At 58.6% G+C, this 57,545-nt stretch carries 50 protein-coding genes and 2 pseudogenes (2 of these 52 running past the window's edge); 26 read left to right on the top strand and 26 right to left on the bottom strand.

What is annotated here, in order from left to right; all coding sequences use genetic code 11:
- Both AB4O41_RS20770 and AB4O41_RS20765 read left to right on the top strand, forming a co-directional pair.
- Positions 1-2, top strand: a 2-nt sliver of a protein-coding gene (locus tag AB4O41_RS20770) for a histone deacetylase family protein (RefSeq protein ID WP_305447001.1). The gene continues 919 nt to the left of window position 1, outside the view; just 2 of its 921 coding nucleotides fall inside the window; its start codon lies off the left edge, out of view; its stop codon straddles the left edge of the window (only 2 of its three bases are visible, at positions 1-2).
- Positions 3-285: 283 nt separating this feature from the next.
- Positions 286-1,533, top strand: coding sequence for a TIGR03862 family flavoprotein (locus tag AB4O41_RS20765; protein WP_460144470.1), 1,248 nt, complete (start codon positions 286-288; stop codon positions 1,531-1,533).
- 137 nt (positions 1,534-1,670) lie between these two features.
- On the opposite strand, the gene AB4O41_RS20760 is transcribed toward AB4O41_RS20765, so the two are convergent.
- Both AB4O41_RS20760 and yedA read right to left on the bottom strand, forming a co-directional pair.
- A complete protein-coding gene (locus tag AB4O41_RS20760) occupies positions 1,671-3,005 on the bottom strand; it encodes a DEAD/DEAH box helicase (protein WP_038981420.1) in 1,335 nt (444 codons plus the stop codon).
- Positions 3,006-3,068: 63 nt separating this feature from the next.
- Positions 3,069-3,995 carry a drug/metabolite exporter YedA gene (gene yedA, locus AB4O41_RS20755; protein WP_460144469.1) on the bottom strand — a complete coding sequence of 309 codons (927 nt, stop codon included), beginning with the start codon at positions 3,993-3,995 and terminating at the stop codon, positions 3,069-3,071.
- A gap of 163 nt (positions 3,996-4,158) precedes the next feature.
- Between yedA and AB4O41_RS20750 the strand changes: the two genes are divergently transcribed.
- Positions 4,159-4,614 carry an Lrp/AsnC family transcriptional regulator gene (locus AB4O41_RS20750; protein ID WP_460148390.1) on the top strand — a complete coding sequence of 152 codons (456 nt, stop codon included), beginning with the start codon at positions 4,159-4,161 and terminating at the stop codon, positions 4,612-4,614.
- A gap of 120 nt (positions 4,615-4,734) precedes the next feature.
- On the opposite strand, the gene AB4O41_RS20745 is transcribed toward AB4O41_RS20750, so the two are convergent.
- The 3 genes from AB4O41_RS20745 to AB4O41_RS20735 all read right to left on the bottom strand — a co-directional run bounded on the left by AB4O41_RS20745 (position 4,735) and on the right by AB4O41_RS20735 (position 6,802).
- A complete protein-coding gene (locus tag AB4O41_RS20745) occupies positions 4,735-5,346 on the bottom strand; it encodes a 3'-5' exonuclease (RefSeq protein ID WP_305425016.1) in 612 nt (203 codons plus the stop codon).
- 22 nt (positions 5,347-5,368) lie between these two features.
- Positions 5,369-5,848, bottom strand: a complete 480-nt coding sequence (locus tag AB4O41_RS20740; protein WP_030129509.1) for a LabA-like NYN domain-containing protein — start codon at positions 5,846-5,848, stop codon at positions 5,369-5,371.
- Positions 5,849-6,061: 213 nt separating this feature from the next.
- Entirely contained in the window at positions 6,062-6,802 is a 741-nt protein-coding gene (locus AB4O41_RS20735) for a DUF2076 domain-containing protein (protein WP_460144467.1), read from the bottom strand.
- A 177-nt stretch (positions 6,803-6,979) separates the two neighbouring features.
- Here AB4O41_RS20735 and AB4O41_RS20730 point away from each other — a divergent pair, with 177 nt between their 5' ends.
- Together AB4O41_RS20730 and AB4O41_RS20725 are read left to right on the top strand one after the other, a co-directional pair.
- Positions 6,980-7,654 carry a YciC family protein gene (locus tag AB4O41_RS20730; RefSeq protein ID WP_460144466.1) on the top strand — a complete coding sequence of 225 codons (675 nt, stop codon included), beginning with the start codon at positions 6,980-6,982 and terminating at the stop codon, positions 7,652-7,654.
- A 75-nt stretch (positions 7,655-7,729) separates the two neighbouring features.
- Entirely contained in the window at positions 7,730-8,812 is a 1,083-nt protein-coding gene (locus tag AB4O41_RS20725) for an endonuclease/exonuclease/phosphatase family protein (RefSeq protein WP_460144464.1), read from the top strand.
- Between the two features lie 124 nt (positions 8,813-8,936).
- On the opposite strand, the gene hrpB is transcribed toward AB4O41_RS20725, so the two are convergent.
- A complete protein-coding gene (gene hrpB, locus AB4O41_RS20720; RefSeq protein ID WP_460144463.1) occupies positions 8,937-11,453 on the bottom strand; it encodes an ATP-dependent helicase HrpB in 2,517 nt (838 codons plus the stop codon).
- A gap of 407 nt (positions 11,454-11,860) precedes the next feature.
- Between hrpB and AB4O41_RS20715 the strand changes: the two genes are divergently transcribed.
- Positions 11,861-12,997, top strand: a complete 1,137-nt coding sequence (locus tag AB4O41_RS20715) for a hypothetical protein (RefSeq protein ID WP_460144462.1) — start codon at positions 11,861-11,863, stop codon at positions 12,995-12,997.
- Positions 12,998-13,082: 85 nt separating this feature from the next.
- On the opposite strand, the gene AB4O41_RS20710 is transcribed toward AB4O41_RS20715, so the two are convergent.
- On the bottom strand, positions 13,083-16,376 hold the full coding sequence (locus AB4O41_RS20710) for a UvrD-helicase domain-containing protein (protein WP_460144461.1): 3,294 nt from the start codon (positions 16,374-16,376) through the stop codon (positions 13,083-13,085).
- A gap of 1 nt (position 16,377) precedes the next feature.
- Positions 16,378-17,175: a hypothetical protein gene (locus tag AB4O41_RS20705; protein WP_460144460.1), complete on the bottom strand. Its 798-nt coding sequence runs from the start codon at positions 17,173-17,175 to the stop codon at positions 16,378-16,380.
- A 347-nt stretch (positions 17,176-17,522) separates the two neighbouring features.
- Here AB4O41_RS20705 and AB4O41_RS20700 point away from each other — a divergent pair, with 347 nt between their 5' ends.
- Together AB4O41_RS20700 and AB4O41_RS20695 are read left to right on the top strand one after the other, a co-directional pair.
- Positions 17,523-18,611: a TauD/TfdA family dioxygenase gene (locus tag AB4O41_RS20700; protein ID WP_460144459.1), complete on the top strand. Its 1,089-nt coding sequence runs from the start codon at positions 17,523-17,525 to the stop codon at positions 18,609-18,611.
- 103 nt (positions 18,612-18,714) lie between these two features.
- A complete protein-coding gene (locus AB4O41_RS20695) occupies positions 18,715-19,329 on the top strand; it encodes a hypothetical protein (RefSeq protein ID WP_460144458.1) in 615 nt (204 codons plus the stop codon).
- Positions 19,330-19,656: 327 nt separating this feature from the next.
- On the opposite strand, the gene AB4O41_RS20690 is transcribed toward AB4O41_RS20695, so the two are convergent.
- Entirely contained in the window at positions 19,657-20,850 is a 1,194-nt protein-coding gene (locus AB4O41_RS20690; protein ID WP_460144457.1) for a hypothetical protein, read from the bottom strand.
- Positions 20,851-21,407: 557 nt separating this feature from the next.
- Positions 21,408-21,800 (bottom strand): annotated as a pseudogene (locus tag AB4O41_RS20685) (DEAD/DEAH box helicase); the annotation flags it as partial.
- 349 nt (positions 21,801-22,149) lie between these two features.
- Here AB4O41_RS20685 and AB4O41_RS20680 point away from each other — a divergent pair.
- On the top strand, positions 22,150-22,569 hold the full coding sequence (locus AB4O41_RS20680) for a hypothetical protein (protein ID WP_008012643.1): 420 nt from the start codon (positions 22,150-22,152) through the stop codon (positions 22,567-22,569).
- A 41-nt stretch (positions 22,570-22,610) separates the two neighbouring features.
- Complete coding sequence (locus AB4O41_RS20675; RefSeq protein ID WP_460144456.1) at positions 22,611-23,507, top strand: cation diffusion facilitator family transporter; 897 nt, start codon at positions 22,611-22,613, stop codon at positions 23,505-23,507.
- On the opposite strand, the gene AB4O41_RS20670 is transcribed toward AB4O41_RS20675, so the two are convergent.
- Positions 23,501-24,544, bottom strand: coding sequence for a DUF6515 family protein (locus AB4O41_RS20670; RefSeq protein ID WP_460144455.1), 1,044 nt, complete (start codon positions 24,542-24,544; stop codon positions 23,501-23,503). The genes AB4O41_RS20675 and AB4O41_RS20670 overlap by 7 nt on opposite strands.
- 436 nt (positions 24,545-24,980) lie before the next feature.
- On the opposite strand from AB4O41_RS20670, the gene AB4O41_RS20665 reads away from it, so the two are divergent.
- Entirely contained in the window at positions 24,981-25,460 is a 480-nt protein-coding gene (locus tag AB4O41_RS20665; protein WP_007894448.1) for an Lrp/AsnC family transcriptional regulator, read from the top strand.
- A gap of 210 nt (positions 25,461-25,670) precedes the next feature.
- On the top strand, positions 25,671-25,880 hold the full coding sequence (locus AB4O41_RS20660; RefSeq protein ID WP_007894445.1) for a DUF2788 domain-containing protein: 210 nt from the start codon (positions 25,671-25,673) through the stop codon (positions 25,878-25,880).
- Here AB4O41_RS20660 and AB4O41_RS20655 read toward each other — a convergent pair.
- From AB4O41_RS20655 to AB4O41_RS20640, 4 genes are all read right to left on the bottom strand, one after another.
- A complete protein-coding gene (locus AB4O41_RS20655; protein ID WP_367373064.1) occupies positions 25,875-26,516 on the bottom strand; it encodes a pseudouridine synthase in 642 nt (213 codons plus the stop codon). The two genes, AB4O41_RS20660 and AB4O41_RS20655, sit on opposite strands and share 6 nt — an antisense overlap.
- 71 nt (positions 26,517-26,587) lie before the next feature.
- Positions 26,588-28,087, bottom strand: a complete 1,500-nt coding sequence (amn, locus tag AB4O41_RS20650; protein WP_367373065.1) for an AMP nucleosidase — start codon at positions 28,085-28,087, stop codon at positions 26,588-26,590.
- 173 nt (positions 28,088-28,260) lie between these two features.
- Complete coding sequence (locus AB4O41_RS20645; protein ID WP_460144454.1) at positions 28,261-29,907, bottom strand: acyl-CoA dehydrogenase family protein; 1,647 nt, start codon at positions 29,905-29,907, stop codon at positions 28,261-28,263.
- Between the two features lie 75 nt (positions 29,908-29,982).
- Positions 29,983-32,361, bottom strand: a complete 2,379-nt coding sequence (locus tag AB4O41_RS20640; protein ID WP_460144453.1) for a 7TM diverse intracellular signaling domain-containing protein — start codon at positions 32,359-32,361, stop codon at positions 29,983-29,985.
- 430 nt (positions 32,362-32,791) lie between these two features.
- On the opposite strand from AB4O41_RS20640, the gene AB4O41_RS20635 reads away from it, so the two are divergent.
- The 4 genes from AB4O41_RS20635 (at position 32,792) to AB4O41_RS20620 (ending at position 36,326) form a co-directional block, all read left to right on the top strand.
- Positions 32,792-33,589: a hydroxymethylpyrimidine/phosphomethylpyrimidine kinase gene (locus tag AB4O41_RS20635; RefSeq protein WP_030129523.1), complete on the top strand. Its 798-nt coding sequence runs from the start codon at positions 32,792-32,794 to the stop codon at positions 33,587-33,589.
- 32 nt (positions 33,590-33,621) lie between these two features.
- Positions 33,622-34,245, top strand: a complete 624-nt coding sequence (thiE, locus tag AB4O41_RS20630; RefSeq protein ID WP_460144452.1) for a thiamine phosphate synthase — start codon at positions 33,622-33,624, stop codon at positions 34,243-34,245.
- Between the two features lie 18 nt (positions 34,246-34,263).
- The gene (hemL, locus tag AB4O41_RS20625) at positions 34,264-35,547 is read left to right on the top strand and encodes a glutamate-1-semialdehyde 2,1-aminomutase (RefSeq protein WP_367373070.1); all 1,284 of its coding nucleotides are present in this window, start codon (positions 34,264-34,266) and stop codon (positions 35,545-35,547) included.
- Between the two features lie 224 nt (positions 35,548-35,771).
- Positions 35,772-36,326, top strand: a complete 555-nt coding sequence (locus AB4O41_RS20620; protein ID WP_008070087.1) for a tetratricopeptide repeat protein — start codon at positions 35,772-35,774, stop codon at positions 36,324-36,326.
- A gap of 186 nt (positions 36,327-36,512) precedes the next feature.
- Here AB4O41_RS20620 and AB4O41_RS20615 read toward each other — a convergent pair whose 3' ends face one another.
- On the bottom strand, positions 36,513-36,842 hold the full coding sequence (locus AB4O41_RS20615) for a DUF1820 family protein (protein WP_007894425.1): 330 nt from the start codon (positions 36,840-36,842) through the stop codon (positions 36,513-36,515).
- Positions 36,843-36,976: 134 nt separating this feature from the next.
- On the opposite strand from AB4O41_RS20615, the gene miaB reads away from it, so the two are divergent.
- The 5 genes from miaB (at position 36,977) to lnt (ending at position 42,395) form a co-directional block, all read left to right on the top strand.
- Complete coding sequence (miaB, locus tag AB4O41_RS20610) at positions 36,977-38,305, top strand: tRNA (N6-isopentenyl adenosine(37)-C2)-methylthiotransferase MiaB (RefSeq protein WP_460144451.1); 1,329 nt, start codon at positions 36,977-36,979, stop codon at positions 38,303-38,305.
- A 203-nt stretch (positions 38,306-38,508) separates the two neighbouring features.
- A complete protein-coding gene (locus AB4O41_RS20605) occupies positions 38,509-39,525 on the top strand; it encodes a PhoH family protein (protein ID WP_460144450.1) in 1,017 nt (338 codons plus the stop codon).
- On the top strand, positions 39,518-40,012 hold the full coding sequence (ybeY, locus tag AB4O41_RS20600) for an rRNA maturation RNase YbeY (protein ID WP_460144449.1): 495 nt from the start codon (positions 39,518-39,520) through the stop codon (positions 40,010-40,012). The genes AB4O41_RS20605 and ybeY overlap by 8 nt, the downstream gene beginning before the upstream one ends.
- Positions 40,013-40,017: 5 nt before the next feature.
- Entirely contained in the window at positions 40,018-40,857 is an 840-nt protein-coding gene (locus tag AB4O41_RS20595; protein ID WP_237883120.1) for an HlyC/CorC family transporter, read from the top strand.
- 14 nt (positions 40,858-40,871) lie between these two features.
- A complete protein-coding gene (gene lnt / locus AB4O41_RS20590) occupies positions 40,872-42,395 on the top strand; it encodes an apolipoprotein N-acyltransferase (RefSeq protein ID WP_460144448.1) in 1,524 nt (507 codons plus the stop codon).
- Between the two features lie 132 nt (positions 42,396-42,527).
- Here lnt and AB4O41_RS20585 read toward each other — a convergent pair whose 3' ends face one another.
- Entirely contained in the window at positions 42,528-43,310 is a 783-nt protein-coding gene (locus tag AB4O41_RS20585; RefSeq protein WP_460144447.1) for a YdcF family protein, read from the bottom strand.
- A 103-nt stretch (positions 43,311-43,413) separates the two neighbouring features.
- Positions 43,414-43,734: a hypothetical protein gene (locus tag AB4O41_RS20580; protein WP_367373076.1), complete on the bottom strand. Its 321-nt coding sequence runs from the start codon at positions 43,732-43,734 to the stop codon at positions 43,414-43,416.
- Between the two features lie 280 nt (positions 43,735-44,014).
- Between AB4O41_RS20580 and leuS the strand changes: the two genes are divergently transcribed.
- From leuS to AB4O41_RS20555, 5 genes are all read left to right on the top strand, one after another.
- Positions 44,015-46,621, top strand: coding sequence for a leucine--tRNA ligase (gene leuS / locus AB4O41_RS20575; RefSeq protein WP_460144446.1), 2,607 nt, complete (start codon positions 44,015-44,017; stop codon positions 46,619-46,621).
- An 89-nt stretch (positions 46,622-46,710) separates the two neighbouring features.
- Positions 46,711-47,316, top strand: coding sequence for an LPS-assembly lipoprotein LptE (locus AB4O41_RS20570; protein ID WP_460144445.1), 606 nt, complete (start codon positions 46,711-46,713; stop codon positions 47,314-47,316).
- Between the two features lie 39 nt (positions 47,317-47,355).
- Entirely contained in the window at positions 47,356-48,393 is a 1,038-nt protein-coding gene (gene holA, locus AB4O41_RS20565) for a DNA polymerase III subunit delta (protein ID WP_460144444.1), read from the top strand.
- A 233-nt stretch (positions 48,394-48,626) separates the two neighbouring features.
- Positions 48,627-48,791, top strand: coding sequence for an alternative ribosome rescue factor ArfA (arfA, locus tag AB4O41_RS20560; protein WP_052967114.1), 165 nt, complete (start codon positions 48,627-48,629; stop codon positions 48,789-48,791).
- Between the two features lie 62 nt (positions 48,792-48,853).
- Positions 48,854-50,176, top strand: coding sequence for a lytic murein transglycosylase (locus AB4O41_RS20555; RefSeq protein WP_460144443.1), 1,323 nt, complete (start codon positions 48,854-48,856; stop codon positions 50,174-50,176).
- Positions 50,177-50,291: 115 nt separating this feature from the next.
- On the opposite strand, the gene AB4O41_RS20550 is transcribed toward AB4O41_RS20555, so the two are convergent.
- The 8 genes and pseudogenes from AB4O41_RS20550 to rodA all read right to left on the bottom strand — a co-directional run.
- Positions 50,292-51,242: a S66 peptidase family protein gene (locus AB4O41_RS20550; protein ID WP_460144442.1), complete on the bottom strand. Its 951-nt coding sequence runs from the start codon at positions 51,240-51,242 to the stop codon at positions 50,292-50,294.
- Between the two features lie 170 nt (positions 51,243-51,412).
- Entirely contained in the window at positions 51,413-52,435 is a 1,023-nt protein-coding gene (gene lipA, locus AB4O41_RS20545; RefSeq protein ID WP_007946663.1) for a lipoyl synthase, read from the bottom strand.
- A 1-nt stretch (position 52,436) separates the two neighbouring features.
- Positions 52,437-53,084: a lipoyl(octanoyl) transferase LipB gene (gene lipB / locus AB4O41_RS20540; RefSeq protein ID WP_460144441.1), complete on the bottom strand. Its 648-nt coding sequence runs from the start codon at positions 53,082-53,084 to the stop codon at positions 52,437-52,439.
- Entirely contained in the window at positions 53,084-53,359 is a 276-nt protein-coding gene (locus AB4O41_RS20535; RefSeq protein ID WP_052967109.1) for a DUF493 domain-containing protein, read from the bottom strand. Before AB4O41_RS20535 ends, lipB begins: the two co-directional genes overlap by 1 nt.
- Before the next feature lie 80 nt (positions 53,360-53,439).
- Entirely contained in the window at positions 53,440-54,597 is a 1,158-nt protein-coding gene (locus AB4O41_RS20530) for a D-alanyl-D-alanine carboxypeptidase family protein (RefSeq protein ID WP_460144440.1), read from the bottom strand.
- A gap of 182 nt (positions 54,598-54,779) precedes the next feature.
- Positions 54,780-55,788: pseudogene (locus AB4O41_RS20525) on the bottom strand (septal ring lytic transglycosylase RlpA family protein).
- Positions 55,788-56,798: a lytic murein transglycosylase B gene (gene mltB / locus AB4O41_RS20520; protein WP_460144439.1), complete on the bottom strand. Its 1,011-nt coding sequence runs from the start codon at positions 56,796-56,798 to the stop codon at positions 55,788-55,790. The pseudogene AB4O41_RS20525 and the gene mltB overlap by 1 nt, the downstream one beginning before the upstream one ends.
- A 17-nt stretch (positions 56,799-56,815) precedes the next feature.
- Positions 56,816-57,545: the 3' portion of a rod shape-determining protein RodA gene (gene rodA, locus AB4O41_RS20515; protein ID WP_460148389.1), read on the bottom strand. It continues 374 nt past the right edge of the window; 730 of the gene's 1,104 nt are visible here — the last part of the coding sequence; its start codon lies beyond the right edge, outside the window; the stop codon is at positions 56,816-56,818.

Below are 57,545 nucleotides of genomic sequence, written 5' to 3'. Positions count from 1 at the left end.
GATCTATGGGTCTTTACCCACAATGCCTGTGGAGCCGCCTGTGGATAACCTGAGTGAAAGGGTCTGCAGGCCATGCGGGGTATAGGCTACAGAACGGTGGTTGTTTTTTAACCACCCTTTTGAAAACACCGAAGATCAAAGGTGGGAGCGGGCTTGCTCGCGAAGGCGATTTAACAATCAACATTGATATCGACTGACCCACCGCTTTCGCGAGCAAGCCCGCTCCCACATTGATCGGGGCTGATAGAATGCCCAGCTTCATTCCGCCAGACCGCAGCGCATTCCATGACCCAGCCCTCCACTTCCCTCCCCCCTCACGTCGCCATCATCGGCGGCGGCCCCGCCGGTTTGATGGCGGCTGAAGTGTTGAGCCAGGCGGGGATCAAGGTCGATCTGTACGACGGCATGCCTTCAGTGGGGCGAAAATTCCTCCTCGCCGGGGTCGGCGGCATGAACATCACCCACTCCGAGGCCTACCCGGCGTTTCTCTCACGCTATGCCGAACAGGCACCGCAGATTGCGCCGCTGTTACGCTCCTTCGGCGCCGACGCCTTATGCCAATGGATTCATGACCTGGGTATCGAAACCTTTGTCGGCAGCTCCGGCCGGGTGTTTCCTACCGACATGAAAGCCGCGCCCCTGTTGCGTGCCTGGCTCAAACGCCTGCGCGATGCCGGCGTAGTTATCCACACCCGCCATCGCTGGCTCGGTTGGGATGACAACGGTGGTTTGCGCATCGACAGTCCCGAGCGTGAAAAAACCATTCAACCCGACGCCACCCTGTTGGCCCTCGGCGGCGGCAGTTGGTCGCGCCTCGGTTCGGACGGTGCCTGGATGCTGCCGCTGGAACAGCGCGGTGTAGGACTGGCACCGTTGCAACCGAGCAATTGTGGCTTCGAGGTGCAGGCCTGGAGCGAATTGATGGTCAGCAAATTCGCAGGCGCCCCGCTGAAAAACATCGCCATTGGCCTCAATGACGATGTGCCGCGACTCGGAGAATGCGTGATCACTGCCACGGGAATTGAGGGCAGTTTGATCTACGCCCTGTCGGCACCGATCCGCGAATCGATCAATCAACACGGCTCGGCAACCATTCACCTCGATCTGTTGCCGGGCAAGCCTGTGGATAAAATCCAGTCTGCGCTGAGTAAACCTCGCGGCTCCCGCTCCATGTCCAAACACCTGCACAGTCAGCTTGGCCTTGATGGCGTGAAAGCGGCGTTGCTGCGCGAACTGACACCGGCCGACTGTTTTACCGATCCGGCATTGCTGGCCAAAGCGATCAAGGCATTGCCGCTGACGCTGGTGAAAACCCGGCCATTGGACGAGGCCATCAGCAGCGCGGGGGGCGTGATGTTCGAGTCGATGGATGAACGTTTGATGCTAAAGCAACTGCCCGGCGTGTTCTGCGCGGGAGAAATGCTCGATTGGGAAGCGCCGACCGGCGGCTATCTGCTGACCGCGTGTTTCGCCAGTGGGCGAGCGGCTGGGTTGGGGTTGGTGGAGTGGCTCAGGAGCAGCGGCAAACTATAAGCTGCAAGACGAGCGCATTGATCGTTCCCACGCTCTGCGTGGGAATGCAGCCCGGACGCTCCGCGTCCCTTCAAAGCCGAACGCGGAGCGTCCGAAGAGGCATTCCCACGCGGAGCGTGGGAACGATCTTCAAAGGATCAAGGCTTACGCTTACGCGGCCCAGTGTTAAACACCGGCACTTTACGCACAGGCTTGATCGAAGGCTCCGGCGCCGAAGCATCACCGCTCTCGACCCACTTGCCCAGGTTGCGCTTGCCGCCACTCGAAGTTTTTGGCTTCTTCGGTTTTTTCGGCTTCTTGACAACCTGACCGCTGGCATCGGTATCCGGCACGCGGTGTTCAGGCTCGAAGTCCTGCTCCATCTGACGAGTCAACGTCTGACGGGTCAACATCTCAATGGCTGACAGCTGATTCACCTCATCGGCGCATACCAGCGAAATAGCCTGCCCGGTTGCGCCCGCTCGGCCGGTACGACCGATACGGTGGATGTAGTCCTCCGCCACGATCGGCAGGTCGAAGTTGACCACCAATGGCAAATCTTCGATATCCAGACCACGCGCTGCTACGTCGGTGGCTACAAGGATTTGCACTTCGCTGGCCTTGAAACGATCCAGTGCCCGCTGACGGGTCGCCTGAGGTTTGTCGCCGTGGATGCCGTCGGCATTGATGCCCAGGCCCTGGAGTTTTTCCACCAGCGCGTCTACACCGTTACGGGTCTTGGCAAACACCAGCACCTGCTTCCACTTGCCTTTGCGCATCAAATGAACGAACAGCTCCGACTTGCGCTTCTTGTCCACCGTCACCACCCATTGCTTGACGGTGTTGGCAGCGACGTTGCGCGGGCTGACTTCAATGCTCAGCGGGTCGTTGAGCATTTGCCCGGCCAGGGTGCGGATGGCGTCGGAGAAGGTCGCGGAGAACAACAGCGTCTGACGTTTCTTCGGCAGGGCTTTATAGATATTCCCCAGCTCTTCGGAAAAGCCCAGATCGAGCATACGATCGGCCTCGTCCAGCACCAGGGTTTGCAACTGGTTGAACTTGAGCGCGTTCTGACGGAACAGGTCGAGCAAGCGGCCCGGGGTCGCCACCAACAGGTCGACGCCTTTGCGCAGCTTCATCATTTGCGGGTTGATGCTGACACCGCCATACACCGCATAAGTGCTCAACGGCAGGTTCTCGGCGTACTGACGCACGCTTTCGTGCACCTGTTCAGCCAGTTCGCGAGTCGGCACCAGGATCAGTGCGCGCACGGAGTTGGCGCTGACTTTCGGCCCTTCCATGGCCAGCAATTGCAGCAGCGGCAAGGCGAAACCGGCGGTCTTGCCGGTGCCGGTCTGGGCTGCGGCCATCAGGTCACGACCAGCCAGCACCGCCGGAATCGCTTGTGTCTGCACTGGCGTAGGGGTCTGGTAGCCGAGCGTCTCGAGAGCGCGCAGCAAAGGTTCGATCAGGCCAAGGGTGGCGAAAGTCATGGGAGTACCGTAGGAAAATTCAGCGCGATTGTGCAAAGAGTGTGCAATGGCGCGCAGTTTACCCTAATTCGCTCGGGATTCTGTCGGCACAACCACCGCAGGCCGATTGGCACCTCGGCGCCACTGCGGCAACCCGATCAACACCACGGCACTGATGATCACTGTCATGGCCAGCGCTTCTTCAATACCAATGGTCTCACCAACAAATACGATACCCAGCAACACCGCCACCGCCGGGTTGACGTAGGCATAACTGGTGGCCGCCACCGGACGCACATGTTTCAACAGGTACATGTAGGCGTTGAAGGCGATGATCGAACCGAAGAACGTCAGATAGGCCAATGCAGCCCAACCTTCGATCGGCGGCATGGCCTCCAGATGTTCGCCGCTCACCGCGCTGCCGATCAACAACACCACGCCGCCCACCAGCATTTCCACCGCACTGGCCATCGCGCCCTGTGGCAACGGCAAGTGTTTGCTCCACACCGAACCGAAAGCCCAGGACGCTGCCGCGAATATCAGCAATGCCGCACCCAACGGGCTCGATTGCAGATTGGAACCGAGGTTGAGCATGGCGATACCGATCAGCCCGAGCACAATCCCGGCCCATTCGAGACGAGTATTACGCGCGCCCCAGAAATATCCGCAGAGCAAAGTAAACAGTGGCACCGTCGCCACCGCCAACGCGGCAACGCCGGAGGCCACGCCCGTATGCTCGGCGACACTCACCGCACCGTTACCGAACGTCAGCAGCAAAATCCCGATGATCCCCGCCGCTTTCCATTGAGCCCACGTCGGTGCCGGTGCCCCGCGCCAGCGCAGGAACGCGTACATCAACGTCCCGGCGATCACGAAACGAATACCAGCGAGTAACAACGGCGGCCAGTACTGCACGCCGATTCGAATCACCAGGTAGGTTGATCCCCAAATCACGTACAGCGCGAAAAAAGCAGCGATCAGCGGTAAGGAAAAACGGCGTATGCCAGGCATGGGCAGCTCGAGAACAAGACAAAGAGAGCAGCTATTCTAGAAAGGCCAGCGGCGGAAAATAAGTTACAAAACCTGTTTATAGCGCCGGTACACTTTTCAAAACACGGAGTTCAGCGCTATAAACCGTGCTTTCGAAAGTCAGTCTTTTTTCAGGAATGCCATGATGGACAAATACGACCGCATGCTCCTCAGCGCCCTGTTGGAAAACGGTCGAGCGTCCTATGCCGAACTGGCGCGCAAGGTAAACCTGTCCGCTCCCGCAGTGGCCGAGCGCGTGGCCAAACTTGAGGCCTGCGGGGTGATCACCGGCTACCAGGCGAAAGTCGACATGGCGAAACTCGGTCTGCCGATCCAGTGCGTGATCGAACTGCGCCTGAATCAGCACGGCAACCAGAAAACCTACGACGAACTGATCAAAATCCCACAACTCACCGAATGCCATCGCGTCACCGGAGACCCGTGCGTGATCATGCAAGCGGCGGTAGGTTCGATGCCGGAGCTGGAAGAGTTGATCAACCGGATCGCCACGTTCGGATTCAGCAAGACCTCGATCGTGCTGTCGAGCGCCATCGAGAAGCGTGTGCCGTTGGGGCAATTGGAAGGGAATGGCAAACCGTGATGTTGCACGGCCCCTGTGAGAGCGGGCTTGCCCGCGATAGCGGACTGTCAGTCAACAAAGATGTTGAATGTGATGGCCTCATCGCGGGCAAGCCCGCTCCCACAGGATTTGGGGTGGGTCTTAAAACCCGCGATGCCGCTTCAAATGTTCATTGATCTTCGCCGCCGGCACTTTCTGCAAACTGACGAGCAGATCATGGGACAACTCCCGCAACCCATGCTTGCGCCGCAACTCTTCAGCCAAGTGCGCCGTCAGGTTGGCGGCCATTTCGGCATCGGCCATGGCCCGGTGAGCCTTGCCGGTATTGGGCAGGCTGGCGAACGTGGTGAGGGTGCCGAGTTTGTGGTCCGGTGCGGCGGGCATCAGGCGGCGGGCGAGTAACAGAGAGCAGGCAAAGTTCTGCAAGCGTGTGCGTTTGATGCGACCGAGCTCAAAGTCCCAGAACTTCTGGTCGAACGCGGCGTTGTGGGCCAGCAGCGGTGTGATGCCGACGAATTCGTTGACTTCGTTCATCACCTGCTCGGCCGATGGCGCGGTGCGCAGCATGGCGTTGCTGATGCCGGTGAGTTGTTCGATGAAGGCCGGGACGCGCACGCCGGCATTCATCAGGCTTTGGTAACGCTCGACGATGCGCCCCTGTTCAAGAATCACCACGGCAATTTCCGTGGCCCGGCAACTGCTGCTCGGGGAGAGCCCGGTGGTTTCAAAGTCGATGACTGCTATGCGTTCCAAACCTGTTTCAACTCCGTAAAAATCAATTCTTGAGCAGCAACGCGCCTTCGATCGGCACGTAACGGCTGGCGGCGCGGATCAGCGAATTGGCGGTGAGACCGGGTACGCCATAGGCCACCGCTTGCACACCGTGCTTGCTGATGATGCGCTCCAGCAGCATGTCGAAATCACCATCACCGGAGGCCAGCACCACTTCGTCGACATGATCGGCGGCGTCCATGATGTCGAGGGTGATGCCCACGTCCCAGTCGCCCTTGGCCGAACCGTCGCTGCGCTGGATGTAGGGTTTGAGTTTCACGATGAAACCGAGATTGCGCAGGATCTGTTGAAACTGCTGCTGCTTGCTGTCGCCACGATCGATCGCATAGGCATAGGCCTCGACGATCTGCCCTTCTTTACTGACGTCAGCCCACAGCGCGGCGTAGTTGAAGTGGCAACCATAAGCCTGACGCACGGTGTAATAGAGGTTCTGGACATCGGCGAACACTGCGATTTTTTTCACCGTACATCCTCATTAGCGTGCCGAAGCGCGGGCAGGATCAGGCACCAGGCCCGAAAAGTTGCCCAGTATGCCAGCCCGAAGGATTGTTCCGCGAATAATCGGCCATATGGCGAGGGAGCTTGCTCCCGCTGGGGTGCGAAGCGGCTCCTTGCTTTAAAACCCAAGGGGCCTGCTACGCAGTCCAGCGGGAGCAAGCTCCTCGCCACAGATGTATCAGACGAAGGAATCGTCGTCGCCACCGAAGAACGATGAGCTGTCATCGCTGTAGTCGGCGTCGGTAAAACCGCCCTGATCATAGGCGTTGTCAGCCACGCGCTGATCATTGCCGCTGCCGCCCTGATCGTTGACCTGAGCCGGTTCTTCCTTGATGACTTCAACCACTTCCGGCTGCTGATTGTGCTGGAACAGGCTGCTGATGCCTTGCGCCAGCATCACGCCACCGGCCACACCCGCTGCAGTTTTCAACGCGCCGCCGAGGAAACCACTGCCTACCGGTTGTTGCGGGGCGTAGTTCTGCTGAGGCGGCGCACCGAAGTTTTGCTGTGGCGGCTGCGAGTTGAACGACGGCCGCCCCGGTTCACGCCAGCCGCCATTCGACGGGGCTGCGCTTTGAGTCGGCGCAGGCTGCGGATCACGGGAGCTACCACCGAAGATGCTCGACAAAAAGCCACCGCCGCTCGGCGTCGGAGCCGCCGTCTGAGCCTTGGCCGATTGCAGTTCAGCCTGCAATTGCTGGACTTGTTGGGTGAGTTGCTTGTTCTGTTCGTCGAGGCTCTTGATGGCTGCCTCTTGCACCAGAATCGCCTGGGTCATGAAATAGCCCGCCGCTGGCTGGCGAGTCAGGTGTTCCTTGATCCGCGCTTCGGCTTGGGCGTCGCGGGGGGCTGAATCCGTTTCGGCCTGTTGCAGCCGGGAAAACAGTCCATCGATCAGGGTTTGTTCTTCGCTGTTCATGGCGACCTCATAGATTGCCGGGAATATCGTCGCCCCTATCCACGGTGGATAAGGTGCTCACCAGTAATGGGGCTGATACAGGATGTTTCAATGACCTTTACCGAACGTTTACGTTTGCGCCCCAAAGGGTTTCATCGGTTAAAGTGAGGCACTGCTTTCAACCTGCGATACCGACTGATGAATTCGTTCGATGTGCTGCGTGACTCTCTGTATTTCTTCAAGCGCAATCTGAGCCAGATCGTGCAGCTGTGCCTGCCGCTGGTGATTTTCGAGGCATTGCTGCAACAAGTGGTCGATCACTCCACGGAGCCGGACAGCTTCCCCGGCATCAGTGTGATTGTCGGCCTGTTGGTGTACCCGCTGTACACCGCCGCGCTGATCCTGTTTCTCGATGCCCGCAGCCGTGGCGAATCACCGCGCATCCGCGATTTGCTGGCAACCTCTGCAACCTTGTGGCCGCGTTTCGCCGTGTTGACCGCCCTCAATACACTGCTGATCCTGATCGGCTTGTCGCTGTATTTCCTGCCGGGCATCTGGTTGATGGTGACGCTGGCATTCGCTGAATATCTGCTGGTGTTGCGCGGCTTGGCACCGCTGGCGGCGATGAAGGAAAGCCTGCGCCTGACTCGCGGGCATTTCCTGCGCATTCTGGTGTGCATTCTGTGCGTGATGGGCCCGCTGTGGGTACTCAAGGGGGCGACGCTGGCGGTTTACCCCGAACCGCAGAACCCGGTCATCTCTCTGCTGATCGACAGCGCTCACAGCTTTCTGCAACTGTTCACCAGCGTGGTGCTGTTCCGCTTATTCATGCTGATCGCCGATGCGCCCGAGAAAGCTGACGGAGCGCTCTGAGCGCTCTACCCTTGGGCTTGGGCGTTGCTCTCGGTTATGCTCGGGGCCATCTTTTGTAACGCTATAAGCCGAGCCATGACCCGTCTACTGCGCTACACCCTGCTGGGCCTGCTGATTGCCATTGGCCTGATTGCATTGCTGATCTACAGCCTGACCTGGCGCCCCCAGGCCAAGGAAGTGCTGCCAGTCAGTTGCAACGCCCAGGCGCCGACGCTGGTGCCCGGCCAGGCGCTGAAGGTGATGACCTGGGACGTCCAGTACCTGGCAGGCAAGCGCTATGTGTTCTGGAACGACCTGGCCGCAGGGAATGACGAGAGCCCTACACCTGAAGACATGGCCTTCAGCCTCGACGAAGTGGCGCGAGTGATTCGCGACGAGCAACCGGACATTGTGCTGTTGCAGAAACTCGATGACGGTGCCAAGGCCAGTGACTACCAGAACCAGTTCAAACTGCTTCAGGATCGAGTCACCGACCTGTATCCGTGCAGCGCGCAGGCCTTCGACTGGAAAGCCGACTTCGTGCCTGAACCACACATCTATGGCAGCGTTGGCCGGCAATTGGCAACCCTGAGCCGCTACCAGATCGAACACGCCGAACGCCTGCAATTACCGGTCGCACCGGCCAATTTCATCAGCCGTCAGTTCAAGCCGAAAAACGCCTTGCTGGTCACTCACCTGCCATTGAGCAACGGCGGCCAAATAGCCGTGTTCAACACCCATCTGGACCGTGCCACCACCCCGTTCGATGAAACCTTGCAACGCCAGGTGACAGCCGTGGTCAAGGTCCTCGACAAGTATGAAAGCCGCAGCACGCCGTGGCTGATCGGTGGCGACTTCAACCTGTTGCCGCTGGGCCAGTATCGACGTCTTACCGCCGAGCAACGCACGCCCTACTCCGCCGACAGCGCGCTGCATGTGCTGTGGGACAAGTACCCGATGATCCCCACCAACAACGAAGCCAGCGGTATCGATCGGGTGCAATGGCTGACCCATTACCCGAATGACCCGGGCTTGAACGGCCCGGACCGGACCGTCGATTATCTGTTTTACAGCCCGCACCTAAAACGGGTCGAAGCGCGGGTGCGGCAGGACGATACGTTACGGATTTCCGATCATTTGCCGGTGATTGCACGGTTTCTGTTGCCGGCCGCGCTTTAAATCAAAGCTGCGCGAGCAAGCCCGCTCCCACATTAGATCTTCAGTGAGCACAGCATTTGTGTACCACAGAGATCCCATGTGGGAGCGGGCTTGCTCGCGAATGCCGCACCACCGATGCAACTGACTATTTACGCGGCTTGATCCGCGCTGTCGCCTCGGCCACCAGCGGATCGTCCGGCCAGTAGTGCTTCGGATAACGCCCCTTCAAATCCTTCTTCACCTCGGCATACGTACTGCGCCAGAAGTTCGCAAGATCCTGCGTCACCTGCACCGGTCGCCGCGCCGGGGACAGCAGATGCAATTTCACCACTTGCCGGCCACCGGCAATGCGCGGCGTCTCGGCCAGGCCGAACAACTCCTGCAAACGCACCGCGAGAATCGGCGGCTGTTCGCTGTAATCCAGACGAATCGATGAACCCGACGGCACGCTCAAATGATGCGGCGCCAGCTCTTCGAGTCTTTGCGGCAGTGGCCACGGCAACAAGTTATGAATGATGCTCGACAAGTCCAGATTGGCAAAATGACTGAGTCGCGAGACTTTGCCCAGATACGGCATCAGCCAGTGTTCGAGACTTCTGAGCAGTGCAGCATCGCTGACATCCGGCCATTCGCTCTGGCTCTGACTGCTGAGATCCAACTGACGCAACAACGCCACCCGCGCCTGCCACTGACGCAGTTCCGGAGTCCACGGCAACAGCTCCAGACCTTTGCGCCGCACCAGGTTTACCAGCGCCTGATTGCGAGCGTTTTCATCGAGCCCGGTCAGCGGCTCACGGCTAAGAATCAATTCGCCGACCTTGCGCTGACGCTCGGCCCGCAGCACGCCTTCGCGCTCATCCCAATCCAGTTGATCGACGCAACGCACCTGCTCGGCCAGCACTGAATCGAACAACGCTGGATCGAAATCCGTCGCCAGATAAATCCGTTCTTCACGCTGGCCCTGGCGACTGCCCAGATCGGCGATCACCAGCCACGGTTGCTTCATCAAGCTGTCCGCTTCAGCAAACAGCGCCGCACGACCATTCGCCAATCGATATTCAGCGCCACCGCCTCGCCGCTGTTGGGCGACTCGATCTGGATAAGCCAACGCCAGCAACGCGCCAAGCCAGCGTGGATGATCCGGATCGCTGACCGGCTCCGACGCTTTTCCTCGCAGATAGCCGCGATACTGCCGCGCCAGCTGCCGGGCACGCTGAACGCCGCCCTGCGCACCGCGTGCAGCCCGCTCTTCGCCGGACAACAGCACCAATCGGCTATGCAGATCCGCCCCGGCGCCACGCAAAATATCCCGCTCACCGAGCAATGCCGCGACATCGCAGGCCATATCGGCCAAGCCGAGCGCCTGACCGCGTAACAGCAAATGCGCGATGCGAGGGTGAGCCGGCAGCTCAGCCATCGCCTGACCATGACGGGTCAGCGCTTCGCCCTCCAGGGCGCCCAAACGTTCAAGTAAATCCTGAGCCTGTGCATAAGCCGCTGCCGGAGGGACATCCAGCCAAACCAACTGCCCCGGCGTCACGCCCCAACGCCCCAGTTGCAAGGCCAGCCCGGCCAGATCCGCCGAGAGAATTTCCGCACTGGCGTAAGCGGCCAGTTGCTCATGCTGATCCTGCGACCACAGGCGATAACACACGCCGGGCTCCAGGCGCCCTGCCCGGCCCGCGCGCTGCGTGGCACTCGCTTTGGAAATGCGTTGAGTATCCAGACGAGTCATGCCGCTGCCGGGATCGAAACGCGGTACACGCGCCAACCCGGCATCGATTACCACGCGCACACCGTTGATGGTCAGGCTGGTCTCGGCGATGTTGGTGGCCAGCACCACTTTGCGTTTGCCAGCGGGCGCCGGCTCAATCGCCGCACGCTGGGCCGTCAGATCCAGTTCGCCGTGCAACGGGCAAAGCAACACAGGCGTGCTCTCGCCCAGCGCATCGACCAATTTTTGATGAACCCGACGAATCTCCGCCTGCCCCGGCAGGAACACCAGCAGGCTACCGGTCTCATCGTTCAGCGCGTCGAGGATGGTCTGTACCACCCTCGGCTCGATAAAATCGCCCGGTTGCTGCGGCTTGCCCCAGATGGTTGTGACGGGGTACATCCGCCCCTCACTGGTCACGATGGGCGCATCATCAAGCAGTTGAGAAAGCCGCTCCCCTTCCAAGGTAGCGGACATCAACAGTACCTTCAGCGGCAAATCATCACGAAAAAGCTCTCGGCCATTGAGCGCCAGTGCCAAGGCCAAATCGGCATCAAGATTACGAAGATGGAATTCGTCGAAAATGACGAGCCCCACACCTTCTAAGGACGGATCTTCTTGCAGCCTACGAGCAAGAATCCCTTCGGTTACGACCTCAATACGAGTTTTCGAACTTACCTTACTCTCAAGCCGAATACGGTAGCCAACCGTCTCCCCTACCCGCTCACCAAGCTCAGCAGCCATTCGCTCAGCAGCTGCTCGAGCCGCGAGTCGTCGAGGCTCGAGCATCACGATTGTCTGACCTTTCAGCCACTCCTCACCGAGAAGAGCAAGCGGCACGCGCGTGGTTTTACCTGCTCCGGGCGGCGCTTGTAGAACGACCTCATCACGATCATTCAACGCGTTTAGAAGGGCCGGTAGGGCGGCATCGATTGGCAACGTGCTCATACTGACTCCGAACTGTAGGGCGCCAGTATAAGGTGGTCAGGGAGTACGATGCATGGGGTGCCAGTGATCATCATAACTTTCGCCGGAGAGTGCATCAGGTACGTGAAGCGTGCGGCGGCGGTCTACGGGGAGGGACTCATTCTTGAATGATTTTGCCACCACGCCCAGTGAGGTGTTTACCAATTTCCTTGTCAGCCTTACGTTTTTTCATCGTAATCGGTAAAGGGCGGAGGCAAAAGGGTGAACGTAAGCCAATCTGACTTCGAGAATAGGAATTATCAGACAACTCAATTAACCGCACATCGGCCATTACTGAAAACACCAACTCACAGATAAAAAGTTATGATCCTTACTGATCACCCCCCGAACCCTCTTAAAAAAACACAATGACCATCATGAGAAATACAATGTTTGAGAATGAAAAAGAAATGCAAGAAGCCATCGGAGTCCACCTGCGGAACTTTAGCGGCCTAGGGGACATTATTACCCCATACAATTACAACAAAGACGGCAACCCTAAGCGTGACCGCATAATTGAGTCATACGAGTATTGCTGGAAGTGCGTACGTGAAACAGTACTAATCAGCGAAAACAAAAATATATCTCTATTCGAATCAGAAATATTAAATCCTGACTTTCTATTATTTGACCCCGGAATGGAAACTTTTGTAGTTGTCGAGCTGAAAAACTCATCAAATTCCACCAGAGAGTCAGGAACAGAACTAGGCGCATATACAAACGCAATAAAGGCACATTTTCCACTCATTTCAAACGGCGATGTAATTTGCGTAATAATATCAAACTACTGGCCAACACTTTTAAAAAACTATTTATTCAGCGAAATATTCTGGCACAAACGAAACATATTGTGCCTTCAACCAAAATCTACCACACCACTAGAACTTGAATACCTGCCACCTGAAATACTCCTCGATGCTAACCCACCCCTGAAATTCAACAAAAACACTTTCTCTGGACTTCAGCACTGCATATATGCAAAAAACATATACAGCGGCGGTCAAATTGAGGATCTAGACGCACATCTCGAGCAAATAAAATCCGCGTTCGAACGAATCATCAGAAAATCCAATGAAATAAACTCACACGGTTTCGCTTTCTTATGGCTTGATCTCAGAGAGCATACTGTAGCCAGGTACAGTATTACATATCTTGATATCAACCCATGTGAAAAATTTCAACGTTACGAGATCAGCATTCCGAATAAAATATCTCAATCCCTCCACGAAACCATTACAGAATGGGAGACATCCGGAGTTACCTATTCGACAATCAACACACTTTCAAAAGGAGACTACTTCCTTGATGATATAGCAAACCCTTTTCCGGAAGCACCATCGTCATGGCGAACGCTAAAAAAATTCATGCTTTGCAACAGCAAACTTATTTCATTCAGGGCTTGGGGCTTTTTGGCAGATCTCCATGAGGATGCACTTCTAGAAGAATACAAATCCAATAAAAACACGACAACGTATGACTGCCCTGAATTCGGTTTAAAATTTATAACAGATATTATTCCAAGCTAATTTCCAGCATCATTCAAAAAATACACACTGTTACCTTCGCTTTCAGCGTATGTGTTCTCGACCCCGGCCTTACGACACAGGCTGATCAAAGCATTTGCCCGCAAATGGTCGAATACGCGCATCGGTTGCAGTGATCTCCGCGACTAGCGGAACGCTCACCTGCACGCAGAGCCGAGATCGCCTTGAACACTTTCGTAGTGGTAGCTCTGGCAGAGGGAACAGAGCTTTTGGAACGTCCGGTGACGAGCGAATGAATGGCAATGGTGTCGCAGCGACTACCACCGAGGTTTTCCAGGATGGGGCGTACATTGTTGGAAATTTCGGATAGCCCGATACCTGTGCGAAGCCAAACCAAATCGCCGTTATCGTCGCGAAGCATCCAAGGCATGGTGATGACCTGCCCATTCACGCTGGCCGTACTCTCAGGGACGTAGTGTGCGATACCTGGCTGCAATGCGGTGCCACGATCAAAAGCGATCTTGGCATGCTCCAAGAGAGTCTTGTCCTCGGCCCGACTCGGTAATGGCCTCTCGCCCCATGCCTGCTCAAAGGCATCCTGAGACCTCACTCCATCACGATAGAAATACTCAAGCCCGGCCAGCACTGATCTACGAGCTCGGAACGCTACGTCCAGCTCCTGCTCAGCCGGCAGGTTGAGCTCATGCGCGTAGTGGTACTGGAGGGAGCAGGACATGAAGCCGTCGAGCACGGAGAAACTGATCGTAGCGGGCGCAGTCATTGGAACACGAGCCGATGAAACCGCGCCTACCAACCTATTCGCGGCTCCACTGATCGGAGCAAGGATTGATGAGTCGCAGAGGGGGCTGGGGATCTTAGACATATCCGTGCCGCAATATACGTTGAGCCGATCTTTGGCCCTCGAAACGCCCACGTACAGTAAGTTGTTACGCTCGATTGCTTCGCCCGCAGCCCGCAACTGGGCTGTGCTGTTGAGCGTCTCCGGAGGAAGCAAAAGGGCTTTGCGATCATCAAAGCGGGGCGGGGCATCGGCACCAAACCGGGAGTTCTCGACGTTGGCCATGTGCACGACGTCGAATTCGAGCCCCTTGCTGCCGTGAACCGTCATGAGCCTGACCGCGTCAATCACAGCGGCCTCCGGCGGTAACGAACGCATTGCCGACTGTTGTTCGAGATAGCGCCGGAAATCCTCCCTGACCAGAAACTTGGACAAAGTTGCCTCGCTACCGGCGCCATCACTATTGCGCACACCGTAGAGAAATTGCCACAGGGCCAGGCGCCGAATTTGAGCAGTCGCGGATTGGTCGCTCAAAGAGCCCAGTCCGAAACCCTTTTCGAACATCAGGTCGCACACGAAAGCCCAAGGACGGGAGTTGCGCGTCGACGTACCTAGCAACTCATTCAACGCATTCACGACCTGCTGTCCGTGAGGGGACAAGCCTGGCACTGGCTGCTTCAGCCAACGTCCGTGCTGATAATCGGGGCCTAGCTTGCACAGGTTCGTCAGCAGGGCTACGTCCGACGCTGGCATGCTCAGATCGCTGTACCGCAGCAAGCCCAGGAGCGCACCAGGCGAGCGCTGAGTCAGGAGTTGCATCAGGCACATGAACTCCTTCACTTCAGCCCGCTCGTTCAACTCGCCGATGTGAAGTACAGGGATTCCAGCGCGCTCAAGGTCATGGGCCAGCTTGTCCAGCTGAGAGTTGGTAGAGCTGATGATGCCTTGGCTACCATAGGGATGACCGCCCACCCGACACTGTTCGATCTGACCGACGATACTGCTACTTTGAGCGTCTTTCGCCGTCTGAATCAGGTTCGGCATGACCCCACTCGCAGGGCGAGAAGCTGAGACAGTATCGAGGGGCACGACAGGCTGCAGTACGTGATCTGTGCCAGCCCTTTCGACTACGCGGAGAATCTCAGGCGCACTACGGCGATTTATGTCCAGGCTGTACCGCGCGATCGAATCTGTTTGCCCGCGCGCGACGTAGGCTTCATCGAACTTGAGCAGACTTTGGATCGACGCCCCGCGCCAATGGTGGATAGCCTGGCGAATGTCACCGACGACCCACAGATGGCGCCTAGGCAGCCCAATTGTCTTAACAAATTCGATCATGACGTGGTTGACGTCCTGATATTCGTCCACCAACACATGGTCGTACTGGTCAAGAAAGGCGGCTATCGAGGGGCGGTCTTCGCGCGCTTTAATCGTCGGGCGCACCATCAGGTCTGGGTAATCGACCCAACCCTCCCGTCGCAGGACAGCCTCATACGCCCTATACAGGGTGGCGATATCTTCTCGCTCCAGCGCTACGTCCGGGTCGACGGCTGGCAATTTTTGAAGAATTGCTAAGTATTCGTATGGAAAGACCAGCTCTTCTTTCAGTCGGTGAATAGTTTTCAGGACGTCAGGCAGCCAATCATAGGGGTTGAGCAACCTGAAAAAATATTTGAGCTCCAGAGCCGGTAGCTCATCCACCATCATCCTGACCTGCTGCAGCAGATCCGCGACCTTGATCTGAGGGGTCAACCCGAAGAGCTGATAATGCTTGCGCAGCAGCTCCAATCCGAAGGAGTGGAAAGTGCCTGCCCAGATATGGGAGGCATTCGGGACATTGGCCGCTGTGAGTCGCTCTACAAGCTCCTGCGCGGCACGGTTGGTGAACGTCATGACCAGGATTTTATCGGCAGGCACACCACTTGCGATTAAGTTGGCCACGCGGTGCACCAGGGTCGTTGTCTTGCCCGTACCCGGCCCCGCGACGACATTGACGTACTTCTCAGGTGCCTGAGCCGCTTGACGCTGAGCATCGCTGGGAGGGTGCGTCGGCGCGGGAAGCGCAGGGGGAACATCCGGGAGCAACAACGCATCAGCCAGTTGCTGCCGCACGACCTCTAGGGGCAGGAGAAAATGCGTGGCAATTAGCCGGGAACGCCAGCCGCTTGACCACAGCGCCCTTGCTGCCGACTTGGGGAATAACAATTCCCGTGCAAAGACGTTGGCCTGAAGCTCTTGGCGCTCCCACGCGCCATAGCCATCAACGACCGCAGATCCAGCCGATTGCCCCGCATCTTCGGCAAGGAACGATGACGAAGCTGAGCCCTGCGGCAGTTGAGGCGAATCGAGATACCAATGGCCGAGCTCATGAGCCAACAGATAGGCTTTCTCTTCCTGGCGAACATCGTTACGAACCAGGATTGTGAGCATGGATCGCTGTATGAGGGCATCCCCGCCACACAGCGCATAATCGTCCGGAGCCACCCATTCAATTGCAAGGCCCAGAGTATCTTCAGCGACTGCGAGCAACTGCTCACTGCTTGGATAGGCCTCACCACACGCAGCGATGAGTTTCGCCCGCGCATCCATTGCCTGAATTCGTGCACGGTCGAAAGGATTCATCTCAGTCTCCCAAGGCCAACAGTTCAGCTTCCTCATCGTGAGGCAGATTGAGCGCCCTCACCGCCTCTTCCCAAGAAACAGGCTCAGTCAAAATCTTCGGTTGACCATTGGGTGCCTTGAAGGACGGTGCTTGCAACTGACGGAAATTGAGACTGACAGCCTGGGCTATTGCTTGCTGGGAGACCTTGAAGAACTCAGCAGCACGATCCAATAGAACACTGGGGGCACGTACGATCCCGCAAACCAGTTCATTCACCAGCTTGCGCTTGCCCGGCAGCCCAAGAGCTATGGCCAGCTCGCTAGCTTTCGGGCCCACGAATCCGGCCATAGCGGCCTGTGCTAGCTCAACCTCCACGGCGGTGCAGAGGGTCACTGCTTGGGTCTGCAGACAGTAGGAGAGTTCCTCGGCTAAAAAACCTCCAACGATCTGAGACGCCGAGCGACCGTACTCCTTGGCGGTCAGCTTGATCTCCAAGCTAAGGGTACGGTCAAGCCTGGCCATCCACTGAGAATTTTCTCCACTGTAGGCCGCGACTTTTTGCTCATAACCGTCGAGAACTTTTCTACCACTACGCTGTTCGAGTGCTTCCTCAAAACGGTCATAGCCTCTTTCGACCAATTCTCGGATGAGCACTGAAAATTTCTTGCCTTGATTCCTGGCAACCGACTTCAGCGCCTCATGCATGGATTCAGGTACGTAAACACCAAACGTCTGCAAGACGTCCTTGGTGCTGGTTACCGGCCCCGTCCGAGTCGTTTCTGATGCACGAGGCAACGCTGGTTCGTAATGACTACGCATAGACACCTCCTTTGGCGACACATCCTTTTGTGACACAACCTGGACAGGCGATGAACTCAATGGTTCTGCTGAGCAGGAAACGTGTGGAGGAACTACTAAGTTGGAGGTCAGCTCTGCCATGACCTTTTTAGCGAGCAAATCTGCAGAGCGCGCCTCCACCTTGAGTAGATGGCCATCTGGCAGGGGTACCGTACACTGGTGGAAGCCTGCCACCTCCCGAAACTCACTCGCGCTGGACACCCACGCGAGGTAATCTGCCCAAGCTCGGAGGGGCGAAGAAGTCAAATTGACATTACTTTTCATGGTAGACTTTGGCCATCGTGACGGTAGGAGCTACGTGATTACGGATGCTCGTATATCATCTTTATATCACTTGCCATGTAGGGACACAATTGATCGACGCTCATTTTTCACGGGCTATCCACGGCGCAGTGAGCGGCTGGATGCACGATAATTCACTCGAATCATGCCTTTCAGCTCTTGATCATCCCTCGCAGCTTAGCTCCCTTCTGCTTCCCGCCGTGGAGGCATATCTGGCGAACGTGGGTATCGAGCTGTATGACGTCCAGGAGCATGCTTGGACGAACCCACTGATTCATCTGCGCGCAGTGTTTGATGTGCACCAAGATTTGCCAGAAACCCCTTCCGCTTTCATTCCGGTTCCGGACGTTGCTACCACCATTGCAGCAAGAGCCTGTGCCGTGACCTGCTTGGCCGCGCTGAATTCGGATACCGTGTCTTACGGCTCGGAGAATGACGGCCATTTGTTCGTGAATCTGATCGTGCTGCCAGGCGAAGATGAATTCGCAGAAAAATCCAAAGGCGGCATGCGCGGGCATACCGATGGCGTCTCGTTCCCCCTCCGTGGACAACCTCATGAGTTCGACCAGCGAGTAGCGCCCTCACCGGACTTCGTTTGCTTGAGCGGCCTTCGGAATCCGGACAGCACTCCTACGACCGTCATGCCGCTGGCGCTCGTTCTGCAGCAACTGTCGGATGAGGACATTGCCGAGCTGACAAAGCCTCAGTATGTGATCCGGCCCCAGAAAACCTTCAAGCTTGGCTTGGAAAGGATGTTCGGTAAGCGGCACCCACTTGCTAGTTCAATGGAAAACATCCAGTTGCTGTTCCAGGCCGGTACTGGGTACTGGATCCGGTACAGTCACAGCGCCGGGGATGCGGGCTTCGATTCAGATCTGCCCAAACGCGCCCTGGATCGATTTGAGAAAGCATGCCTAGATTGTTCAAACTCGGTTGTCATTTCGCCTGGCGATCTTCTGGTTGTAAACAATCGCGTAGGCCTGCACGGTCGTAGCGAGGTCGGTGGCGAAGCAGGCGGCGAATCTCGATGGCTATTGCGTACCTACGGGCTGGATACTCGCGATCTGAGTTCGGATCAACGCTATGCAGGAAGCTCGTTCAAGCTCTTTCCCTGAACACGCATCCCATTCTTGATAATGGCCAATCATCGCTGAAACGGCGACGGGACACGTCCTAGCCACCGAACAAGCAGGGAGTCTTCTGCATGGATGAAGCAGTATGAAGTGGAGCAAGTCTCATATTGGCTGGACAAGCATCCTGGCGGGATTACTTTTCCTAGTTCCGTTTCTCAGAGACGTGTCGACCATCATAGGGCCATGGGCAGCCTACATCGTTCAACCCAATACATCCGACGGCCTGAACCCCAACCTCCTGGGCTTGTGGCATGAAAAATATCAATATCCCCAACGCAATGGCGTTGTTAGCTTTGAGGGCACCACGGAGTTCTTCCGCAACAAGACATACCGAATCACCGGTCTGTTGAAGAGCACTACTTTCTTGCCTATACCACTCTTGCCATTCACCACAAGCTATAACTTCGACGGAAATGGAGAATGGCAAGCCACCGACGATGAACTGGTCATCAAACTGCTAAATGTGAAAACGCGCGTAACCGCCCTATCGCTAGCCGGCATGACCTTCAAAATCCGTGACACCTCGCATCCTCGGAATGCTGAAGAAACCGAATTGGAGCAAGGCTTGCTCTTGGCCCAGTCTCAGCGGTACGACATTCGCAGCACGAAAAAAAATGAAGTCATACTGGAGACCAATGGCCTATTCGCTGACAGCTACGTCATCAAGATGACTCGCACCAAACAGATGTCCATGAGATAGCTGGAGCGCACAGGCTCAAGACCAGATTCGCGCAATGTCATCCTGTCACTCACCATCGTCTTGGAAGCCCCCCTTGGTCACGCTCGCAATCGAGAAGAATGACTTTTTGAACTTAATCTCAGCAGAGAAGATTGCTAATTACTTTAACAAGATGATGGTGATGGACATGATTGCGCGTTGAGAAGCGCTCGGGAGACATGCTCGCATCCTCTCTCGCATCTGGTTGGCCGACGTGATCAAAACTCGCGCAGGCCAACCATTCCATTGCAGCAGTAACGATTGAGGCACCTTCTATCTCTGTGCATAAACAGCCTGTTAGGACATGTATCAGGTCATAGCAACCAACTGACCTAGCGAGTTCTTCTCGTCGTTATACCCCTTGCAAAGCGCTTGCAGGACTTCAGAGGTCTCATCCTCGCCCCAATCTTGATCAAGAGCCCACTTGGAATCGTACAGTCCCATTAAGGTATCCTCAGAACCAGTGCTTGCAACAATCACCGCTCCCGTAGGAAACAACACCTCCGGATCTGCCAGCAGCCCATATATGGGCAAATAGCCTTCCAGTCCTGGCTTACCTTCAAAGTCGGGCATTCTATAAATCGGCCAGCCTTTCTGACCGAAGCAAACGTTCCAAAGTACACCAGACACAACTGCACCACCGCCCCGCTCATAATAGTGGGGTGCCACGCTGTGTTCGTTGCCCGGAATCACCAATCGGTCAGCCAGGATAAACGCAAAAGTGGGGCCTTGCTCGAACTGGGTGGACTTGAATGCAGAATTTGCCTTATTGATGAGCGTATTGGTTACCGCCAGCAGTGAGCGAGGATCGTACGAGTTATCGTTGAAGGCGCGTTTATAAGGAGCGATTTCTCTCTCCGCCATCGCAACTCGCCGCCCTTGTTTGAGCTGGTCTTCAAGTTCAATTTGCTGTTGCATGGCATCTTCGTGCATCTGATTCGGCCTGTACGGCGCATCAACGATGTCGAGAGACTTAACCTCAACAAAGAACTCCTTCCCATTTGGTAGCAGACAAGCAAAGTCCGGCATGGAGTTATTTCTCGCATCTACCCTTCTAGTCTTGAAGTGCTTACTGAGCATTCCATAAACAAGGGCCTCACCGTAATACTCAAAAGCTTGACGAAAGTTATTACTATCATTGACATGAGAAACAAGACTAAAGCCATGTTTCAGCTCATCAATTAGCCCCTTTAACTCAGGGTCTGTATACGAATCCTCTTCGAGCTTCTTTAAATGTTTCCACGAAATTGAACTGAGGCTATGGTCTGCTGACAACCCATGCAACTCATGGCACCAATGCAGATACTTCTGACCTACTGGAAACACCATATCGAGGCAACGGTTATACGCATCTCTTAGTTCTACTCCCTGTTCTGCGGTAGGGGCAGATTGTGTAGCGGCACTTAAAATAGTCCGAACTGTATCAAGGTCAGACTTGATGCCCGGCACGTGCTGTTCGACACGAGAGAGCGCTTCCAACCTATCGAATTCCAAACTGCCCATATGGGTAATTCTTCCCTCCCGAGGTAGGTCGCGTTGGTACATCAGGGCGTCGTACAAAGACGCTGATAGAGGGTTTTCCGGGCGACTAGGTTTTGAAGTGGTGATGGGGCTGTTGGCAGGTGATTCCATTCTGTATTGAGCCTCAGGTTGATATGGGGACAGCGCACCAGCGTCTCGGTAAGCGCATCGCGTATGGATTGCATTTGAAGAGTCGGCGGGCTTATTGGAGGGGTCAGCCCTACCCGCTCTTCTACCCTCTGGCAGTGGTCGTGGCCTGCTGGCTGAGCCATGTTGCTTCCACAGCCCTGATCATTCAATAGGTGGTCTCACGCGGGTCAAGAATGATCGGCTTAGCAGACATGGAGGCGGATTGGGGGGGCTGACTAAGTGAGGGGGGGACTGGAGATTTGGTTTTTTTGGGGGAGGCTAGGAATGAAGTTTGGGGGTTGGGGTTGGGAGGCGGATCTTGAACTGGAGGTGGGTCAGGAGAGGAATTGAGCAGGAGGGGGAGTGGGATTGCAGGCAATTTTTGACAAAAAACAGCATTTTTTCGGTGCAAGTGACAAAACGTGGAACTCATCGAAAATCAGCAAGCCCACGCCTTCCAGCGCCGGATCATCCTGCAAGCGCCGGGTGAGGATGCCTTCGGTAACCACTTCGATACGGGTATTGGGGCCGACTTTGCTGTCGAGACGAATGCGGTAGCCAACGGTTTCGCCGACTTTCTCACCCAGTTCACTGGCCAAGCGCTCCGCCGCCGCCCGCGCGGCTAATCGGCGCGGTTCGAGCATTAGAATGGTCTGCCCGGCCAACCACGGCTCATCGAGCAAAGCCAAGGGCACGCGGGTAGTTTTACCGGCGCCGGGCGGCGCTTCGAGCACGGCTTCGTGGCGTGTAGCGAGGGCTTCACGCAGGGCGGGTAAAACTTCATCAATCGGCAAAGAAATCATGCTGGCTCCCCAGGGCGTGCCTACAGTAAATTGCGAGTCGCGTTGAAGCCGTGGGCGTGCCAGGCAAGGCGCGGGACGCCGGTAAGGGTCGTTTCCTTACCAAGTCCCGCAACGCAGCATGGCGCGCCCACAGCTTCAGCCCGGAGGGCCGAACCCCGATAAAAACCATCAGCCGTCACGCGTTGTCGGTCTGGAAAAAACAACATCAATCCTCAACTATCCCAGTAGGGGTGAGACGCAGCCGCAATTTACTGTGGGCACGCCCTGCCGGCGCGAGTATAACGGCGTTCGTCGCGGTCCTAATTCATATCGACGATGCTTCGTTTCCAGATAACTCAGGAGATTTCACATGCGTGCTCCCTTTCGCTTGATCGGCGGTGTACTGGTCGCGACCTTGCTGACCCAGGTAACGGCCTGCGGCTCGATTTTCTACCCGGATCGTCGCGGTCAGATCGATGGCAAGATCGATCCGGCCATCGCCGCACTGGATGCCGTGGGTCTGCTGTTCTATATCATCCCCGGCCTGATCGCCTTTGCGGTGGACTTCGCCACGGGCGCCATTTACTTCGAGCCTGGCCGGACCGCCCAGGTGGCTCCGGAAAAACTCAAGGAAGCCATCGGTGCCGACGGCAAGGTCGATAACCACAAGTTGCAGACTATTCTGGAAAGTGAACTGGGCCGCAGCTTCCCGCTGGACGATCCGCGCCTGATCCAGCACAAGGGCAGTGCCCAGCAATTGGCCATGTTCGGCCTGCAACCGGCCGCATAATTCATGCGTTCGAAGAAATATTTAAAGGAAACGCCGTACCTATGACCACCAGTACCGAACACGCCCGCCTGCTGCGGTTGGCGACGCGCGCCTCGGTGGCGGTGGCGTGCACGTTGATGGTCGCCAAAGCCATCGCCTGGTGGTTGAGTGGTTCGGTGAGCATGCTCGCCGGGCTGACCGACTCGGCACTCGACGGCGTCAGCTCGCTGCTCAATCTGCTGGCCGTGCATTACGCCTTGCGCCCGGCCGACGACGATCATCGTTACGGGCATGGCAAGGCCGAATCATTGGCAGGCATGGCTCAGGCGCTGTTCATTGGCGGCAGTGCGGTGCTGATTGCCTTGCAGGCGATCGAACGGTTGAAACATCCGGAGCCGATAGGCGCGGCGTGGCTCAGTATCGGGGTGATTGTGTTTTCCCTCGCCCTGACCGTGGCCCTGCTGATGTTGCAGCATCGGGTAATCAAGGCAACCGGCTCCAACGCCGTGAGCGCCGATTCCTTGCATTACCGCTCGGACCTGCTGCTCAACGGCAGCATTCTGGTGGCGCTGGTGCTGGCCGGGTTTGGCTGGCATCAAGTCGACCCCTGGTTCGGTTTGGGGATCGCCGCCTACATCCTCTGGAGCGCCATTCATATCGCCCGGGAAAGTTTTGCGGTGCTGATGGATGAGGAGCTGCCGCCGGATGTCAGCCAGCACATGCTTGAACTGGCTTGCAGCGTACCGGGGGTTTTGGGCGCACACGACTTGCGCACGCGGATTTCCGGTAACCAGTGGTTCGTGCAGTTGCATCTGGAATTGCCGGGGAACTTGACCCTGTCGGTCGCCCACGGCATCAGCGATCAAGCCGCCGATGCGATTCACACCGCCTACCCGCGCGCCGAAGTGCTGGTGCACGCCGACCCGCAGGAAGTGGTGAACGCCGCCAGGGCTCAGTAACTCACCTGATAACCGCGACTGCTCAGGCAGTTGCCTTGGGCCTGTCGGTAGGCTTGCACCACCGACGGATCCGGTTGATAGGTGACGGCGCGGGGATCGAAACCGCTCTGCTCCACGGCCCAGCGATAGCACTCGTAACCGTCCCGACTGACCTCCTCTGGCGACTGGCCGTTGGCCGGATACGCCACCACGTCATAACCACTGCCCACCGGTTGTGGCTGCACCGGTGGTTCGACCACGATGTAATCCCGAGTGCTCTCCTGATAGGCGTAATACGCGCCGGCCGCCAGGAACAACAGCGCGCCGCCGATCCACACTTCACGCGCGTAATCGGGCAAGTAGCTGACCCGAATCCCGCGAGGCGGCTGAACTACCACGTAACGCGGGCCTTGCGGGCGATACCAGTAACCACCGGAATAGAAATAATCCTGGCCACGATACGGCACGCGATAGTTGCGCTCCGGGAAGCGATCAATCACGTACCCCGGACGATACTGCGGGCCGGGGCCCCAGCCATTGCCGTGCCCATCCGGGCGACCGGGCCAGCGACGGTCATCGTGACGTGAGCCCTGACTGCCAGTCTGCCAGTGCTGGTTGTCATTGTTGCGTCGCGGTTCGTCCTGATAGTAGCCACGCCGGGGTTCCTGGGTCTGGCGCACAGTGTCGGGCCGGCCCTGGATCGGCAGATTGTTACTGGGTTGTTGCGGTGCTCGCTCCTGAACATTGGAGTCGTGCTGTACACGGTTCTGCCACTGGCCACCCTGAGTATTGGGATCGTGCGAGGGACGGTTCTGACGCTCGCCGCCCTGATTCTGGTCGTGGAGCTCGAACTTGCGGCTGTTGTCGCCACGAATGATTTCGTTGCTCTGCTGGCGAGGCGGATTGTTACCGTCATGCCCCTGACCTTTGCCCTGATGATCCGCCCCACGCTCCCCACTATCGGGACCACGATATTGCGGCTCATCGGCCAGCGATTGCGCAGTGACACTCACACACAGCAAACCAACACCGGTCAAACGCCAGATGCGCGACTTCATGCTTTTCCTCACTGCGGGTTAGGGCCTGTACGTAAGACTGGGAAAGTGCAAGCCGGGTTCTGTGACAGGTTATCAGTCACGCAACTTATTTATTTAGGGTCGCTGCCAAATTCCGGGCAATAAAAAAGGGAGACCCGTCGGCCTCCCTTTGAGAACTTCGTCCGTGCTCGACGCTTATGACGTCGGCTCACCTCACGCCGTCTTCTGGACAGTGTGTAGCTCGGGGGCCGACACATCCCCGGTGGGGGTGGCGACCGCAGCTGGCCTGATTGGGCGAGCCGCATTGGACTGTTTGTCCGAGCAGTGATTCTGGTGATAAGAATAGGCCCGGAGCGGCGACAGAGGATTGCGAAGATTGCTCAAATAAACATCACTTGCGCAATTTTTAACTCAGGATAGATAATCCTCCGCAATAGTTATGACAAAGGCCTGATTGATGAGCAAACTCGACCGATACGACTTGAGCATTTTGGCGGAATTACAGCGCGACGCGCGCATCTCCAATCAGGAGTTGGCTGAACGCATCGGCCTGTCGCCTTCGCCTTGCTCGCGGCGGGTCAAGCAACTGGAAGACGACGGTTACATCACCCGTCAGGTCGCCCTGCTGGACCGCAAGATGCTCGGCCTGAGCCTGACCGCCTACGTGCTGATCGGCATGGACCGCCATACTCCCGAGCGTTTCGAGAACTTCGAAGCCGCCATTCGCACCTTGCCGCAGGTACTGGAATGCAGCCTGGTGACGGGGATGGATGCGGATTATCAGCTCAAAGTGGTAGTGCCGGACATGGACCATTATCAGAAACTGCTGCTGGGGCATCTGACCCGGATTGAAGGGGTGACGAGTGTGCGGTCGAGTTTTGTGTTGAATCAGGTGCTCAACAGCACGGAGTTACCTTTAACTCATCTGCGCAGCTGAGAATGCCTTCGCGGGCAAGCCTCGCTCCTACGAGTTTTGTGTCGGTCACGGTATTACGTTCGACACCCCCCGTAGGAGCGAGGCTTGCCCGCGAAGGGGCCACCACAGGCGACGAATAGCCGCGACACACTGCCGCAGGTCAATGCCCCGCCAATCCCCCATGGCGTATACTCCAGCGCCTTTTAGCCCCACCCACGCTGGAGATGTTCAATGGATCCTGCAGTACTCGAAGAGTGGATGATGACTGGACTGGTCAGCATCCTGATCATTTTCATGGGTTTCATCGTCTGGGATCTGGCGAAAAAATCCAAGGCCGGGCGCTTCGGCTCGTTCATTCTGTTCTTCGTACTGGGGCTGGGTGTGGCCGCATTCGTGATCAAAAGCGTGGTCATCGGCCTGATCGAATCCGGCACTCTATAAGCGCGCCGGCACTTCCTTCCACTGGCCCTGATCGAGCCCTTCGATTGACCAGTCGCCGATTCTGACCCGCACCAGACGCAACGTCGGCAAGCCGACCGCCGCGGTCATGCGCCGTACCTGACGGTTGCGGCCTTCGCGAATCACCAGCTCCAGCCAACTGGTCGGCACGCTTTTACGAAAGCGCACGGGCGGGTTGCGCGGCCACAGTTCAGGTTCATCCAGCTGTCGCGCTTCGGCCGGCAGCGTCATGCCGTCGTTCAGCTCGACACCATCGCGCAAGCGCTGCAACTGCTCGGCGCTTGGTTCGCCTTCCACTTGTACCCAGTAAGTCTTGGCCAGTTTGTGTTTCGGGTCGGCAATTCGCGCCTGAAGCTGACCGTCATTGGTCAGCAGCAGCAAGCCTTCACTGTCGCGGTCCAGCCTCCCTGCCGGGTAAATCCCCGGAATCTCGATGAAGTCCTTGAGCGTCGCCCGCCCTTCGCCGTCGCTGAATTGCGTCAGCACATCGAACGGTTTGTTGAACAGAATCAGCTTCGGCTCGGCCGGCGGCGCTTTGGCGACACGGCGCGGGGCTGAAGAGGATGGCGCAGGCTTCACGCCAGGGCGGCGAGAAACGGGACGTGGAGGACGAGACATGGCGAGAAGAACATCTAACGGTCAGGGCTCACCATGCTAGTGCCCTGACCGCTAAATGACCATGAGAACAATCAGCGGAACGGCGGCTCGTCGAAGCTGCGCAGTTTGCGCGAGTGCAGCGAGTTGAGTTCGGTGCGCAACAGATCCACCGCCTCGATACCGATCTTCAAATGCTGGCTGACCGCGCGCTCATAAAAGGCGTTGGCCGAACCCGGCAGTTTGATTTCGCTGTGCAACGGTTTGTCCGATACGCAAAGCAACGTGCCGTACGGTACCCGCAAGCGGTAACCTTGCGCGGCGATGGTGCCGCTTTCCATGTCCACCGCCACGGCGCGGGACAGGTTGATCAACGGACGCTCCTGCGCCCAGCGCAGTTCCCAGTTACGGTCGTCGTAAGTCAACACGGTGCCGGTACGCAGGCGCTTCTTCAGCTCGTCGCCCTTCTCACCGGTGATGTTGGCCGCCGCTTGCTGCAACGCCATCTGTACTTCGGCCAAGGCCGGAATCGGAATGTTCGGCGGCACGACCCGGTCGAGAATCCCGTCGCGGCGCATGTAAGCGTGGGCCAGCACGTAGTCGCCAATGGTCTGCGACTGACGCAAGCCGCCGCAGTGGCCGATCATCAGCCAGCAATGCGGACGCAGCACGGCCAGGTGGTCGGTGATGTTCTTGGCGTTGGACGGGCCGACGCCGATATTCACCAGGGTCACGCCATGGCCGTCGCTGGCGATCAAGTGATAGGCCGGCATCTGGTAACGATGCCAGACCACGCCCGCGGCAATCGCCGACGCTTCGCCATGGTCCATGCTCTTTTCGATGATCACGTTGCCCGGCAACACCATGCGTACAAAACGCGGATCGTTGCGCAGTTGCTCCAGACCATGAACGATGAACTGGTCGACGTAGCGGTGGTAGTTGGTGAGCAGAATCCACGGCTGCACATGGCGCCAGTCGCTGCCGGTGTAATGCACCAGTCGGCGCAGGGAGAAGTCCACCCGCGCGGCGTCAAACAGGGCCAGCGGCAGCGGGTCGGTGTTTTCCCAATCGTACAAGCCATCGGCAATGCCATCGGTCGCGGCCGACAAATCCGTACTCGGGAACACGCGCGCCAGCACTGCTGCCGTGACGCCGGAGCCGGCCAGTTCATCGCCCTGCTCGACCACGTACGGATAAGGAATGTTCTGCTGGCTGACGCCGACTTCCACGGTCACGGTGAAGTCGTGCATCAACGGGACAAGTTGTTCCAGCAGGTATTTGCGGAAAGCTGCCGGATGAGTGACGGTGACGCTGTAGGTTCCCGGCAGTTGAACCTTGGCATAGGCGCGAGTGGTCTGTGGGACTTCGCCTTGGCAAAGGTAGGTCAGACGCAACTCGGGATAACGAAACAGAGCACGCTGCTCAGCGTCCGGCTCGACGCGATCCTTGAGATAACGCTTGAGCGCCTGATTCAGCGCTGTGGTTGCACGCTCGTGCAAGGCAGCAAGCCGATCCACGGCTTGCTCGGCGGTTTGAACGACAATAAACGCTTCGGTCACGATCAGCTTCCTGTGTTCTGACTTGCAGACCTTCATCTTGCCTGCATCGTCGCTTCACGGGAACAGTGGCTACTACACAAATGCCAAGTCCAGCGTAGATCCAGTGTGGGAGCGAGCCTGCTCGCGATAGCGGACTGTCAGCCAACATCAATGTCGAATGTTAAATCGTTTTCGCGAGCAGGCTCGCTCCCACAGGGATCCGGTGTTGTTCACACAAGCGGGGTCGACCGGGCCACAATCGCTTCCACATCCAGCCCGCGCGGCAATGTTCCATACACCCGACCGGCCGAACCGAGGCGACTGGCGATGAACGCATCACTGACCGCCGCATTCCCCGCCTCCAGCAACAACTTGGCCTGAAGCCCCAACGCAATGTCTTCGGTGAGCTGGCGGGCGCGGTATTGAATGTCGCCGGTGTCCTTGAACGCCGCCTGCAATTGGCTGATATGCGCGGCCAGACGTTTGTCGCCATGACCGTCGCCCAACTCGCTGAACAACACATCAAGCACGCCCGGCTCTTTCGACAATGCGCGCAACACATCGAGGCATTGCACGTTGCCGGAACCTTCCCAGGTCGAGTTGACCGGAGCCTCACGGTACAGCCGCGGCAGGATGCTTTCTTCGACATAACCGGCGCCGCCCATGCATTCGGCAGCTTCATTGATCATTGCGGGCGCGCGTTTGCAGATCCAGTACTTGCCCACCGCCGTCACCAGTCGGGCGAATTTTGCTTCGTGATCGTCATCCAGATGATCCAGCGCCCGGCCCATACGCAAACTCAAGGCCAACGCCGCTTCGCTTTCCAGAGCCAGGTCGGCCAGCACGTTTGGCATCAAGGGTTGTTCGCTGAGCAACTTGCCACCGACCTTGCGGTGGGCGCAGTGATGACTGGCCTGGGTCAGCGCCTGGCGCATCAGCGCGCTGGAGCCGACCATGCAATCGAAACGGGTCATGGCGACCATTTCGATGATGGTCGGAATGCCCCGGCCCTCTTCTCCGACCATCCAGGCCAGAGCACCACGAAACTCCACCTCGCTGGAGGCATTGGACCAGTTGCCGAGTTTGTTCTTCAGCCGCTGTATGTAGAACTGATTGCGCGTGTCGTCCGGGCGATGACGCGGCAGCAGGAAACAGGTCAAGCCTTTGTCGGTCTGGGCCAGGGTCAGGAAGGCGTCGCACATCGGCGCCGAGCAGAACCACTTGTGGCCCACCAATTCATACGCCTGACCGGGCCCACTGGCGCCGACCGGATAAGCTTTGGTGGTGTTGGCCCGCACGTCGGTGCCGCCCTGTTTTTCGGTCATGGCCATGCCGATGGTGACCCCGGCCTTGTGGGCCATGCCGACGTTGCGCGGGTCGTATTCGGTGGAGAGGATTTTCGGCAACCATTGTTCGGCCAGATCCGGTTGCAGGCGCATCGCCGGGACGCTGGCGAAGGTCATGGTCAGCGGGCAACCGCTGCCGGCTTCAGCCTGACTGTGCAAATACGTCATGGACGCGCGGGCAACGTGGGCGCCGGGTTGCGGATCGGTCCAGGGCAAACCTGTCAGACCATGTTCCACCGCCGTGCGCATCAACTCGTGGTAAGCCGGGTGAAATTCCACCAGGTCGATGCGATGGCCGTAGCGGTCATGGCTGACGAACACCGGTTTGTTCTGATTGGCCGCAAACCCCGCCTCCATCAACGGCCCACCGGCCAATGCGCCGTAAGCGTCGATCCGCGACTCGGCCCAACCGGCATCGAAGCGCCGCGACCACTCCTGCAACGGCAGGTCGATGCGATAGAGATTGGTGCCGTCCAGCGACGGTGGCTGGTTGGTGACTTCGTGGGTTTCGGCGAACTGATGCAGGTTCATGACAGGGCTCCTTTGGTCAGCCAAGGGATTTTCAGTTAAGCACCGCCCCGAGGTTGAACAAAGTGGCATATCTGCCTAACTGTCGGCGCTTTCGCCTTGCCCTGGACAGAGCACACGCCGATAGAGCGCCGCCTGCAAGTCTTCGAATTTCACCGGTTTGCTCAAGTAGTCGACCAAGGTGTCGCTCGGGCAATAGGCCCGGTCCGCGCTCAAGGCAATCATGAACACGGGTAATTCGGCACAACCCGGAAAGGCGCGGATTCGGCAGCAGATCGAGACACCGTCCAGTGGCGGCAGCTGACTGTCGAGCAGCACCGCGTCAACGGTTTCACGCTGCAAGTAATCGAGCGCAGCGACGCCGCTGTCGGCGGTGCGCACGCGGAACCCAAGCTTGAGCAACATGCCACGCATCACCAATTGATTGATGCTGTTGTCATCGACCAGCAACACCGTGCAGTCCTGAGGCAAACGCAGGTGAGAGGTTTGCCGGATAATCGAAGGCGCAGACTCCACCACCGGCAGCTCGAATTCGACGTCCAGCTGAAAGCGACTGCCGCGCCCCGGTTCCGAGCGGTGGCTCAGGCGCCCGCCGAGCAATTCGACCAGTTGCCGACAAATGGCCAGGCCAACGCCCAAACCACCGTACTCACGGGTCATCGAGCCGTCGAGCTGGAAGAAGCGTTGATACAGCGTTGCCTCGTCCAAATCGGTAAAGCCAATACCGGTGTCGATCACCGCAAAGGACAGTGCCAGCCGATCGGACGCTACCGGTTTGCCCGTCACCCGCAGCGCCAATCCGCCGATCCGGGTGAATTTGATTGCGTTATCCAGCAGGCATTCCAGACATTGCGTCAGCTTGTCACTGTCGCCATGCAAGCGATCCGGCAACCCCGGTGCAACCTCGATCTTGAAGTCCAGCGACTTGCTCGACGCATTGCCATCGAACTGCACGCGCAAGGCCTCGACCACACTGCGCAAACTGAACGTGTCCGGATAAACCTTGAGCTTGCCGGCCTGCAATTCGGTCAGGGTGAGGATGCCGTTGACCATGCGCATCATGTCCCGCGCCGAACCGGCGGCCGTTTGTTGATATTGCTCCAGCTCAGGGTTCATCTCGACGGTCTGCATCAACTCCAGCGAACCGATTACACCGTTCATGGGCGTGCGCAGTTCGTGGGTCAGGGTGGCGAGGAATTCATCCTTGAGCTTGTTACTGTGAGCCAATTGCTGGTTCAGCACTTCGAGCTTCTGGCCGGCATCGAACAGCGTCTGAGCCTGTTGCTCGCGCATGGCATTGATGCGATCGGCCAGGGCCAGGGACAGCAGCGCCACTTCGATCGCCGAGCCGATCTGGCTGGCGTACATGGTGAGGAATACGTTGGGCAAGTAACCCAACACCATCAAGGTGTTGACGATGCCACCGAGCAGGAACGCCGACCAGGCAATGATGAAATACCGAGCGACCCGCAGGCCACGCCACCAGGCGAAAATCCCGGCGGCGAAAATCACCACGGTAAAGACCAACGCCAGCAACGTAGCCAGACGCAGGGCCAGGGCGTAACTGGTCATCAATGACAACCCGACCACCAGCGCACTGAACGCAATCAACGCCAGCAACAATCGGTCGAGCCAGCGACTGAGGGTCGCCGTCCGCAAAAAACTTCGGGCGAACTGGCTGCCGAACAACCCTGAACAACCGATGAAGAACGGCGTCGCGGCGTTGGCCCACCACGGATTGTTCGGCCAGAAAAACTCCACGGCCGCGCCATTCACCGACAGCTGATACAAGCCGAACGAGGCGATATAGACGATGTAATAGAGGTAGCTGGTGTCGCGCACGCTGAGGAAGATGAACAGGTTGTAGACCAGCATCCCCAGCAATACACCGTAAATCAGCCCCAGCACATAGAGCCGCACCGGCTGCTCTTCGAGGTAAGCAGTGCTTGACCACAAGGTGACGGGCGCCTGAACCGACCCTTCGCTTTGCAGGCGCAGGTACACGGTTTGCGCCTGCCCAGGCGCGAAGCTCAGATCGAACAGATAGTTGTTCTGGCGGATCTCGCGAGTGGCGAACGGCAACGCATCGCCAGTCTGTCGGACCAATTGATAGTCACCGCCAGCATCGGCCAAGTACAGATCAAGGTGATCGAGGGGCGGATAAGCCAGCTCCAGCAACCAGGTCCGTTGTGCCGCCGGGTTGGTCGGATGGTACTGCAAGTCGATTTTCAGCCAGAACGCCGAACGCGAATAACCGGCGTTGAGGGTGGCTTTATCGTGGGGCTTGAACTGCCCGGCCGCCGCTTGCGCACGGACATCGGCGATGGTCGCCTGACCGCCCGCGTCTTCATAAACCTGCATCGTTCGGCCCAGGGGAAGGCTCTGGGTGAACTCGTCGAATTCGACGGCGCTCGCCAAGAGGGGCAAGCACAACAGCAACATCAGCAAATAGCGCATTTAAGCCCCAGCGTGGCCTGTCCGGTTCTGTCAGGAAGCCCCCCCATTCCTTTTGAGTAGACGTAAAACCGGTATTACCTGTTATTGGTTTGGATCCACTCTAGCATAGCCGTTGGTGGCCATTGAGCACCATTGAAATTTTTTCTATAAAGGCTCTAGGACGGGCGTTCCAGCGCTATACATTGAGTTAGAGCTGTTGGCTTGGTCAGGTTGTGACAATGCCCCAGTGCATAGCGATTCCTGTGGCGAGGGAGCTTGCTCCCGTTGGGGTGCGAAGCGCCCCCCTTTGCCTTCTGCCTGGAACACCACATCGGCAGGTTTATGACCGTTCCGCGGCCGAACCGGGGGCAAGCCCCCTCACCACAATGTATCGGCCGCGATAGCTGCCACAACACCCGGAAAAACATGTTTGGTGGTAAGCTCGCGCACCATGAATATCTACAGCTCTCGCCCCGTTGTCCTCTGTCTCTCCGGCCACGACCCAAGTGGTGGCGCCGGCTTGCAGGCAGATATCGAAGCCCTGCTCGCTCAGGGTTGTCATGCGGCTCCGGCCGTCACCGCCCTGACTGTGCAAGACACCGTCAACGTCACTGACTTCCGCGTTCTCGATCGCGAGTGGGTGCTGGCCCAGGCCAACGCCGTGCTCAACGACTCCGAAGTCGCCGCCGTCAAACTGGGCATGCTCGGTTCCCTGGAAATGGTCGACACCGTGGTCGAACTGCTTTCAGCACACCCGCATTTGCCGGTGGTCTGCGACCCTGTGCTGCGCGCCGGCGGCGGTGGACGACTGGGCAAGGACGAAGTCGGCTACGCCATGCGCGAACGCCTGTTGCCGCTGTCGATCATTGCCACCCCCAACCTTCCCGAAGCCCGGATTCTCGCCGAACTGCCCGAAGGCACTGCGGACGAGTGCGCTGAAAAACTCCTGCCGTTCGTCAAACACCTGCTGATCACCGGCGGTCATGGCGACGAACACGAAATACACAATCGCCTGTACAGCCGCGACGGTCGCCGCGAAACCTTTACCTGCCAGCGCTTGCCCGGCAGCTATCACGGTTCCGGTTGCACGCTGGCCAGCGCCCTCGCCGGTCGCCTGGCCCAGGGTGAACACCTCGTCAGTGCCGTACAGAGCGCGCTTGACTACACTTGGCGCACCTTGCGTGATGCGGAGCAGCTGGGCAAAGGCCAGTTCGTGCCGCGCCGCTTGCCACTGGACTTCTGTTCGTAATTTTCCATGCGTGAAGCGCAGAGGCTTGTCCGATGAAACTACGTGGCCTGTACGCCATTACCGACAGCCAGTTACTGGCCGGTAAATTTCTTTCGTACGTGGAGGCGGCGCTCGAAGGCGGCGTCACCCTGCTGCAATACCGCGACAAGAGCAGCGACGAGGCCCGCCGCCTGCGTGAGGCCGAAGCCCTGCGCGATCTGTGCGAACGCTACAAGACTCAGCTGATCATCAACGATGACGCCGAACTGGCCGCGCGCCTGAATGTCGGCGTGCACCTGGGTCAGACCGATGGCCCGCTGATGCCGGTTCGCGCACTGCTCGGTCGCCAGGCAATCATCGGTTCGACCTGCCACGCGCAACTCGAACTCGCCGAACAAGCCGCCAAAGAAGGCGCCAGCTACGTCGCCTTCGGCCGCTTCTTCAACTCCAACACCAAGCCCGGCGCACCGGCCTGCAGCCTTGAACTGCTTGATCAGGCCCGCGGCAAACTGCACCTGCCGATCTGCGCGATCGGCGGCATCACTCTGGACAACGCTGCGCCACTGGTAGCCCACGGAGTCGATCTGTTGGCGGTGGTGCATGGCCTGTTTGGCGCCGAGAGCACGGCTGAAGTAACGCGCCGTGCCCGCGCCTTTAACGAATTATTCAAATCCTGATTTTCTGAGAGCCCGATCATGTCTCGTTCCGAAACCCTGTTTGCCAATGCCCAGAAACACATTCCCGGAGGCGTGAACTCGCCTGTTCGTGCGTTCAAGAGCGTTGGCGGCACGCCGCTGTTCTTCAAACACGCCGAAGGCGCCTACGTCACCGACGAAGACGACAAGCGTTATGTGGATTACGTCGGTTCCTGGGGGCCGATGATTCTCGGCCACAGCCATCCGGACGTGCTGGACGCGGTGCGCAAACAGCTGGAACACGGCCTGTCCTACGGCGCCCCGACCGCGATGGAAACCGAGATGGCCGATCTGGTCTGCTCGATCGTGCCGTCGATGGAAATGGTGCGCATGGTCAGCTCCGGTACTGAAGCGACCATGAGTGCCATCCGTCTGGCCCGTGGTTTCACCGGCCGTGACAGCATTATCAAATTCGAAGGTTGCTACCACGGTCACTCCGACAGCCTGCTGGTCAAGGCCGGTTCCGGCGCCCTGACCCAAGGCGTGCCGAGTTCGGCCGGTGTACCGGCGGCGTTCGCCAAACACACCCTGACCCTGCCGTTCAACGACATCGACGCGGTAGAAACCATGCTCGCCGAAGTCGGCCAGGAAGTGGCCTGCATCATTGTCGAGCCAGTGGCCGGCAACATGAACTGCGTACCACCGGCACCGGGCTTCCTCGAAGGTCTGCGGACCCTTTGCGACAAACACGGCGTGGTGCTGATTTTCGACGAAGTGATGACCGGTTTCCGCGTCGCCCTCGGTGGTGCCCAAGCCCACTACGGCGTCACGCCGGACCTGAGCACCTTCGGCAAGATCATCGGTGGCGGCATGCCGGTTGGCTGCTTCGGCGGCAAACGCAAGATCATGGAGCAAATCGCGCCACTGGGGCCGGTCTACCAGGCGGGTACGTTGTCGGGTAACCCGTTGGCGATGGCGGCTGGCCTGACCACTCTGCGCCTGATCAGTCGTCCTGGGTTCCACGCCGAGCTGAGCGACTACACCAGCCGTCTGCTCGATGGCCTGCAACAGCGCGCCGATGCCGCCGGAATTCCGTTCGTGACCACTCAGGCCGGCGGTATGTTCGGCCTGTACTTCAGTGGAGCCGACGACATCGTGACCTTCGATGACGTGATGGCCAGTGATGCCGGCCTGTTTGGTCGCTTCTTCCACCTGATGCTGGAAGGTGGCGTGTACCTGGCGCCAAGCGCCTTCGAAGCCGGTTTCACCTCGATCGCCCACGGCGAAACCGAGTTGAAATTGACGCTGGACGCCGCCGAGCGTGCATTCGCTGCACTGAAATAAAGCTGCAACGCTGGCGTTGGCGGTTGCCAGCGTCAGCTTTCACCTTCATTCGCGTCCTTTTTCCTACTCATCTGCTAATAATCTGCGCAAAGTGGGCGATATATTCCCCGCGCAGCAGAAAAACGAGTAAAGACTTTGTAAGGTTGGTCCTGCTTATTTCATAATGCGCGCTTATTGGATCCCCTCGATGGGTCCACGCGCCCCTCAGAGGTAAGTCGATTCCCATGAACCGCACCGGCCGCACCCTTGCACTGGGCTGCCTGTTGCTCCTTCAGCCCCTGCTCGCGCTCGCACAAGCAGGCGGCAACTCGTTGTTGATCCCGGCGATGGGTCGCTGCACCCTCAATACTCAGCCGCAAGACCTGACGCAAGCGCTCGCCGCCTGTCAGAAAGCGTCGGATGAAGGGGATGCGCAAGCGCAATACGAGTTGGGTGAATTCTACTACGACGGCAAAAACGCGCCGCGCGACCTCAATCAAGCCCTGAGCTATTTCGAAAAGGCCTCGCTGCAAGGCCACGCCCAGGCGCAATTCAAACTCGGCACCATGTTCTTCCACGGCGAAGGCGTACCGGCCAATAACGTTCAGGCGTATATCGTGCTGAAAATGGCCGCGGTCAACGGTGCCGAAGAGGCGCTGGACACCGCCGACGAAGTCGCCGAAAAAATGCCCCGCGAAGATCTGGAAGTCGCTACCCAGGTGCTGGGGCAAATTTTCCGTAAATACCTGATGGAATTGCAGAGCGCCGATGGGCGTACGCCGTTTTCGCCACTGCCTTGAATTGACGCGGACCCCTGTGGCGAGGGAGCTTGCTCCCGCTCGGCTGCGTAGCAGTCGTAAAACCGAAGAATGCGGTGTGCCAGACAGACTGTGATTGCAGGGGCCAGGGTTTCAGGGCCGCTTCGCAGCCCAACGGGAGCAAGCTCCCTCGCCACAACAAGCCACACTAGCCACTCAATCCGTGGCTTACTTCTCAGGCATTGGCATCGGAAACGGCATGACATTGCCGACCGCGCCACGGGCTTCGCTGATTTTCGGCGTGCCTAGGCGCTCGACCTCGTCGATGCGCACGATCGAATGCATCGGCACAAAACTGCGCACAACGCCTTCGAACTGAGCCTTGAGCTTCTCTTCGCTCGGATCGACGACCACTTGCGTGCGCTCGCCAAAGACGAACTCTTCCACTTCCAGGAAGCCCCACAGATCACTTTGATAGATCTGCTTGGCGTACATTTCGTACACCTGGCCCTGATTGAGGAAAATCACCTTGTAGATTGGAGCTTCACGTTTGGTCATGGTGGGCGAGCAACACATCGGGGATAAAAATGAGGGCGCGAACTATAGCATAGCCGCCGGACGCGCAACGGTAGGAACCTTGGAGCATGTTCCCTATAATGCGCGGTTCTTTGAATCACGTGATGACTCTATCCATGGCCAAGAAGCTTTACATCGAAACCCACGGTTGCCAGATGAACGAGTACGACAGCTCGCGCATGGTCGACCTGCTGGGTGAACATCAGGCTCTGGAAGTCACCGCTCGCGCTGAAGATGCCGACGTGATCCTGCTCAATACCTGCTCGATCCGCGAACGCGCCCAGGACCGGGTGTATTCCCAGCTGGGCCGCTGGCGCGAACTGAAATTGGCCAATCCGGACATGGTCATCGCCGTCGGCGGTTGCGTGGCCAGCCAGGAAGGCGCGGCCATCCGTGATCGTGCTCCGTACGTGGACGTGGTATTCGGCCCGCAGACCTTGCACCGCCTGCCGGAAATGATCGACGCCGCGCGCCTGACCAAGCTGCCGCAAGTCGACGTCTCGTTCCCGGAGATCGAAAAATTCGACCATTTACCCGAGCCTCGTGTCGACGGGCCGAGCGCTTACGTGTCGGTCATGGAAGGCTGCAGCAAGTACTGCACCTTTTGCGTAGTGCCTTATACGCGCGGTGAGGAAGTCAGCCGACCGTTCGACGACGTGATTGCCGAGATCATTCACCTGGCCGAAAACGGCGTGCGCGAAGTGACCTTGCTGGGGCAGAACGTCAACGGTTATCGCGGCACCACTCACGATGGTCGCCTGGCCGATCTGGCCGAACTGATCCGCGTAGTGGCAGCTGTCGATGGCATCGACCGGATTCGCTACACCACCTCGCACCCGCTGGAATTCTCCGACAGCCTGATCCAGGCCCACGCCGACGTACCGGAATTGGTGAAACACCTGCATTTGCCGGTGCAATCGGGTTCCGACCGGATTCTCGCGGCGATGAAGCGCAACCACACCGCACTGGAGTACAAATCCAAACTGCGCAAGTTGCGGGCCGCCGTGCCAGGAATCTGCATCAGTTCTGACTTTATCGTGGGCTTCCCCGGCGAGACCGAGAAAGACTTCGAACAGACCATAAAGCTGATCGAAGACGTCGGTTTCGACTTCTCCTACTCGTTCGTTTATAGCCAGCGCCCGGGCACTCCGGCCGCCGATCTGGCTGACGAAACGCCGGAAGAACTGAAAAAAGAACGCCTGAACGCCTTGCAACATCGCCTGAACCAGCAAGGTTTCGAGATCAGCCGACAAATGGTGGGCTCCATTCAGCGGATTCTGGTAACCGATTATTCGAAAAAAGACCCCGGCGAACTGCAAGGCCGGACCGAGAATAACCGTATCGTCAACTTCCGCTGCGACAATCCGACCCTGATCGGCCAGTTCGCCGACGTGCACATCGATGCCGCACAACCGCACTCGCTGCGGGGCTCGCTGATCCAATGACACCTCGTCACCTGTGGGAGCCGGGCTTGCCCGCGATGGCTACACCGCGGTCCGTCTGACGGACCGCGTTATCGTTCATCGCGGGCAAGCCCGGCGCCCACAGGGACGGTGACTGACTTTGCGATATTTAAGAGCTTTCGCACCCAGGCGACTGGCGCTATCCTTGATTCATCATAATTGCCCCTGGGCGGCTAAATACGACCTTGAACGCACCCATAGAACCACATCGTTTCATCCTCGAGCCTTTTGAAGCTCGCCGCTTCGCCAATCTGTGCGGGCAATTCGACGAGCATCTGCGCTTGATCGAACAGCGCCTCGCTATCGAGATCCGCAACCGTGGAAACCAGTTCGAACTGATCGGCGAGCCCAAGCACACCACCTCCGCGGAAAACCTGCTGCGCCGCCTGTACCGGGAAACCAAAGGTACCGAGCTGTCGCCGGACATGGTTCACCTGTTCCTGCAGGAATCGGCCGTCGAGGAACTGGACAACCACTCCCCCGCCGAACCGTCCGTCGCCTTGCGCACCAAGAAAGGCATGATTCGCCCTCGCGGCTTGAATCAGCTGCGCTATGTGAAGGAAATCCTCGGTAACGACATCAACTTCGGCATCGGCCCGGCCGGTACCGGCAAGACCTATTTGGCCGTTGCCTGCGCGGTAGACGCATTGGAGCGCGAGCAAATTCGCCGCATTCTGCTGGTCCGTCCGGCGGTTGAAGCGGGCGAAAAGCTCGGCTTCCTGCCCGGCGACCTGTCCCAGAAAATCGACCCGTACCTTCGCCCGCTCTACGACGCACTCTACGAAATGCTCGGCTTCGAATACGTCGCCAAGCTGATCGAGCGTCAAGTGATCGAAGTCGCACCGCTGGCCTACATGCGCGGTCGTACGCTGAACAACAGCTTCATCATCCTCGACGAAAGCCAGAACACCACCGTCGAGCAGATGAAGATGTTCCTGACCCGGATCGGCTTCGGCTCCACCGCCGTCATCACGGGTGACATCACCCAGGTCGACCTGCCGAAAGGCACCAAGTCCGGGCTGCATCACGTGATCGAGGTGTTGAAAGACGTACCGGGTATCAGCTTCACCCACTTCATGCCCAAGGACGTGGTGCGCCATCCGCTGGTGCAGCGCATTGTCGAAGCCTACGAGCGCTTCGAAAATCGCACAGCCGACGAACCGGCGAAGCTCTCTCCCAAGGACACTCGCCCCGATGCTTGAGCTTGATCTGCAACTGGCTACCGAAGCGCCTGCCCCAAGCGAAGCCGAATTCCGTCAATGGTGCGAACTGGCCCTGCGCCAGCGTACTGCCGACTCCGAAATGACCATCCGTTTGGTCGACGAGGAGGAAGCCCGTGAACTGAACTTCACCTGGCGGCAGAAAGACTACGCCACCAACGTTTTGTCATTCCCGGCTGATGTCCCCGATGAGTTTCTCGACATTCCCTTGCTTGGCGATCTGGTGATCTGCGTAGCAGTGGTCGAGCGCGAAGCGGCGGAACAAGGCAAGGAATTAAAGGCCCACTGGGCGCATCTGGTCATTCACGGCTGCTTGCATCTGCTTGGTTACGACCATATAGATGACGATGAAGCCGAAGAAATGGAAGCACTGGAACGAACGTTGCTTGCAGAGTTGGGTCATCCGGACCCTTATGCGGACGACGAAACAGACACATCCCCTACCGTAACAACAAAGGATTCAGAGTAATCGCTATGAGCGAAGATCGATCGAGCAACGGGCAGAAGTCATGGCTGGGTAAGCTCACCCAGGCTTTTGCCCACGAGCCGAAGAACCGTCAGGAGCTGCTGGAGCTGCTGCGCGATGCACATCAAAACAAGTTGCTGGACAGCGAAGCGCTGGCCATCGTCGAAGGCGCCATCCAGGTTGCAGACCTGCAGGTGCGGGACATCATGGTCCCGCGCTCGCAGATGATCAGCATCAAGGCGACCCAGACACCCCGCGAGTTCCTGCCGGCCGTTGTCGAATCGGCCCACTCCCGCTATCCGGTGATCGGTGAAAGCCACGATGACGTGATGGGCGTGTTGCTGGCCAAGGACTTGCTGCCGTTGATCCTCAAGGAAAACGGTGACAGCTTCAACATCAAGGATCTGCTGCGCCCGGCCACGTTCGTGCCCGAGTCCAAGCGCCTGAATGTGCTGCTGCGCGAGTTTCGCGCCAACCATAACCACATGGCCATCGTCATTGACGAATACGGCGGTGTGGCCGGCCTGGTGACCATCGAAGACGTGCTGGAACAGATCGTCGGCGACATCGAAGACGAGCACGACGTCGAAGAAGACAGCTACATCAAGCCGCTGCCCAGCGGTGACTTCCTGATCAAGGCCCTGACGCCGATCGATAACTTCAACGAGTTCTTCGACAGCGAATTCTCCGACGATGAATTCGACACCGTCGGCGGTTTGGTGATGAGCGCGTTCGGGCACTTGCCAAAACGCAATGAAATCACTGAAATCGGCGCCTATCGCTTCCGCATCCTGAACGCCGACAGCCGTCGGATTCATTTGCTGCGTTTGACACCTATCGCCCGGTAATTCTAAGGACTGAAATGCTCCGTATCACCCGCCCCGGCTGGCCCGGTAACCTGCTGGCCGTGGCGGCCGGCGCACTCACTACCCTGGCCCTGGCGCCGTTCGATATCTGGCCGCTGGCATTGCTGGCGGTCGGTTTCTTTTACGCCGGTTTGCGTGAACTGAGCCCCCGCCAAGCCTTGGGGCGTGGATGGTGTTTCGGTTTCGGCCTGTTTGCCGCGGGCACTAGCTGGATCTACTACAGCATCCACAACTTTGGCGGCGCCTCGGTGCTGCTGGCCGGATTCTTGATGCTGCTCTTCACCGCGGCGATTGCCTGGTTCTTCGCTCTGCCCGCCTGGATTTGGGCGCGCTGGCTGCGCCGTAACGAGGCACCGCTGGCCGATGCCTTGGCATTTGCGGCTTTGTGGGTGGGTCAGGAAGCCTTTCGCGGCTGGTTCCTTACCGGTTTCCCATGGCTCTATTCCGGTTACAGCCAGCTCGACGGCCCACTGGCCGGGCTCGCGCCGGTCGGCGGAATGTGGCTGATTTCCTTCACCCTGGCCCTGACGTCTGCACTGCTCTACAACGCTATGCGACTGGTGCGCACTGGCCGTAAAGGCTTCATCGCTGTCGGCGTGTTGCTGCTGGCTGGCCCATGGATGGCCGGCATGGCGCTCAAGGAACATGCCTGGACCAGCCCGGCGGGCGCACCACTGAGCGTCGCGGCGCTTCAGGGCAACATTGAACAAAGCATGAAATGGGACCCGTCGCAGCTCAATGCGCAATTGGCGCTGTACCGCGACATGAGCTTCAGCTCCAAACGCGTCGACCTGCTGATCTGGCCGGAAACGGCGGTCCCTGTGCTCAAGGAGTCCGCCGAGGGCTACCTGAACATGATGGGAAGCTTCGCCGCCGAACGTAAATCCGCGCTGATTACCGGCGTGCCGATTCGCCAGGTAGTCCACCACGAGAAGCGCTTCTTCAACGGCATTACCGTTGTCGGTGAAGGCGATGGCACTTATCTGAAGCAGAAACTGGTGCCGTTCGGCGAATACGTTCCATTGCAGGAAGTCTTGCGCGGCCTGATCGCTTTCTTCGACCTGCCCATGTCCGACTTTGCTCGTGGGCCTGCCGATCAAGCGCTGCTACAAGCCAAGGGTTATCAGATTGCGCCGTTCATCTGCTACGAAGTGGTCTACCCGGAATTCGCCGCAGGCCTCGCCGCCCGCAGCGATTTGCTGCTGACCATCAGCAACGATACCTGGTTCGGCACCTCGATCGGCCCTCTGCAACATTTGCAGATGGCGCAGATGCGCGCACTTGAGGCCGGTCGCTGGATGATCCGCGCCACCAACAACGGCGTGACCGGCCTGATCAACCCGTTCGGTCAGATCACTGTGCAGATTCCGCAGTTCGAACAAGGCATTCTGTATGGCGAAGTGGTGCCGATGCACAACCTGACGCCGTACCTGGAATGGCGTTCGTGGCCGTTGATCATTGTTTGCGTGTTGTTATTTGGCTGGGCGTTGGTGGCCAACCGGATGGCGAAGACCGTTTAAAAGCTTCGCGAGCAAGCGGATCGCCGCACCGCCGCTCCCACATTAGATCGGCAGTGAACACAGATTTTGTGAACACCAGAGATCAAATGTGGGAGCGGGCTTGCTCGCGAAGACGGCATCACAAGCACATCATCAATCAGCAGCGTCGACATCACCTCGATAGAACATCCAATACCCGATCTGCCCCACCGCCTCATTCATCAACTGCCCGCTCTGCCAGATCGATTTGAATTCCGGCATCCAGCCGCCCAGCGGCCGGGCATTGTCCACGCCTAAAAAACCCACTGGCGCTGGCACCACTTCAAATCCGGCCTGCTGAAAACTCCAGACCGCTCGCGGCATGTGCCAGGCCTGAGTCACGACCACCACCCGCTTGATCCCCTCTGGCAACAACACCTGAGCGCTGAGTTGCGCGTTTTCCCAGGTCGTGCGGCTGCGCCCTTCCTGCCAGCGTACCGTCACGCCAAAATCATCGAGCAATGAGTCCGCCATCAGTTTCGCTTCGGTCGGTGGCGTGCCGTAATGCAGACCACCACTGGCCAGAATCGGCAAGCCGGACGCCTTGGCCAAGCGCGCAGCATAGCGCTCGCGCCCCAAGCCTACGCCGGTCGGCTGGTCGACGCCCCAAGCCAGGTCGCCACGCTCACGCCCTGAACCCAGCACCACGATCGCATCGGCCCGTCGGCCCAAGGTTGCCCATTCCTCGCGCATCAGCGGCGGCTCGCGCTCCAGGGCCTTGGCACTCCACTCCACCATCACTGGCAGGCTCATCAACCAGAAGCCGCCTACGCCCAGGATGAAACACAACCCCGCCAGCCTCGGCCTTGAGCGGCGCCACCACCAGGCAAGCACCAGCAACAGCAATAAAATGCCGGGCGGCAATAGAAGTTGTTTAATGAAATAACGAAAAGGCATCGGGCATCTCCATAGATGCCCGAAGCCTAGGTGGATTGACACAATGCGACAACAAATGTGGAAGGACTTTGCTTCAAAAAAGCATATCCCACGGCTCAGTGCCTTACTTGAATTGCAAAGACCGGACCTTTACCGAGCCTTTGCCGGGTGCCTTGTCCTTGAGCCAGATGATCTTGGCCGAACGTGGTGCTTCGAGTTGCTTCACTGCTGCTGACAAGCATCCGTGCGTCTCACGCTCACTACGGTCCAAGTACGCCTTGACCAGTTCAAACTCTGCGGGGCTCAAGCCACGCAGCTCCAGCTCCAGGGGGCGCTCATCGCGAAGCCGACCGGCGGTTTTGGCCACATCCAAGGCCATTGCGAGACGGTCTATCAGTCTTTCGTACAGCTCCGGTTTTGTAGCATTTTGCTGTGACTCAACCATCCATCACCTCATTGAAGATAAGACTCACTCCCCTTTTAGAGCTTAGCCTCACTGAAAAAACCGGCTGAGTGCCGCGACCAACGGCCCTCGGGACGGGTATTCGCTGCGTCCTTGCGTGTAATCAGGGTTTCCCTCGGTAGAGCGCGGTCATGTATGCTACGGCGCTTCCTGTAACTCCACTTCCAGCTCGCCTGGACACTGAAACGCCGATTTGGCGTTATCACCGTCCAGCGTTGCATTGAAGAGGATTAGGCCACCCCTATTCAGTTCAAAAGTAGCCATGCACGAACAATATCAGCCCCGTGAAATCGAAGCCGCCGCCCAGTCGTTCTGGGACGAGCAAAAGTCCTTTGAAGTCAGTGAACAGCCAGGCAAGGAGACGTTCTACTGCCTGTCGATGTTCCCTTACCCCAGCGGCAAGCTACACATGGGGCACGTGCGCAACTACACCATCGGCGACGTGATCTCCCGCTACCAGCGCATGCAAGGCAAGAACGTCCTGCAACCCATGGGTTGGGACGCCTTCGGCATGCCGGCGGAAAACGCCGCGATGAAGAACAACGTAGCGCCCGCCAAGTGGACCTACGAAAACATCGCCTACATGAAAACCCAGTTGCGCAGCCTGGGCCTGGCGGTGGACTGGTCGCGCGAAGTGACCACCTGCAAGCCCGATTACTACCGCTGGGAACAATGGCTGTTCACTCGCCTGTTCGAAAAAGGCGTGATTTACAAAAAAAGCGGCACCGTGAACTGGGACCCGGTCGACCAGACCGTTCTGGCCAACGAACAGGTGATCGACGGTCGCGGCTGGCGTTCCGGCGCGCTGATCGAAAAGCGCGAAATCCCGATGTACTACTTCAAGATCACCGCTTACGCGGACGAGCTGCTGGAAAGCCTCGACGAACTGACGGGCTGGCCTGAACAGGTCAAGACCATGCAGCGCAACTGGATCGGCAAATCCCGCGGCATGGAAGTGCAGTTCCCGTACGACGTCGCCTCCATCGGCGAAGCCGGCGCGCTGAAAGTATTCACCACCCGTCCAGACACCCTGATGGGCGCGACCTACGTTGCCGTGGCCGCCGAACACCATTTGGCTACCCTGGCCGCGCAAAACAACCCTGAGCTGCAAGCGTTCATCGCTGAATGCAAGGGCGGCAGCGTCGCCGAAGCCGACGTCGCCACTCAAGAGAAAAAAGGCCTGCCGACCTCGCTGTTCGTCGAGCATCCGCTGACCGGTGAGAAACTCCCGGTGTGGGTCGCCAACTACGTGCTGATGCATTACGGCGATGGCGCGGTGATGGCTGTTCCGGCTCACGATGAACGTGATTTCGAGTTCGCCACCAAGTACAACCTGCCGATCAAATCCGTGGTGCGCACCAGTGCAGGTGACACCAACCCGGCCCCTTGGCAGGATGCGTACGGCGAGCACGGCACGCTGATCAACTCCGGCGAATTCGACGGCCTCGACTTCGCCGGCGCCTTCGACGCCATCGAAGTGGCGCTGATCAAGAAAAACCTCGGAGCCTCGCGCACTCAGTTCCGCCTGCGTGACTGGGGCATCAGCCGCCAACGCTACTGGGGCTGCCCGATCCCGATCATCCACTGCAACACCTGCGGTGATGTGCCGGTCCCGGAAGATCAATTGCCTGTGGTATTGCCGGAAGACGTCGTACCCGACGGCGCCGGTTCGCCGCTGGCGCGCATGCCCGAGTTCTACGAGTGCACCTGCCCGAAATGCGGCGCTGCGGCCAAGCGTGAAACCGACACCATGGACACCTTTGTCGAGTCCTCGTGGTACTACGCCCGCTACGCCTCGCCGCACTATGAAGGTGGCCTGGTAGACAAAGCGGCTGCCGACCATTGGCTGCCAGTGGATCAGTACATCGGCGGTATCGAACACGCCATTCTCCACCTGCTTTATGCGCGCTTCTTCCACAAGCTGATGCGCGACGAAGGCCTGGTGAGCTCCAACGAGCCGTTCAAGAACCTGCTGACCCAGGGCATGGTGATCGCCGAGACTTATTATCGTCGCGAAGCCAACGGTGCTTACACCTGGTTCAACCCGGCGGACGTCGAACTTGAGCGTGACAGCAAAGCCAAGGTCATTAGCGCCAAGCTGATTGCAGACGGTCTGCCGGTGGAAATCGGTGGCACCGAGAAGATGGCCAAGTCAAAGAACAACGGCGTTGACCCACAGTCGATGATTGACCAGTTCGGCGCAGACACCTGCCGACTGTTCATGATGTTTGCCTCCCCGCCCGACATGAGCGCGGAATGGTCCGACTCCGGCGTAGAGGGTTCGCACCGCTTCCTCAAACGCGTCTGGCGTCTGGCTCAAGCGCACGTCACTCAGGGCCTTCCGGGCAAACTGGACGTCACCAGCCTGAACGACGAACAGAAAGCCATTCGCCGTTCGATCCACCAGGCCATCAAGCAGGCCAGCCACGACGTCGGCCAGAACCACAAATTCAACACCGCCATCGCCCAAGTGATGACGCTGATGAACGTGCTGGAAAAAGCCGCGCAAGGCACCGAACAGGATCGCGCACTGATTCACGAAGGTCTGGAAGCCGTAGTCCTGCTGCTGGCACCGATCACCCCGCACATCAGCCACGAACTGTGGCATCGACTGGGCCATGCTGACCCGGTAATCGATGCCGGTTGGCCGGTACTGGACGAAAACGCCCTGGTGCAGGACAGCCTGCAGCTTGTCATTCAAGTGAATGGCAAACTGCGCGGCCACATCGAAATGCCGGCCAGCGCCAGCCGCGAAGAAGTCGAAGCTGCCGCACGCGCCAACGAAAACGTTCTGCGCTTCGTCGATGGCCTGACTATCCGCAAAGTGATCGTAGTGCCCGGGAAACTGGTCAATATCGTCGCCAGCTAAATTGGATCGGGCGCCAGGTCATGCCTGGCGCCGAGTAAAACCTTTCGGGCCGCTTGACCGGCCCACATGGTTTCAAGGGGAGCAACAAGATGATCAAACGCAATTTGCTGGTAATGGGCCTTGCAGTCCTGCTGAGCGCCTGCGGTTTCCAGCTGCGCGGCACCGGCACCACCGAACTGGCAATCAAGGAACTCGATCTGAGCGCCCGCAATGCCTATGGCGAAACCGTGACGCAAATGCGTCAGGTGCTGGAAAGCAGCGGCGTCAAGGTCTATAGCGGCGCGCCTTACAAGCTGTATCTGGCTGACGAGCAGGAAACCCAGCGCATCCTCAGTTATGCCGGTGCCGGCCGTACTGGCGAGTATGAGATGACCATGGTGCTGAACTACGACATCCGCGGTCAGGGCAACCTGCCACTGCTCAGCGACAAGCTGCAAGTGCAGAAAGTCTTCATCCATGACGGCAATAACCTGGTGGGTTCCGACCAGGAAGCCAACGACGCCCGAAAGGACATGCGTCGTGAACTGGTTCAACGCATGATGTTGCGCCTGCAACAGCTGACCCCGACGCAGTTGGAACAGCTGCAACAGACCGCTGACGCCAGGGCCAAGGCTGAAGCCGACGCATTGGAAGCAGCGCAAAAGGCTGAAGCGCAGACGCCGCGTCAGTCACCTGTCGAACTGCCGCAGCAATAAGCCTTACGGGGCGCTCAGGCGCCCCGTTCGCCTCTTCTTATGAAACTCGCCCCCGCCCAACTCGGTAAACACCTGCAAGGCGCCCTCGCGCCGGTCTACATCATCAGTGGCGATGACCCACTGTTGTGTCAGGAAGCCGCCGACGCCATTCGCGCGGCTGCCCGCCTGCAAGGTTTCGATGAACGCCAGGTCTTTGCCGCCGACGCCAGTTTCGACTGGGGCACGCTGCTGCAGGCCGGCGCCAGCATGTCGCTGTTCGCCGAAAAACGTCTTCTGGAACTGCGTCTGCCCTCCGGCAAGCCCGGCGACAAAGGCGCGGCGGCACTCATCGAATACTGCTCGCGCCCGGCTGAAGACACGGTGCTGCTGATCAGCCTGCCCAAGCTTGATGGCAGTGCGCAGAAAACCAAGTGGGGCAAGGCACTGGTCGAAGGTCCGCAGACCCAGTTCGTGCAGATCTGGCCCGTGGACACCAACCAGTTGCCGAGCTGGATCCGTCAACGCCTGTCCCAGGCCGGGCTTTCAGCCAGTCAGGACGCCGTCGAACTGATCGCCGCTCGGGTCGAGGGCAACCTGTTGGCAGCCGCTCAGGAAATCGAAAAGCTCAAGCTGATGGCCGAGGGTGGCCAGATCACCGTCGAAACCGTGCAAGCGGCAGTGGCTGACAGTGCGCGTTTCGATGTCTTCGGCCTGACCGATGCGATTCTTAATGGCGAGGCTGCTCACGCCTTGCGCATGCTCGAAGGGTTGCGCGGCGAAGGCGTCGAACCGCCGGTGATTCTCTGGGCGCTGGCCCGGGAGCTGCGCCTGCTGGCCAACCTGTCGCTGCAATACAGCCAGGGCGTGCCGCTGGACAAAGCCTTCAGCCAGGCCCGACCGCCGATCTGGGACAAACGCAAACCGCTGATGAGCAAGGCGCTGCAACGTTACTCGGCGCAACGCTGGGCGCAGTTGTTGCTCGAAGCGCAGCGCATCGACGCGCAGATCAAAGGTCAGGCTGCGGGTTCTCCATGGATGAGCCTGAGTCGGTTGACGCTGTTGATGGCCGGGCAGAGATTGTCGTTGCCTGCCGAATAAGGCTTTTGTGGCGAGGGAGCTTGCTCCCGCTGGGTTGCGAAGCGACCCTAAAACCAATCACCGCGCGTCTTCAGATATTCCTCGGTTACCCGTTTCACGACTGCTACGCAGCCGAGCGGGAGCAAGCTCCCTCGCCACAGGTATCATTTCCTACACAGTGTGGGGACTAGACAGAACCCCTACTTCGGCAGATTATTCCCCCCGCAAAACCCACTCACTCAAGAGATCTGATCATGAGCAAAAAGCCATCCAGGAATGGCCCCAACAAGGCCAAATCCATCATCGCCCAGCCACTGTTCCGCAGCCGTCAGGAACGAGCCGGCAAGGGCAAAGGCAGCTACCGCCGCGAAGCCTTCCAGTCTAATAGCTGGGAGGCTTCTTACTTTCTGGCGGCCTGAAAGGCAAGCCATCGCTCAACATGTTAAGGTCTGCACCTGATTCGTATCCTCTGGACCTGTGCATGCCCCTTTGTCTTTCCCGTCGTTGGCACCTTCGCCAACTGATAGCTGCCTCCAGCCTCGTTCTGCTTGTCGCCTGCGCGGAAAAACCCACCGCCGCCGACGCCCAACCGCTTCAGACCCGCACCGTTGCGACGGCCCCTGCGATCATTCCGCCGGTGGTTCCAAACGGTGAGAATCTTGACATCCAGCCAACCCAGACCTTTGCCGAATGGCAAGCGGGGTTTCGTAACGACGCCCTCGCCGCCGGTATTCGCGCCGACCTGTTCGACCGTGCTTTTGCCAATGTCAGCATGGACGACAGCGTGATCCGTGCCGATCGCAGCCAACCAGAATTTACTCGCCCGGTGTGGGAATACCTCGATGGCGCGCTGTCGCCGCTGCGGGTGCGCAAAGGTCAGGCGCTGGTCAGCCAGTACGCCGACATCCTGCAAAGCATCGAACAGCGCTACGGCGTCGACCGCCAGGCTCTGGTTGCGGTGTGGGGCATGGAAAGTAACTTTGGTCAGTTCCAGGGCAACAAGTCGGTGATCAACTCCCTGGCGACCCTGGCTTATGAAGGTCGACGTCCGGGCTTTGCTCACGCACAGCTGATCGCTGCCCTGCAAATCCTGCAACAGGGCGATATCGAACCTGAGAAAATGCTCGGTTCCTGGGCCGGCGCCATGGGCCAGACCCAGTTCATTCCGACCACCTACAATACCCACGCCGTGGACTTCGACGGTGACGGCCGCCGCGACATCTGGAACAGCTCCGCCGATGCACTGGCCTCGACCGCGCACTACCTGCAAAGCTCCGGCTGGCAGAAAGGCCAGCCCTGGGGTTTCGAAGCACAGCTGCCGAGCGACTTCAATTACGCCCTGGCCGATGGCACGATTCGCAAGAGCGTTGCCGAATGGCGACAATTGGGGGTGACCCTGCCCAATGGCGCTCAGGTTCCGGCAGGCTCCGAACACCTGTCGGCCGCCCTGCTGCTGCCAGCAGGCTATCGCGGCCCGGCGTTCCTGATCCTCGATAACTTTCGCGCGATCCTCAAGTACAACAACTCTTCGTCCTACGCCTTGGCCGTGAGTCTGTTGTCCGAGCGTTTCAATGGCGGCGGCTTGATCAGCGGTCTATGGCCAAAAGATGACTTGCCGCTAAGCCGTACCGAGCGAATCGAGCTGCAAAACCTGCTGAGTGCCCAGAACTACGACGCAGGGACCGCCGACGGGATTATCGGCGCCAATACCCGCAAAGCGATCCGCAGCGCCCAGCAGTCGTTTGGCTGGCCGGCGGATGGTTATCCGACGCACAAGTTGCTGGAAGGGTTGCGTAGCCGCTAAAAGCATCGCGGGCAAGCCCGCTCCCACAGGTTCATAGATGATCACAACATTGTGTACACCTTAAAACTTGTGGGAGCGGGCTTGCCCGCGATGACTGACTAACAGGCGACGAACTCTACCGCCTGATCACCACATCCTGCTCCAACACCAACGTCTTTTCCCCCGCATCCAGCCTGATCAGCGCGCCCATCGGCAGCGTCAAATTCGGATCACAATGCCCGCTGCGCCATCCGGACAGCACCGGTATCCGCAAAGAAGTAAAGGTCTGCTTGAGCAACCTCCCCAGCGCAATCGCATCAACCCCTGCCACATCCCCCACCAGAACCCCACGCAGCTTGTGCAGCGTGCCGGCCAGACGCAAATGAGTCAGCAGCCGGTCGATGCGATACAGCGGCTCGTTAATGTCCTCGATGAACAGGATGACGCCCTCGGCATCGATCTCATAAGGCGTGCCCATGGTCGCGGCGATTATCGACAGATTGCCCCCCAGCAAACGTCCGTGAGCGATGCCGGGCTCGATTGTGGTCAACGGCCAGGCCACCGGGTGAGAAAGCACACTGCCCGCCTTCACCTGCCCGCGCAGCATGTTGAAAAACGAGAACTCGGTGGGTTGCTGCTTGTCACCCAGCAGGTCAGCGTTGAGCATCGGGCCATGGAAAGTCACGAACCCGGCATAACGACTGATGGCCGAGTGCAGTGCAGTGACGTCGCTGTAGCCGATAAACGGCTTGGCGTTGTTGCGTAGTAATTCGAAATCGATGCGATCGAGCAAACGCGGCGTACCGTAACCACCACGCAGACAGATGATGGCATCGACCTCGTTGTCGGCGAATGCGCCATGCAAGTCATTGAGCCGCACATCATCGCTGCCGGCCAGGTAGCCATCTTTCTCATAAACACCGGGAAACACCCGCAGCGAATAGCCGCGAGCGCGCATCCAGGCAATGGCTTTATCGGTGTCCAGCGCTGCGGGGCCGGCGGGCGCGATCACGCCGATCAGCCCTGCAGGCGGCAAGGCCGGAACGGGGGCATGAGGACAAAGGGTGTGGGTCGGTCGAGCAGTCATCCATGATTCTCCCTGTGAACGCTTCAGCACACAGTAGTCAGGAACGGGAATAAACAGAAGAGGGTCAGTCGTACTGCGGCTTGCAGGAAAAGGCGATAATGGCCGTAAGCAACGCCAATGAAAACGCCCGCAAGGGTAAAAATCCTTGCGGGCGTTTTCTCACAGCGGGATCAGGACGACATCAGCTCGGCCTTGACCAGTTTCGCCTGCTCGTCGGCGTGGTACGAGGAACGTACCAGCGGGCCGGAAGCGACGTTCTTGAAGCCCATCTTGTAACCTTCCTCGGCGAACCAGGCGAAGGTATCCGGGTGCACGAAACGCTGCACCGGCAAGTGGCTGCGAGACGGTTGCAGGTACTGACCCAGGGTCAGCATGTCGATGTCGTGTTCGCGCATGCGCTTCATGACTTCGATCACTTCTTCGTCGGTTTCGCCCAGGCCCAGCATCAAACCGGACTTGGTCGGAATGTGCGGCATCATCTGCTTGAAGCGTTGCAGCAGGGTCAGCGACCACTGGTAATCCGAACCCGGACGCGCAGCCTTGTACAGGCGCGGCACGGTTTCCAGGTTGTGGTTGAACACATCCGGCGGCTCGGCGGCAGTGATTTCCAGCGCGACGTCCATGCGGCCACGGTAGTCCGGGACCAAAGTCTCGAGCTGAACGTTCGGCGACAGCTTGCGGATTTCGCGGATGCAGTCGGCAAAGTGCTGGGCACCGCCGTCACGCAGGTCGTCGCGGTCTACCGAGGTGATTACGACGTACTTGAGTTTCAGATCGGCGATGGCAATAGCCAGGCTTTCCGGCTCGTTGACGTCCAGTGGCTTCGGACGACCATGGCCAACATCGCAGAACGGGCAGCGACGGGTGCAGATGTCACCCATGATCATGAAGGTCGCGGTGCCGCCGGAGAAGCATTCGCCCAAGTTCGGGCAGGATGCTTCTTCGCACACGCTGTGCAGCTTGTGTTTGCGCAGCAGGGCCTTGATGCGGTCGACTTCCGGGGAAACCGGGATGCGCACGCGAATCCAGTCGGGTTTTTTCGGCAGTTCAGTGGTCGGGATGATCTTCACCGGGATGCGTGCAACCTTCTCGGCGCCGCGCAGCTTGACGCCGGCTTCAACCTTGGCACGCGGGGCCGGACGCTCGGTGACATCGAGCGTCGGGATCATGGTTTGCACTGCATCAGTAGTCATATCAGTCGATTCCGCCCGTTAGGGTCGTCTGCTCAGCATAGTCGAGGTGTTTGACGAGCTGCGCGCGCAGCCGGGCACTTACCTCGGCAAATTCAATCGATCCTGCGTGATCGCGCAGCTGGGTCATTGCCAGCCCGGCGTAGCCGCAGGGATTAATCCGTCGAAACGGTTCCAGGTTCATATCCACGTTCAAGGCCAGGCCATGAAAGGAGCAACCGTGGCGGATCCGCAGACCCAGAGAAGCGATTTTCGCGCCATCGACATAGACACCCGGCGCATCCGGCTTGGCCACCGCGGTCACGCCGTAGCTGGCCAGCAGCTCGATCAGGCATTGCTCCATGCGGCTGACCAGGTCACGCACGCCGAACCCCAGCTTGCGCACGTCCAGCAACAGGTAGGCCACCAATTGGCCGGGACCGTGATAAGTCACCTGACCACCGCGGTCGACCTTCACCACCGGAATATCCCCGGGCAACAGCAGATGCTCAGCCTTGCCGGCCTGGCCTTGGGTGAACACCGGAGGGTGTTCCACCAGCCAGATCTCGTCGGCGGCAGTGGTGCCGCGTTCGTTGGTGAAGCGCTGCATGGCATGCCAGACCGGCTCGTAAGCCATCTGGCCGAGTTCGCGAAAGCCCAGCGTGCCAGACATCACAGCACCATGTGCACGAAACCGGTAGCCCGCAACTCGCTGTTGATGTCGTACAGCTGTTCCTGGCCGGTGGCGATGATGTGCAACTGGATGGTCGTGTATTTGCCGTTGGTACTCTGCCGTTCGGCAAAGGTGTTGTGGTCAACGGTCGCGTGTTTCTCAAGGATCGCGATGATCTTGTCCCTGAAACCCACGCCTGTGTCGCCGATTACCTTGATCGGGTAATCCGCGCAGGGGAATTCGATTTTTGGCGCCTTTACTTCAGTGTCTGTCATGGCGTAACGGCCTCGTAAGCCGTGGCAACGGACATGGCCCCGCTCCGGATTGGAACAGGGCCATGCAGGTCCACACTAATTCAGTTGAACAAGCCGTAGAAGAATAGACGGATGCTATCCCACATGCGGCGGAAGATACCACCCTCGTCGACCGCGTCCAGAGCGATCAGGTCGGCGCTGTGCACCACTTTGTCGTCCAGTTTCACTTCGACTTTACCGATCACATCGCCCTTGGCGATTGGTGCGACCAGTTGCGGGGTCATGGTCATGCTGGCGGCGAGCTTTTTCAGCTGGCCTTTTGGCAGGGTCATGGTCAGGTCTTGAGCCAGGCCGGCCTTGACTTGATTGGTGGTGCCTTTCCAGACAGGTGCCTGAGCCAGCTCGGCGCCTTTCTGATAGAAGGTCTGGGTTTCGAAGAAGCGGAAACCGTAAGTCAGCAGCTTCTGGGTTTCAGCAGCGCGGGCTACATCGCTGTTGGTACCGAACACCACGGCGATCAGGCGCATGCCATCACGTACGGCCGAAGACACCATGCAGTAGCCGGCTTCGTCGGTGTGACCGGTTTTCAGACCGTCGACGGTCTTGTCGCGCCACAGCAGCAGGTTGCGGTTAGGCTGCTTGATGCCGTTCCAGAAGAACTCTTTCTGCGAGTAGATCGCGTAGTGAGCCGGGTCTTCGTGAATGATCGCGCGAGCCAGCACTGCCATGTCGTGAGCCGACGAGTAGTGCTCAGGGTTTGGCAGGCCGGTCGGGTTCATGAAGTGGGTGTTGGTCAAGCCCAGGTCAGCGGCGGTTTTGTTCATCAGGTCGGCGAAGGCGTCTTCGCTGCCGGCGATGTGCTCGGAGAGCGCTACGCTGGCGTCGTTGCCCGACTGGATGATGATGCCATGCAGCAAGTCGTTGACGGTGACCTGCGAGCCGACCTTGATGAACATCCGCGAACCGCCGGTACGCCAGGCGTTTTCGCTGACGGTCACCGGATCGTTCTCGCCGATCTGGCCGCGACGGATTTCCAGGGTCGCGATGTACGCGGTCATCAGCTTGGTCAGGCTGGCCGGCGGCAGACGCTGGTCACCGTTGTTCTCCACCAGCACGTTGCCGCTGCTGGCGTCCATGAGAACGTAGGCTTTGGCGGCCAGTTGCGGTGGCGACGGCATCATCTCGACCGCGAAAGCGGCAGGCGAGAGGAGCAGCGGGACTAGCAGGCACAGGCGTTTGGCAAAGGTGGTGATATTCATCCGTCTCTCGAAATCGCTAATGGAAACTGCCCTAAGGCAAAACTAATCAGACAACTTTCTAAAAAGCTGTCGCGTGTTCAGTTGCTCACTCTGCAACCCTTGCCGGGCTTTTGTTCTTCAACGAGCCAACAACCCGGTTCGCCCCCCAAACTGCAAGCGAACCGTCAATCAACTACTGCGTATTACTCGGCGCTGACCAGGCTCGGCGAACCGAGGTTGGCCAGCCGCACGCTGTTCTGTACCTGCTGGATTTCACCTGGCGAGCCGATTGGCCCCAGGCGCACCCGATGCAGTGTCTGCTGGTTACGCACGATCGAGCTGATGAACACCGGAGCGCTCACCATCCCGCTGAGCTTCGATCTCAGGAGTTCTGCAGCGTCCGGGTTGGCGAACGCGCCCACCTGCAGATACTGGCCAGAGGCTGGTACAGAAGCGTTTTTTTGCATCGATCTGCACGGGCACAACGGCCGCGGCGTGTTGCTGCGGAGGTGGCGTCCATTGCTCGACGGTGCCGGTGGAGGCCGTCACGGTGGGCGCGGCATTTTGCGCCACTTGCGGCTCGTTGAGCATCAACGGCGCCGGACGACCTTTCTGTGCCCACCATTGCTGCGGGTCGATGCCTTCGACCTTGACCCGCGCGGTACCGGTTTCGGCATAGCCGAGCTTCTTGGCCGCTGCATAGGACAAGTCGATGATTCGGTCCGAGTAGAACGGCCCACGGTCATTGACTCGCAGGATCACGCTCTTGTTATTGTCCAGGTTGGTCACCCGAACGTAACTTGGCAGTGGCAAGGTCTTGTGCGCGGCGCTCATGCCGTACAGGTCGTAAACCTCACCATTGGCGGTGTTCTGACCGTGGAACTTGGTGCCATACCAGGACGCAGTGCCCGAGGCCACGTAGGTCTTGGATTCCTGCAACGGGAAGTAAGTCTTGCCCAGCACGGTGTACGGGTTGGCCTTATAAGGACCACTGTGCAGGGTTGGCGTGGCATCCGGGATGCGCGAAACGTCGACGTCCCACCAAGGTGCGCCATCCTTGTGAGCCCGGTTGATATCCAGGCCAGGTGCCGAACGAACGGCGGTCGGAGACTTCTGAGTCGGCGAACGGCTGGTCGAACAACTGGCGACCAGCACCGCCAACGCGGCGAATGCCATGAGCTTCAGGGGTTTATTCATAGGCAATGCCTGCATTACTTGACGCCCCGTGCTTGGACCAGCTGTTCAGACAGTTGATGTACCGCCATGGCGTACATCACGCTGCGGTTATAACGCGTGATCGCATAAAAATTCGTCAGGCCCATCCAGTATTCAGGGCCATTGTCACCTTCCAGGCGAAAAGCCGTGACCGGCATATCATCGCGCAGCGCATCATGACTCGACCAGCCCAGCGCCCGCAACTCCCCGACGGTTTTCGTCGGCTCGATGCCTGCGGTCAAACCCTCGTCTACCTGATCGCCACGCACATCGGCGCGGCTGACCACAGGTTCGCCGGCCACCCAGCCATGACGCTTGAAATAACTGGCGACGCTACCGATGGCATCGTCCGGGTTGTTCCAGATATTAATGTGGCCGTCACCGTCAAAATCCACCGCATAGGCGCGAAAACTGCTCGGCATGAACTGCGGCAAGCCCATGGCCCCGGCGTAGGAGCCTTTGAGGGTCAACGGGTCGACCTGTTCCTCACGAGCCAGCAGCAGGAATTCACGCAATTCCTTGCGGAAGAATTCGGCACGGGGAGGATAGTCGAAACCCAGGGTCGACAAAGCATCGATCACCCGGAAATTGCCGGTATTGCGACCAAAAAAGGTCTCGACGCCGATGATCGAGACGATCACCTGCGCGGGCACGCCGTATTCCTGTTCGGCACGAGCCAGGACCGCTTCGTGCTGACGCCAGAAGTCCACACCACGGGCGATGCGCGCGTCGGTGATGAACATCGGGCGATATTCTTTCCACTGTTTAACCCGTTCGGCGGGCTTGGAGATGGCGTCCAGAATCGATTGCTTGCGCTCGGCTTCGCGGAACACGCCCATCAGCTGTTCACCGGCAAAGCCATAGTCGCGGGTCATTTCACCGACGAACTCGGCCACTTGGGGTGAGCCTTCGTAATCGCCGGCCAACGCTTGCTGCGCGGCACCAAGGATGCTTACCAGGCCGACCCATGGCGCGTATCGAGCCGCCCAGCCACGCATTACTTGCATTGAAATCTTCACCTTATTCAAACCTGTGCGATCCACTTGCGATGGGTATGGATCGACATCAAAACCCCAAACGCTGACAGTAGCGTCACCAGCGAAGTGCCTCCGTAGCTAATGAACGGCAACGGCACCCCCACAACCGGCAACAGGCCACTGACCATACCGATGTTGACGAAAACGTAAACAAAAAACGTCATGGTCAGGCTGCCCGCGAGCAATTTGCCGAACAATGTCTGCGCCTGGGCGGTAATCACCAGTCCACGACCGATCAACAACAGATAAATCAGCAACAGTGCGCAGATGCCTACCAGGCCAAACTCTTCGCCCATTACCGCAATAATGAAGTCGGTGTGGCTTTCCGGCAGGAAGTCCAGGTGCGACTGGGTACCGAGCAGCCAGCCTTTGCCGAACACGCCGCCGGAACCGATGGCCGCTTTCGACTGAATGATGTTCCAGCCCGTACCCAGCGGATCACTCTCGGGGTCGAGGAAGGTGAGGATTCGCTGCTTCTGGTAGTCGTGCATGATGAAGTACCACATGCCGACCGCCACCGGCACAGCCGCGGCAATCACGCTGAGAATCCAGCGCCAGCGCAGGCCGCCCATGAACAGAACGAACGCGCCGCCAGCCAGGATAAGCAGCGAAGTACCGAGGTCGGGCTGACGCACGATCAGAATGAATGGCAACCCGATCAGGAACAGACTGACGCCCACATGCTTGAGCTGCGGCGGCAAGGTGCGCTTGGACAGG

This window comes from Pseudomonas sp. S2_A02 (assembly GCF_054668495.1).
This window is presented reverse-complemented; position numbering and strand designations above follow the sequence as displayed.

What these genes read in the sequence shown, in the direction of transcription:
- miaB (WP_460144451.1), top strand. Translation starts at nt 36,977, where the DNA reads ATGGCCAAGAAGCTTTACATCGAAACCCACGGTTGCCAGATGAACGAG.
- thiE (WP_460144452.1), top strand. Translation starts at nt 33,622, where the DNA reads ATGAAACTACGTGGCCTGTACGCCATTACCGACAGCCAGTTACTGGCC.
- AB4O41_RS20730 (WP_460144466.1), top strand. Translation starts at nt 6,980, where the DNA reads ATGAATTCGTTCGATGTGCTGCGTGACTCTCTGTATTTCTTCAAGCGC.
- AB4O41_RS20655 (WP_367373064.1), bottom strand. Translation starts at nt 26,516, where the DNA reads ATGTCTCGTCCTCCACGTCCCGTTTCTCGCCGCCCTGGCGTGAAGCCT.
- AB4O41_RS20765 (WP_460144470.1), top strand. Translation starts at nt 286, where the DNA reads ATGACCCAGCCCTCCACTTCCCTCCCCCCTCACGTCGCCATCATCGGC.
- AB4O41_RS20735 (WP_460144467.1), bottom strand. Translation starts at nt 6,802, where the DNA reads ATGAACAGCGAAGAACAAACCCTGATCGATGGACTGTTTTCCCGGCTG.
- arfA (WP_052967114.1), top strand. Translation starts at nt 48,627, where the DNA reads ATGAGCAAAAAGCCATCCAGGAATGGCCCCAACAAGGCCAAATCCATC.
- AB4O41_RS20675 (WP_460144456.1), top strand. Translation starts at nt 22,611, where the DNA reads ATGACCACCAGTACCGAACACGCCCGCCTGCTGCGGTTGGCGACGCGC.
- AB4O41_RS20690 (WP_460144457.1), bottom strand. Translation starts at nt 20,850, where the DNA reads ATGGGCAGTTTGGAATTCGATAGGTTGGAAGCGCTCTCTCGTGTCGAA.
- AB4O41_RS20665 (WP_007894448.1), top strand. Translation starts at nt 24,981, where the DNA reads ATGAGCAAACTCGACCGATACGACTTGAGCATTTTGGCGGAATTACAG.
- AB4O41_RS20595 (WP_237883120.1), top strand. Translation starts at nt 40,018, where the DNA reads ATGAGCGAAGATCGATCGAGCAACGGGCAGAAGTCATGGCTGGGTAAG.
- AB4O41_RS20620 (WP_008070087.1), top strand. Translation starts at nt 35,772, where the DNA reads ATGAACCGCACCGGCCGCACCCTTGCACTGGGCTGCCTGTTGCTCCTT.
- hrpB (WP_460144463.1), bottom strand. Translation starts at nt 11,453, where the DNA reads ATGAGCACGTTGCCAATCGATGCCGCCCTACCGGCCCTTCTAAACGCG.
- AB4O41_RS20725 (WP_460144464.1), top strand. Translation starts at nt 7,730, where the DNA reads ATGACCCGTCTACTGCGCTACACCCTGCTGGGCCTGCTGATTGCCATT.
- lipB (WP_460144441.1), bottom strand. Translation starts at nt 53,084, where the DNA reads ATGTCTGGCACGCTGGGCTTTCGCGAACTCGGCCAGATGGCTTACGAG.
- AB4O41_RS20760 (WP_038981420.1), bottom strand. Translation starts at nt 3,005, where the DNA reads ATGACTTTCGCCACCCTTGGCCTGATCGAACCTTTGCTGCGCGCTCTC.
- lipA (WP_007946663.1), bottom strand. Translation starts at nt 52,435, where the DNA reads ATGACTACTGATGCAGTGCAAACCATGATCCCGACGCTCGATGTCACC.
- AB4O41_RS20555 (WP_460144443.1), top strand. Translation starts at nt 48,854, where the DNA reads ATGCCCCTTTGTCTTTCCCGTCGTTGGCACCTTCGCCAACTGATAGCT.
- amn (WP_367373065.1), bottom strand. Translation starts at nt 28,087, where the DNA reads ATGAAGGTCTGCAAGTCAGAACACAGGAAGCTGATCGTGACCGAAGCG.
- AB4O41_RS20580 (WP_367373076.1), bottom strand. Translation starts at nt 43,734, where the DNA reads ATGGTTGAGTCACAGCAAAATGCTACAAAACCGGAGCTGTACGAAAGA.
- AB4O41_RS20645 (WP_460144454.1), bottom strand. Translation starts at nt 29,907, where the DNA reads ATGAACCTGCATCAGTTCGCCGAAACCCACGAAGTCACCAACCAGCCA.
- yedA (WP_460144469.1), bottom strand. Translation starts at nt 3,995, where the DNA reads ATGCCTGGCATACGCCGTTTTTCCTTACCGCTGATCGCTGCTTTTTTC.
- ybeY (WP_460144449.1), top strand. Translation starts at nt 39,518, where the DNA reads ATGCTTGAGCTTGATCTGCAACTGGCTACCGAAGCGCCTGCCCCAAGC.
- AB4O41_RS20705 (WP_460144460.1), bottom strand. Translation starts at nt 17,175, where the DNA reads ATGCGTAGTCATTACGAACCAGCGTTGCCTCGTGCATCAGAAACGACT.
- AB4O41_RS20660 (WP_007894445.1), top strand. Translation starts at nt 25,671, where the DNA reads ATGGATCCTGCAGTACTCGAAGAGTGGATGATGACTGGACTGGTCAGC.
- mltB (WP_460144439.1), bottom strand. Translation starts at nt 56,798, where the DNA reads ATGCAAGTAATGCGTGGCTGGGCGGCTCGATACGCGCCATGGGTCGGC.
- AB4O41_RS20700 (WP_460144459.1), top strand. Translation starts at nt 17,523, where the DNA reads ATGCTCGTATATCATCTTTATATCACTTGCCATGTAGGGACACAATTG.
- AB4O41_RS20535 (WP_052967109.1), bottom strand. Translation starts at nt 53,359, where the DNA reads ATGACAGACACTGAAGTAAAGGCGCCAAAAATCGAATTCCCCTGCGCG.
- AB4O41_RS20635 (WP_030129523.1), top strand. Translation starts at nt 32,792, where the DNA reads ATGAATATCTACAGCTCTCGCCCCGTTGTCCTCTGTCTCTCCGGCCAC.
- AB4O41_RS20670 (WP_460144455.1), bottom strand. Translation starts at nt 24,544, where the DNA reads ATGAAGTCGCGCATCTGGCGTTTGACCGGTGTTGGTTTGCTGTGTGTG.
- lnt (WP_460144448.1), top strand. Translation starts at nt 40,872, where the DNA reads ATGCTCCGTATCACCCGCCCCGGCTGGCCCGGTAACCTGCTGGCCGTG.
- AB4O41_RS20615 (WP_007894425.1), bottom strand. Translation starts at nt 36,842, where the DNA reads ATGACCAAACGTGAAGCTCCAATCTACAAGGTGATTTTCCTCAATCAG.
- AB4O41_RS20640 (WP_460144453.1), bottom strand. Translation starts at nt 32,361, where the DNA reads ATGCGCTATTTGCTGATGTTGCTGTTGTGCTTGCCCCTCTTGGCGAGC.
- AB4O41_RS20585 (WP_460144447.1), bottom strand. Translation starts at nt 43,310, where the DNA reads ATGCCTTTTCGTTATTTCATTAAACAACTTCTATTGCCGCCCGGCATT.
- AB4O41_RS20710 (WP_460144461.1), bottom strand. Translation starts at nt 16,376, where the DNA reads ATGAATCCTTTCGACCGTGCACGAATTCAGGCAATGGATGCGCGGGCG.
- AB4O41_RS20695 (WP_460144458.1), top strand. Translation starts at nt 18,715, where the DNA reads ATGAAGTGGAGCAAGTCTCATATTGGCTGGACAAGCATCCTGGCGGGA.
- AB4O41_RS20550 (WP_460144442.1), bottom strand. Translation starts at nt 51,242, where the DNA reads ATGACTGCTCGACCGACCCACACCCTTTGTCCTCATGCCCCCGTTCCG.
- AB4O41_RS20530 (WP_460144440.1), bottom strand. Translation starts at nt 54,597, where the DNA reads ATGAATATCACCACCTTTGCCAAACGCCTGTGCCTGCTAGTCCCGCTG.
- AB4O41_RS20750 (WP_460148390.1), top strand. Translation starts at nt 4,159, where the DNA reads ATGGACAAATACGACCGCATGCTCCTCAGCGCCCTGTTGGAAAACGGT.
- holA (WP_460144444.1), top strand. Translation starts at nt 47,356, where the DNA reads ATGAAACTCGCCCCCGCCCAACTCGGTAAACACCTGCAAGGCGCCCTC.
- leuS (WP_460144446.1), top strand. Translation starts at nt 44,015, where the DNA reads ATGCACGAACAATATCAGCCCCGTGAAATCGAAGCCGCCGCCCAGTCG.
- hemL (WP_367373070.1), top strand. Translation starts at nt 34,264, where the DNA reads ATGTCTCGTTCCGAAACCCTGTTTGCCAATGCCCAGAAACACATTCCC.
- AB4O41_RS20570 (WP_460144445.1), top strand. Translation starts at nt 46,711, where the DNA reads ATGATCAAACGCAATTTGCTGGTAATGGGCCTTGCAGTCCTGCTGAGC.
- AB4O41_RS20680 (WP_008012643.1), top strand. Translation starts at nt 22,150, where the DNA reads ATGCGTGCTCCCTTTCGCTTGATCGGCGGTGTACTGGTCGCGACCTTG.
- AB4O41_RS20715 (WP_460144462.1), top strand. Translation starts at nt 11,861, where the DNA reads ATGTTTGAGAATGAAAAAGAAATGCAAGAAGCCATCGGAGTCCACCTG.